The following is a 48,802-nucleotide window of genomic DNA, read 5'->3' as shown; positions in this document are numbered from 1 at the left end:
ATGCATGCTTACGGTGAGGAAGGTGTGCGGTTCTACACCAAACAAAAGTCCATCATGCAGCGCTGGCCCGAGAGTATTGGCAAGGGGGCGGAGTTTGTCATGCCTACCGCCAAGTGATGGCCCCCCCGCGGTCGCTCACTGCGTGTAGCTCCATGCCCCCCCCCGAGGGGGCCGCTGCGCCTGCGGGCCGGCAAAGCCGGACCCGCGGCCCCTCCGTGAATAAGAACAAGCCTGCTGCCGATTCAATTGATAAATAGCGAGACAAGCATGAGCGACAACACGTTTGACTACATCATCGTCGGCGGCGGAACCGCAGGTTGCCTGCTGGCCAACCGGCTGAGTGCCGATGCGTCCAAACGCGTGTTGCTGATCGAGGCAGGACGCAAGGACGACTACCACTGGATCCACGTGCCCGTCGGTTACCTCTATTGCATCGGCAACCCGCGTACCGACTGGCTTTACAACACCGAGCCCGACGCCGGACTGAATGGCCGCAGCCTGCGCTACCCGCGCGGCAAAACGCTGGGCGGCTGCTCCAGCATCAACGGCATGATTTACATGCGTGGCCAGGCGCGCGACTACGACCAATGGGCCGCCCTGACCGGTGACGACACCTGGCGCTGGGACAAGGTGCTGCCGGCCTTTCGCCAGCACGAAGACCACTACAAACTCGACCTCCCGAAAGGGCATCGCGGGGTGGCGGTCAACGAGAGCTTCCAGCGCCTCCATGGCCACAACAGTCAGCACAGCAACGGCCAAGGGCGCAAGATGGGTGGCGAGTGGCGTGTGGAAAAACAGCGCCTGCGCTGGGACATCCTCGATGCCTTCTCCGCTGCAGCCCAGCAGGCGGGGATTCCCGCCACCGACGACTTCAACACCGGCAACAACGAAGGTGTGGGGTATTTCGAGGTCAACCAGAAAGCCGGCTGGCGCTGGAACACCGCCAAGGCATTTTTGCGACCCGCTTGTGATGGCCGGCCGAACTTCGAGATGTGGACCAGCACGCAGGTCAGCAAACTTGTCATCGAGCGTCAGGACGACGGCAGCCAGCGCTGCATCGGCGTCGAAGTGCGCACCGGCAACGAGACCCGCACCGCGCTGGTCACGCGCGGGGACAGCTTCATCGGCGAAGTAATCCTCAGCGCTGGCAGCATAGGTTCGCCACAAATCCTGCAGCTCTCCGGTATCGGTCCGGGCGCGCTGCTGCGGCAACACGACATCCCGGTGCTGGTGGACCTGCCCGGCGTAGGCGCCAATCTGCAAGATCATCTGCAGATACGCTCGGTCTACAAGGTCAACGCGATTGCCGGCAGCAGGACGCAAAATTTCACGCTCAACACCCTGGCGAACTCGTTCTGGGGCAAGGCCAAGATCGGCCTCGAATACGCGCTTCGGCGTACCGGCCCGATGAGCATGGCGCCGTCACAACTGGGCGCCTTCACGCGCAGCTCGCCGGACCAGCCTTACCCGAACATCGAATACCACGTGCAGCCCCTGTCGCTGGACGCCTTCGGCGAGCCTCTGCACAACTTCAATGCCTTCACCGCCAGCGTCTGCAACCTGAACCCCACGAGCCGGGGCTCGGTGCAGATCAAAAGCCCGCGCTTTGACGATGCACCGGCGATTACGCCCAACTACCTGAGTACGCCCGAGGACCGGCGAGTGGCTGCCGACTCCCTGCGCGTCACGCGCCGCATCGTCGGCCAAAGCGCGCTGACCGGCTGGCAACCGGAAGAGTTCCGTCCCGGCGTGCAGTTTCAAAGCGACGAAGACCTGACGCGACTGGCCGGTGACATCGCCACCACGATTTTCCACCCGGTCGGCACCACCAAAATGGGACGGACCGACGATCCGATGGCAGTGGTGGACACACACCTGCGAGTGCGCGGCGTGCTGGGCCTGCGCGTGGTTGACGCCGGCGTGATGCCGCTGATCACCAGCGGCAACACCAACTCACCAACGCTGATGATTGCGGAAAAAGCCGCGCAGTGGATTCAGCAAGGGAAATAATACGGCCCCCACGTTCGCTCACTGCGTGTGCTCTCTGCCCCCCCCCCGAGGGGGCGCTGCGCCTGCGGGCTGGCAAAGCCAGCTCCACGGCCCCGGCTTGAATCATGAACCCCCAGGTTCGCTGACTGCATGTGCTTGCGAACCCTTGCGGCGGCACGGGGAGACGGTTGACCTCAGTGGTTTGCGTCCGGGTCGTCAAGCAGCGCGGCGATGCGCACACCGTCGAGTTGCTGGCTGCTGGCGCGCACTGTGTCAGCGCAACGCATCCAGTTGCTGACAGATCCCGTCCAGCGCTGGGTTTCGTCATCGCTCATGGGGGCAACAGAGCTGACAGCGGCCGCATAGGGCTCCGGTCCGCACCGGGCCTGGGCCTCATCAATAAACCCGCGGCGGTACGAAACCGCCGCCAGCAGGCGTTGCTCGGCCAACCAGCGCTGGCTGATGACAAACATGCTCGCCGAGGCGGTGGCGTTCATCTTGTCGAGGATGGCGCGCGGCGTCCCCAGGCTGGCCATGTAGTATTCGACGCGGCGCGAAATGCTTGCGAAACGCTCGGACGTCGGGTCCATCGCTTTGCCGTCAACTTTCACGTTGATGCGGTGCACCCCCAGGGTCGCGCCTTGCGATACGGTGCGGCTGACACCGCTCATCCAGAGGATGAAGCAGGCGCTGTAGCAGCGGGCGCCGGGTTCTACATGCGTTGCCGCATAACTTTTTTCAAGCAGATGGGCGATCCTGACGGTTTCCACCAGGTCGCCACCCGGGGAATCCAAAAAAACCGACCGCGTAAACCGCCCGAAATTATCGGGGTGGCGCACAAACTGGGCGATCTTTGCGTAGTCGCCTTGCTGGATGTTTCCCTGGATCAGCACACCCTGGCGGTGGGCCACAATGTCGGCCGCCAGGACCGGCGCCACGGCATTAAGCAACACAGAGGCAAAAAGGACAAAAGCTGCCCGTAACATGATGGTTTCCTGCTCCCCGCAGGGAGAACTTGACAGGGTCCATCGTAGGCAGGGACAGCGCGCGCGTCAGTCATCAATTACCGCAACGGCAGTAACTTAATGCCGGCCGCAGCCCGGGCAAAACACTTGGTGCAAGACCAAGACCTACTTCGCGCGCAGGGTCATGGTGTCCCCGGACAGCACCAGTTCGAAGCGGGACAGAAAACTCTGTCCCAACAGCGCAACCGAGGGGTCCGGGCCGACCAGGCCCACACCAACACGCAAACCGGAAACACGGGCCGGGCCCACAGAGACGGTCAGGCCAGGAACAGTGCGTCCCTTGAGCTCGCCGTTGGCGGTACGGAAAGTGGTCGGCTCGCCAGTCGAGAAGCCGGCTTCCCGTGCAAAGGCTTCGCTGACCACAACCAGCGATGCGCCGGTGTCGACCAGAAAGGTCACCGGCTTGCCCTCGATCTGGCCCTGCGCATAAAAGTGGCCGTCGCGGGCCCGGGCAATCGAGAGTTCCCCGGTCGCAGAGACCACCAGCGGCGGCGGCTTGAGCACCTGGCTCATCACCGCATACAGCACCCCCATGATGGCCAGCCAGAAGAGCACGATGGCCAGGGGCCCCCAGGCCAATCCTCCCCGGCCCGCTTTATCCGTGCTGTTATTGCCCATGAGGTGTCCAGGTTGGCGGCGAAATGCCGATGCCGCAACTGCGGGCCAGCAGCCATGATACGGGGCACAAGTCATGCCATCTGCCTTGATAAGGCATGCAGCAAGGCAGGGAAAATCCCGATGCATTAACCGGGTGCGCAACCTACATTGGCTGACCTGCAGGCGAGCCTCCGTGCTCGCAGAGGGGCCGAGGAGACAAACAGATCAACCAGAACAGAACAAGCATCCTTGGTGATGTTTTTTGCAAAGCGCCGGCTAGCCCGGTGCTTTTTTTTGTCTGTCGCCCACCTGAACCCGGCATCGCTGCGAGCCATCCGCTGGCCCTTCAGGCCCGATGAGACAATCCATTCATGGAATTGCTGATCGTGACGCTGGCCTCGCTGCTGGCAGGTTTTGTGGATGCCATCGTCGGTGGTGGCGGCCTGATTCTGGTGCCGGCCCTGTTTGCCGTCTTCCCCACCACCCATCCCGCCACCTTGTTCGGCGTGAACAAAGGGGCCTCGGTCTGGGGCACTGCGGTCGCCACCGTCCAATATGCCCGCCGTGTGGACATGCGCTGGTCAGCCCTGCTGCCGGCAGCAGCGGCAGGCTTTGCCGGCTCGCTGGCCGGCGCCTGGCTGGTCACCGTCATCTCACCGGGTTTCTTGCGCAAGGCGCTGCCCTTTGTGCTGCTGGCGGTGCTGCTCTACACCCTGGCCAAAAAGGAACTGGGCCGCCACCATGCACCCCGCTTCAGCGGCCATGCCGAAACCACAGCCGCCTGCTGCATCGGCCTGGGGTTGGGGTTTTACGACGGATTTTTTGGCCCAGGCACTGGCAGCTTTTTTGTATTCCTGTTTGTGCGCTGGCTGGGCTATGACTTTTTGAATGCCTCGGCATCGGCCAAGCTGCTCAATACCTCAACCAATCTGGCGGCCTTGCTGCTGTTTGCGTACAAGGGCCATGTCTGGTGGCACTTTGCGCTGACCATGGCCGTGGCCAACGTGATAGGCAGCCTGCTCGGCACTCGCCTGGCACTCAAACACGGTGCGGGTTTTGTGCGCGTGGTGTTTATCGTCGTGGTGAGCGCGCTGATCCTCAAAACCGGGTTTGACGCCTTCCTGAAATAGCAGAAATTTTTGGGGCTGAATCAGCTAGCGCGTTCCAGCGAAGAGGAGTTGCGCTTGCTGGCGTTGGTTTGCATCCAATGGCGGGGCGACTGCCCATAGCGGGAGCGAAACATGCGTGCAAAGTGTGAGCTGTCCTTGAACCCGACTCCGTGAGCAACTTCCGTGATGCTGATCGGGCCGGGGCGCTGGAGCCACTCTGCTGCCAGAGCGATGCGGCGATCCCAAAGATGGGTTGCGAAGCTGCGCCCCGTGCGATGGAACAGCTTGTCCAGATAGCGTCGGCTCACGCCAAGCTGCCTGGCCACATCCTGCGCATCGACCCGGTCTATCTGCGTGTCTATCAACGCCAATGCCCTCAGGTACGAGCGATCTGCTGATGTTTGCGCACCTGGTGGATTCATCGCCCCAAGCAGATGAGTGATGGCTACCGTGGCATGCACGTGCGCCCTGGCGTCCATCTGGAGCGAGGCCGCCGCATAGGCATGCATCACTTCTCTCACAAGAGGCTGCGCGCCTGCATCCACGTATGCAATCGCGGTCCGCCGCTCAATGTTGCGGTACAGCGAAGTCACCAGGCCGCGTGACAAGGAAACAACTACTTGCTCAAAGTCTCCATCGGCCTCCAGTGCGAAGGGCGCCGCACCGTCGATAAAGGCAAGACCTTCTGGGGCGAGCACTGTCTTGCGTCCGCCCTGTCGAAGCGCAGAGACCCCGGAAACCTGCAACAACAGCTTGAACGGCGCACTGGCCTGTGCTGGCTCTGACGATTCAATCCGCATCTGGTCACCCTTGATAACCCACACGCGGGGGGAACTGCGGGCATTGGCATTCACATCAGGTTGCATGGCGATGGGCTTTGAAAGTCGGGCACGGCACAACGAGTTCTCGGACAGCCTGTATTCTGTGCCGGAACAGACCGGCGTACCAGCACGCCGCTCCCTAGTATTCATGGCTTCGCAACTCTCCGACGTACTCCGTCAGAAAACCTCTGCCATGCCCGTTAATTCCTCCAGTTTGCCACCCGAACTCTTCTGGCTCGCTTGCACCTGTGTCATGACAGGGCTTTTTTGGATTCCCTACGTCGTCAATCGATTCAAGGAACTCGGGCCACCAGGCTGGGCCTGGTTTCCGTTGCCTGACCCGCCGCCAAGGGCACCTTGGGCAGATCGGGCGGCGCGGGCCCATCTCAATGCTGTTGAGAACCTGGTCGTTTTTGCGCCGCTGGCTGTCGCGGTGCATTGCGCTGGAGCAGCAAGCCCTGCCACGGCCATTGCGTGCCAAGCCTATTTTTGGGCGCGTTTGGCGCACTATGTCATCAGTGCAGTGGGTATGCCCATCGTCCCACGTACCATGGCATTTTTATGCGGCGTTGCCGCCCAAGTCTCGCTGGGTTGGGCCTTGGTGGTCGGGTAAAACACCAGGGCCAGACAGGTCAAACAGCACTGATGAACTCGGCGCGTTTCCGGGGTGCTGGTCGCTTACCTGCGCAGCCTCAACACGCTCAACAGCCTTGACGGGGGACTTTCCGACGCGTACACGCTATAGGGTCATCCGCAACTAATCAGGATAGACATCCAGCGCAGGCACGGCCGGCGCCAGCTTGCTCACTGCTTCGGCAATCGCCGCCGCCCTGGCGGCGCTGGCAGTCGTCGAGGCACCGCCACGCGCCGCACCCGCGCCACTGGGCGTCAGTAGGTCGGCCACATCGGCAGCCAGTCGCGGCTTGCCGACAGGCGCACCCGCCAGACCCTTTTGCACAGCCGCCAGATCAACTTCATTGGGGTAGTGACCCAACAACACGTAATCAAACACGCGCCGGGCAATCGGCGCTGCGTGAGCGGCGCCAAAGCCGGCGTTCTCCACCACCACAGCCAACGCGATCCTGGGGTTGTCTGCAGGAGCAAATGCCATGTACAGCGCGTGGTCACGCTGGTGTTCTTCGAGCTTGCGTGCGTCGTATCTTTCTTTCTGGCCCACCGTGCTGGCCTGGGCGGTGCCGGTTTTCCCGCCACTGAGGTAAGCCGCGCCCGCGAAAACCCGCGCCGACGTGCCTTCCTGCGTGACGCTCACCAGTGCCTTGCGGACGACGGCAATGTGGCCCGGCTTGTAGCCCAGGTCCTCGCCAGCACCCAGAGCCACCGGCTCGCTCACACGTGTCACCGGGTCCTGCGTGGCAATCACCAGCCGCGGCTTGTGCTTGACCCCATTGTTGGCCAGGATGGCGGTGGCCTGGGCCAGCTGCAGCATGGTGAAGCTGTTGTAGCCTTGGCCGATGCCCAGCGAAATGGTTTCGCCGGCGTACCACTTTTTCTGCTCCGGCTTCTTGTAGTAGTCGCGCTTCCAGGCTTGGCTGGGCAACACGCCCCTGACTTCGCCGTGAATGTCTATGCCCGTGATCTGCCCGAAGCTCAGCGGTTTCATGAAATCGTGCATGGCATCCACGCCCAGGTCATTGGCCAGCGCGTAGTAATAGACGTTGCTGGACTTGACGATGCTTTGATGCATGTCCACCGGCCCCAGCCCGGCGCCGTGGCTGCGAAACTGGTGCCCGCCGAACATCCACGAGCCGGTGTCGTTGGTGATGCTGCCGGGCTGGCGTTTGCCGGACTCGAGCGCCGCCATCGCCATGAAGGGCTTGTAGGTGGAGCCTGGCGGATAGGTTCCGCGCAGCGCCCGGTTCAGCATGGGCTTGTCAATCGACTCATTGAGCGCCTGCCAGCTTTCGCTGTCGATGCCGTCCACAAACAGATTGGGATCGAAAGTGGGCTTGCTGACGAAGGCCAGCACCTCGCCGGTTTTCGGGTCCAGCGCGACCAGGGCGCCGCGCCTGTCGCCAAACATGTCTTCCACAAGCTTTTGCAGACGGATGTCTATCGACAGCGTGACCGTGTGGCCTGGGGTGGCCGGGTTGCTGGCCAGCTTGCGCACCGCGCGACCACCGGCCGAGGTTTCGACCTGCTCGACGCCGGTGTTGCCATGCAGTTGCTGCTCAAAACTCTGCTCTACCCCGAGCTTGCCGATGTAGTCGGTGCCGCGGTAGTTGCCCTCCTCGTCGTTTTCCTCGATGCGCTCTTTTTCGGCCTGGTTGATGCGGCCGATATAGCCCACCACATGGCTGGCTAATTCGCCGTAGGGGTAGTTGCGAAACAAGCGCGCCTTGATGTCCACACCGGGGAAGCGGAAACGCTGGGCCGCAAAACGCGCGACCTCCTCGTCACTGAGCCGTGTGCGTATGGGCAGGGACTCGAAGTTCTTTGACTCGTCGCGCAGCTTCTTGAAGCGCCGTTTGTCACGGGCCGAAATCTCCACGAGGTGGCCCAGCGCTTCTATCGTGCCATCGAGGTCGCTGACTTTCGACGGTGTGATCTCCAGCGTGTAGGCCGAGTAGTTGGTCGCAAGTACCACGCCATTGCGGTCCAGGATCAGGCCGCGATTGGGCACGATGGGGACCACGGCCGTGCGGTTGCTCTCAGCCTGCGCGTTGAGGTCGTCATACCGGACTACCTGCAGGTAAACCAGGCGGGCAGCCACCAGCCCGAACGCCAGCAGAATCACCAGCGCGACCACCAGCACCCGCGCACGAAAGCGCGAGAGGTCGGCTTCAACGTCGCGAAGTTCAGTCATGTCAGTCGGATCTCGCGCCGGTCAATAAGTGCCCCGAATCCATGGAGATGGGCTGCAGTACCAGCCCTCCCTTTCAAGCCGGGGCCGCGGGTCCGGCTTTGCCGGCCCGCAGGCGCAACGACCCCCTCGGGGGGCAGGGAGCGACACGTAGTGCGCAACCGTGGGGGCTTCATAATGGTCTATTCTCGTCAGGATTCGGTGCTCGACGCTGCGGCGCCAGCAGCATCACGCTGACCACCGGCCACAGCAGCGACTCGGCCAGCGGCGCCAGCAGCAGCGTCCAGCCCGGGAAGATGCCGCCGCTGCTCATGCGGATGATGATCTCCACGCCGTGCGACACAAAAAACAGTGGCAGCACCTGCACGGCCTGCGACGGCACCGAAAACCACAGCAGGCGGCGATGGATCATGGTGGCGAAAAAACTGAGCGTGGTATAGGCCAGCGCGTGCTGCCCGAGCAGGGCAGACTGGTGCACGTCCATGCCGAGGCCGAACATGAAGGCCAAGCCTATGCCCACGCGTTGCGGCTGATGCACATTCCAGAACACCAGCACCAGCGCCAGAAAATCGGGCATCCAGGGCACACGCCCCAGTGGCAGCATGTCCAGCAGCAGGGCCACGATCAGGCTGGTCCAGATGAAGACCGGGTTGGCTGGCAGCAGCAGCTGCTGGCCTGAGGGCATGATCATTTGCTGCCTCCTTTTTTGACCGGTGCGGCCGCTGGTGCGGGCTCGTCAGCCGGGCGCGGCGGAATCTGCCCCGAGACTGGCTTGATCACCATCACATGACGGGCCGCGCCGACCAGCGCTTGTGGCGTGCAGTAAATACGCGCAAAAGCCGACTCGGCACGGCGCTCGATGCGTTCGATTCTGGCGACCGGCAGGCCTGGCGGATAAACGCCATCGACGCCGCTGGTGGTGAGCAGGTCACCCTGCTGGACATCCGAATTGCTGCCCATGAAACGCAGCTCCAGCCCGCCGCCAGAGGTCGTCGGCTCGCCGTACGCCACACTGCGCGCGCCGGTGCGGGCATTGAGCACGGGGATGGCCAGCTCGCGGTCTATGACCAGCGTGACCTCGCTGACCAGCGGGTGCACCCGGGTCACCTGTCCCAGCACGCCGGACTCGTCCACCACGGGCGAAGCCAGCTCAACGCCGTGCGCCAGGCCTTTGTCGATGATCACCTTGCGGGTGTAGGGGTCGGGCGCGTCGTACAGCACCTCGGCGGCCAGGCCGTCGATGGCTTTTTGTTCACGCAGATCCAGCAACTTGCGCAGCCGCGCGTTTTCCAGTGCAAGCTGCTCGACCTGGCCCGCCCGCAACGACTGCTGGGCAAGTTTCTGGCGGGCCGCCTCCTCGCTGGTTTTGGCCTGGTTCAGGGCGGTGAAATAACCGCCGCCGTATTGAGCCGCACGCACCGGTTGCAAGGCCAGCCACTGCACCGGGTACAACGCCGTGGCAAACGCGGCGCGTATCGGCTGGGTGACCTTGAAGCGCATGTCAGCCACCATCAAAAACAGGGCAAGCGCACTGAAAAACATCAGTTTGGACAAAGCCGACGGCCCCTGCCGGAAGAAGGGGGGTGGGGTTCTGTCGAGGGTTCCTAAGGGCATGGTCTGCGGTCAATCATGCGCCCATCCGGCTGCATCAAGAAGGAGGATGCGTCAGTACTGCAGGCCGGAAGTAGCGGAACAAAATGAAAGTGATGGTTTCGTGCACAGGGCAAGGCGCCAGCCGCAGCGAAGGCTATACGCCTTCGCAAGGGTTGCAACGCCGCCATGGGTGCGAAGACGCGCTTTCATGTTTCGATATTTTCGGGTTGCAGTACTGGGTTATTCCGACGTGAAGATGGAACCCAGTCGGTCCATGCGCTCCAGCGCAATGCCACAACCGCGCACCACGCAAGTCAGCGGGTCTTCGGCCACCAGCACCGGAAGGCCGGTTTCTTCGGCCAGCAGACGGTCCAGGTCGCGCAGCAGGGCGCCGCCGCCGGTCAGCATCATGCCGCGGTCGGCGATGTCGGCGCCCAGCTCGGGCGGCGTGTGCTCCAGCGCGGTTTTCACGGCGCTGACGATGTTGTTGAGCGGGTCGGTCAGGGCCTCAAGAATTTCGTTGCTCGAAATGGTGAAGCTGCGCGGCACGCCTTCGGAGAGGTTGCGGCCCTTGACTTCCATCTCCTTGACCTCGGAGCCGGGAAAAGCCGAACCGATGTTTTTCTTGATGGCTTCGGCTGTTGGCTCGCCGATCAGCATGCCGTAGTTGCGGCGGATGTAGCTGATGATGGCTTCGTCGAAACGGTCACCGCCGACACGCACACTGCCCTTGTAGACCATACCGCCCAGCGAGATCACGCCGACCTCGGTGGTGCCGCCGCCGATGTCGACCACCATGGAGCCGCTGGCTTCGCTCACGGGCAAACCGGCGCCTATGGCGGCAGCCATCGGCTCTTCGATCAGGTACACGTCGCTGGCGCCAGCACCCAGGGCGCTTTCACGAATCGCGCGGCGCTCGACCTGGGTCGAGCCGCAGGGCACGCAGATGATGATGCGCGGGCTGGGCTTGAAGAAGCTGCGCGGATGCACCATCTTGATGAACTGCTTGAGCATCTGCTCGGTGACGGTGAAGTCGGCGATCACGCCGTCTTTCATCGGTCGGATGGCTTCGATATTCCCCGGCACCTTGCCGAGCATGGCCTTGGCTTCGTGGCCGACGGCCTGGATGGTTTTTTTGCCTTGCGGGCCGCCTTCGTGGCGGATCGCGACCACCGAGGGCTCATCCAGCACAATGCCCCTGTCACGCACAAAAATCAGGGTGTTGGCGGTACCCAGGTCAATCGCCAGGTCGGTGGAAAAGTACCGACGGAAAGTTTCAAACATGTTGGGGGTCCGGTTTTGTTGTGGGCACGGGGCAAACTTCGTTGCCCTGTCGCCTTTTATGATGAATCAAATGAGCGCGTGAAAATGGAAGGACGAAACAGTCTGACATTTGACAAATAACGCCTGAAGCGTGCATCCAGCCGTGATAACACACCAAAGGCGGGATAATAACGCATCCCCTGTGAGTCACTGGCCGGTACACGGCCGATTATTTCACCTTTACACCCGGTTTCAGCTGCAGTTTTAACCCCCATGGCATTGACATCCGAAGACATCAAACGCGTCGCCAATCTGGCGAGGCTGGAATTGCGTCCCGACGAGACAGACCGCGTGCTCGGCCAGCTCAACGGCTTTTTTTCGCTGGTGGCGCAGATGGACGCGGTCGACACCGACGGCGTCGAACCGCTGGCGCATCCCGCCGCAGTCCTGGGCCAGGTGGCGCTGCGCCTGCGCGACGACATCGCCAGCGAGCCGAACCAGCGCGAGCAAAGCCAGAAAAGCGCGCCTGCCGTCGAGCGCGGCCTGTTTCTTGTCCCCAAAGTGATTGAATAAGCGATGAGCACCGACCTGCACGACCTCAGCGTCGCCCAGCTTGCAGCCAAACTCGCCGCCCGGGAAGTCTCCAGCGTTGAAGTGACGCAGCACTTTCTGGCCCGCATTGAACAACACGCCAGCCTGGGCGCCTTCCTCGCGAGCGACAGCGCGGTGTCGCTAGCCCAGGCCAAAGCCGCCGATGCGCGCCTGGCTGCCGGCGAGCGCACGCCGCTACTCGGTGTGCCGCTCGCACACAAGGACCTGTTTGTCACCCGCGATTTCCCCTGCACCGCTGGCTCGAAGATGCTGGAAGGCTATCTCAGCCCGTTTGACGCCACCGTGGTCGGCAAGCTGGCCGGCGCAGGCATGGTCACCCTGGGCAAGCTCAATTGCGACGAGTTCGCCATGGGCTCGGGCAACGACAACAGTGCGTACAAGCCGGTGCTGAACCCCTGGGACCGCGCGCGGATCCCCGGTGGCTCGTCGGGCGGCAGCGCAGCCGCTGTGGCAGCGCGCATGGTACCGGCCGCGACGGGTACCGACACCGGCGGCTCCATCCGCCAGCCGGCCTCGCTCAGCGGGATTACCGGCATCAAGCCGACCTACGGCCGTTGCTCGCGTTACGGCATGGTGGCGTTTGCCTCCAGCCTGGATCAGGCCGGGCCGATGGCGGGCTCCGCGCTGGATTGCGCGCTGCTGCTATCCAGCATGGCCGGCCCGGACCTCGACCGCGACTCGACCTCGCTGGACCTGCCCGTCGTTGACTACGCTAGCAATTTGATAGCTGATAGTGCAGGCGGGACGGGGGCTGAAGGTCTAAAAGGCTTGAAAATCGGGCTTCCCCGACAGTTTTTCGGCGCTGGCTGTTCCGCCGACGTACTCAAGGCGGTGCGCAGCGCGCTGGCCGAGTTCGAGAAGCTGGGCGCGACCCTGGTTGACGTTGATCTGCCACTGACCGAGTTGTCGATCCCGGTGTATTACGTGATTGCGCCGGCCGAAGCCAGCAGCAACCTGAGCCGCTTTGACGGTGTGCGTTACGGCCACCGGGCCGCCAGCTACGGCGACTTGACCGACATGTACAAAAAGTCGCGCAGCGAAGGTTTTGGTGACGAGGTCACGCGCCGCATCATGATCGGGACCTATGTGCTCTCGCACGGCTATTACGACGCCTATTACCTGAAGGCGCAGAAGATCCGCCGGCTGATCGCCGAAGACTTTCAGAAGGCCTTTACGCAGTGCGACATCATTGCCGGCCCGGTCTCGCCAACGGTCGCCTGGAAAATCGGCGAAAAGTCCGACGACCCGGTCGCCAGCTACCTGGCCGACATCTACACGCTGTCGTCGAGTCTCGCGGGCCTGCCAGGCATGAGCGTGCCGGCCGGCTTTGGCGCGCACAACATGCCGGTCGGGCTGCAGCTGATCGGCAACTACTTCGAGGAAGCGCAGTTGCTCGGTGCGGCGCACCAGTTCCAGCTCGCAACCGACTGGCATACGCGCCGGCCCCCAGGCATTTGAGTGATTGACATGAGCCAGACCCACCCTACCGTCAACCCCTTTGCCGAGGCGCAGGCCGGCCGGCCCACCGGCCCGCTGGTGCAGGGCTACGAAGTCATCATTGGTTTTGAAACCCATGCGCAACTGACCACGCAATCGAAAATTTTCAGCCGCGCGCCCACCAGTTTTGGCGCTGAGCCGAATACCGCCGCATCGGCGGTGGATTTCGCCTTGCCCGGTGCGCTGCCGGTGATGAACAAGGGCGCGGTGCAGCGCGCCATCGAGTTCGGTTTGGCGGTGGATGCCCACATTGCCGAGTGCAGCGTGTTTGCGCGCAAGAATTATTTCTACCCTGACCTACCCAAGGGCTACCAGATCAGCCAGTTTGAAATCCCGGTGGTGCAAGGCGGCAAGGTCGAGTTTTTTCTTGATGGCGAGAAGAAGTCGGTGCGCCTGGTACGCGCCCATCTGGAAGAAGACGCCGGCAAGTCGCTGCATGAAGACTTCATCGGCATGAGCGGCATTGACCTGAACCGCGCCGGCACGCCGCTGCTTGAGATCGTCACCGAGCCGGACATGCGCTCCTCCGCCGAAGCCGTGGCCTACGCCAAAGAGCTGCACAAGATCGTGACCTGGATAGGCATTTGCGACGGCAACATGCAGGAGGGCAGCTTCCGCTGCGATGCCAACGTGTCGGTGCGCAAACCCGGCGATCCCCTGGGCACACGCCGCGAGATCAAGAACCTGAACAGCTTTCGCTTCATGCAGCAGGCCATCGATTACGAAGTGCGCTGGCAGATTGAGCAGATCGAGGAGGGCAAGGCTATCCAGCAGGCGACTGTGCTGTTTGATCCGGACACCGGCGAAACACGCGCCATGCGCACCAAGGAAGACGCGGCGGATTACCGCTACTTTCCGGATCCGGACTTGCCGCCTTTGGTGATTTCACGCGAGTGGGTGGAGACAACGCGCACGGAAATGGCCGAGCTGCCGCGCGTGATGGCCGCACGTTTCGTGCGGGACTACGGGCTGCCCGAGTACGATGCCGGCCAGCTCACGCAGAGCAAGGCGGTGGCGGCTTACTTTGAAGCTGTTGCCGTCGGCAGCAAACAAGCCAAGCTGGCCAGTAACTGGGTGATGGGTGAACTGTCGCGCCGCCTGAATACCGAGGACAAGGCTATCGAGGCGTCGACCGTGAGCGACTTGCAACTGGCGCGCCTGATCAGCCGTATCAGCGATGGCACCATCTCCAACAACGCCGCCAAACAGGTGTTTGACGCTTTGTGGACCGGCGAAGGCGGTGAGGTCGACGCCGTCATCGAAGCCAAAGGCCTCAAGCAGATGAGCGACACTGGTGAACTCGAAAAAATCATCGATGCCGTGCTGGCCGCCAATGCCAAAAACGTCGAGGAAGTTCGGGCCGGCAACACCAAGGCCATGAACGCACTGGTCGGCCAGGCCATGAAGGCCACCAAAGGCAAGGCCAATCCGGCGCAGGTCAACGAATTGCTGAAGAAGAAGCTGGGTTGAAGCGGCTTCGGGGTGCTACAAAAATAGTAGCTACTCACGCCCAATCAGCAAGGGCGGAAGTCATTTTTTATCTGAAACTCATCTTTTTGCCGCGTTGGCAGAAGCCGCTGCTGTGGCCTCGCTCCAGAACGGTCTGAGCTTGGCGAGCTGGTCATCAAAACGCTGGTTCACGCGTTTTTTCTCCGCCTCCTGCTCGGCCATAAAACGCTTTTGCTCGGCCACACTGCTGTCGTTTTCGTCCAGCCGGCGCTTCAGGGAGATCGGCGCGCGGCCTGGCGTGGCCTTGTAAAACTCAAGCTCGCCCTGGATGGCCTTGCGCTGCTCGACCAGTTCCTGGGCGCGTTTGACCGAAGCCTTGATGGCTTCCTCGACCTGGACCAAGGCTGCGGCGCGCTCCTTGTCGTGCGCGGCACGGTCCGGGTAGCGTGTCAACAGGGCACGGTCGCGCTTTTTCTCCTCGGCTTCCCGCGCCCTCTGCTCGGCGGCGGCCTTTTCCTTGACCTCCACCGCTGCACGCTCATCGGTTGTCAGCATGGGGGCAATTTCGCGCTTGACCATGCCCGAGCCCGAGAGCTGCTTTTGCGTGCGGTCCATACATTCCGCAATCGGCCGGTCGGCCGTGATCCTGCGACCCTTGCCGTCAATGCAACTGTAGATGCCCGACGACGCTGGTTGCGCCACTGCCAGACTGCACAGGGAGACGGCTAGCAGGGTCGCAGTGTTCAGCTGCAGGGGCATATGCTTGACTCCTCAATCAACGCCGTAACGTTGTCGGTACGCCAGGACGTGCTGGTAATGGGTCTGAAGCCCATCGTCGCCGTTCGGTCCCCCGCTGTCCTGTGCCACGGGAACCGCCTTTTCCAGATACTGCAGCAAGTCGGTCAATCGGGCAATCGCGAAAACGTGCAGTCCCAGTTGATTGTTAACGTATTGCACGGCACTGTAGTTGACGTCCAACCCGTTTTCCGTCGCCTTTTCCTGACGGTCCAGCGCAATGGCCACCGCATGCGGCGTCGCGCCAGCGGCGCGGATGATGGCAATCGACTCGCGGGTGGCGGTGCCAGCCGAAATCACGTCGTCGATGATCAGCACCCGCCCCTTGACTGGCGCACCAACCAGCGTGCCACCTTCGCCATGGTCCTTGGCTTCCTTGCGGTTATAGGCAAACGGCACATTGCGGCCCATCCGGGCCAGTTCCACAGCCACAGCGGCGGCGAGCGGGATGCCCTTGTAGGCGGGGCCAAAAATCATGTCGAATTGCAGGCCGCAGGCTTTTTCTTCCAGCAGCAGACCACGCGCATAAAATTGCGCGAGGCGACCAAGCTTGGCACCGTCATCAAACAGACCTGCATTGAAAAAGTAGGGGCTCATGCGGCCCGCCTTGGTCTTGAACTCGCCAAAGCGCAGTACGCCGGACGTGATCGCGAACTGCACGAATTCCTGCGCCAGCGCCCGGCCTTCGTCGTTCAACATGCCGTCCTGCGCTGGTGCACCCGTTGTTATGCTCATTGGAGTCCCATGTTTAAGTTGACCAGCCTGAACCTCAATGGCATCCGTTCCGCCGCCACCAAAGGCATGACCGAATGGGTGGCCCAGACCCAGCCGGATTGTATTTGCATGCAGGAACTGAAGGCCCAGGCCGCTGACGTGGCCGGGCGCTTCGAAGAAATTGCCGGCCTCAAGGGCCACTTTCACTTTGCCGAGAAAAAGGGTTATTCCGGCGTCGCCGTGTACAGCCGCCACGAGCCCAGCGACGTGATCACCGGCTACGGTTCACACGAGTTTGATGCCGAAGGCCGCTATGTGGAGCTGCGCTTTGACCGGCCCGGCCGCAAGCAGGCGCCCAAACTGTCCATCATCAGCTGCTACTTTCCCAGCGGCTCCTCCGGCGAAGACCGGCAGGCGGCCAAGTTCCGCTTTCTGGCCGAGTTTTACCCTTACTTGGCCCAACTTAAAGAAAGCCGCGACTTCGTGCTGTGCGGCGACATCAACATTGCACACCAGGAAATCGACCTGAAAAACTTCAAAGGCAATAAAAAGAACAGTGGCTTTCTGCCCGAGGAGCGCGCATGGATGTCCGAACTGCTGCGTGATGCGGAGGCGGCCGAGGATGCGCTCGATGACCTCACCGAAGGCACCGGCCGGCCCGCGACAAAAGCCACCCGCGGCGGCGGCATGGTCGATGTCTATCGCAAGCTGCAGCCCAGCACCACCGACGAGGCCTACACCTGGTGGAGCAACCGCGGCCAGGCTTATGCCAAGAACGTTGGCTGGCGGCTGGACTACCACCTGGCAACGCCAGCCGTGGCAGCACTTGCCAAAAGCGAAACGATCTACAGGGCGCAGCGTTTTTCCGACCACGCGCCTATCACCGTCGATTACGACCTGAGTCTGTAGAGGCAGTTTTGATGGCACATTTGCTATCGAAATAATAGCTATCTGTACCCGTCAGTTATGGGCTGACGGCAGTTTTGATACAGAATCACAGCTACTGACGTCAACGCGCCATGGCGCCCAGTTGGCCGGCGAACTTGAGCCTGTCGAAGGAACGAAGGGCGCCCCCCCCACGAACCAGGCTTGACGTGCTCAGCACGACGGAAATCTGCTACCGCACCGGGCGCCACAACAAAACCTTAGCCCTCCACCACACTGCGCGACACCACCGGCGGCGCGTCCAGCAAATGAAATGCGAGTTTGCGATCCCGCAGCGCGACGTCGCCCGCCGTGACGCGGTCAAAGCGCCGCAAATGTTCGGTCCATGACTCGTCGGTGATCTGTTCAATGTAACGGCCGGGGTCGGTGATGTCGCGCAGCAGCTCCCACGCCAGCGCGCCCTGGCGCAGGCGGCTGCGCCGGCTTTCCTGCATCAGCGCGCGAAACTCCTCCGCCTTGGCCGGATCAATCTGGTACTCAATGGTGACCCGTACATGGCCGGTCAGAGGCGGGGCTGCCGCGCTTGGCGCTTTGAACTCGCGCGAGGGTGTCATGTCTTCCTCGATGCTGCGGTCTTTGAAGAACCACTGGGTGGCGAGGTTGGCCAGCGCGCCGGTCAAAGCCGCCACCAGCATGGCGGTCGGCACGCTGCTCAGCGTAGCCACCTGACCCCAGACCGCCGCGCCGGCAGCGCTGGCGCCCATGATGGCCATCTGGAAGATGGACATGCCGCGCGCCCGCACCCAGTCCGGCAGCGCAACCTGGGCCGACACGCTCAAGGTGTTGGCCGTGGCCAGCCAGGCCGCACCGGCCAGTGCCATCGCCGGTGCGGCGACGTACACATGGGGCGCGAGGGCCACCAGCGCGGTGGCGACGGACTGCAGCAGCACGCCACCCAGCACCAGTGCATCACGTGACAGGCGCTGACGCAAGCGCGGCAGCACAAACACCAGCGCGATCGCGCCCACGCCCATGGACGCCAGCAGCAGCGTGAAGCTGCCGGCGCCGCCGCCCAGCCTGCGCGCGACCAGCGGCAACAGGGCCAGCAAGGCAGTGGAATGAAAGAAAAACAGCGCCACGCGCAGCATCACCGCCCGCAGGCGGGCCGACTGCCGCACGAACTGCACGCCGACGCGCATCGCGCTGATGAGGCGCTCGCGGCCCAGTGGGCTGGGCACATGTTCGCGGCGCCAGCGCATGATGACAAAGCCAGAAATCAGCGACAACATCGCGTTCAGCACAAACACATATTCGCTGCCAGCGCCGGCGATCAGCGCGCCGGCCACCAGCGGCCCGATGATGCGCGAGGCATTCATGGCCAGACCGTTGAGCGCCAGCGCCGCCGGCAGTTGCGTGCGCGGCACCAGCTCGGGCACGATGGCGGCAAACACCGGCCAGCGCATCGCCAACCCCACGCCGTTGGCAAAGGTCAGTGCCAGCAACAACGGCGCGGTCATGCCGCCCATTACGATGGTGATGCACAGGATCACCGCCACTGCGGCCACCCAGAACTGCGTGATGATGAAGTAGCGCCGCCGATCCAGAATGTCGGCCAGTGCGCCGCTGGGCAGGCCCAGCAAAAACACAGGCAGGGTCGAGGCGGATTGCACCAGCGCCACCCAGATCGGTGACGTGGTCAACGAGGTCATCAGCCAGGCGGCCGCGACGTCATTCATCCACATGCAGATGTTGGCGGTCAGCCAGGTGAACCACAACATCCGGAACACCGGGGACCCCAGCGGCGCCCAGGCAGACAGGGGAGGCGCCCTGGGAGAAGCAACGGGAGGTGTGTCGACGCCGGGGGTGGGATCAGGCATTAACCTATTGTCCCCAAACTTTCACTGGCCGTCCCGGCGGCCAGCGATCACCCGCAGTTCACTCGCCCTTGAGTTCCCAGATGCGGCCGATCTGGGCCGACAGCTCCATCGGATCAAACGGCTTGTGGATGACTTCAATGGCGCCCAGCGCCATGTACTGGGCCACTTCCGCGGCCTGCACCTTGGCGGTCATGAAAATCACCGGCGTATTCGCAGTAGCGGGCAATTCACGCAGTGCTTTCAGCGTGCTCGGCCCATCCATGCCTGGCATCATCACGTCCAGCAACAGCAGGTCAGCGGCTGCACCGGGCGCGGCGGCCAGGGCCTCGCTGCCGGAAGCGCAGGCAATCACGGTGAAACCGCCGACGGCTTCCAGCGCCATCTGGGCAACCATGCGGATATCGGGTTCGTCTTCCACATACAGGATGCGGGCAAGTGGTTTGGGCATCAGGTGTCCTTGTCAATCTCTGCGGCAAGTATGCAGTCCAAACCACATACCCGCAACCAATCTATCCGTTCAGTCCGCCGGCAGGCTTGCCTGCAATGCAGCCAGGGCCAGGGATATCTCCGAGCGCTGCCCCGGCGTGAGTGCCGCCCCACCCTCGCCCGCCCGGGCCAGCAACTCTTCAAGCGATTTGGCCGCCAGGCCCACTTCGCGAAAGCCCAGGGTGCCTGCCGTGCCGGCCAGGGTATGCGCGTGGCGCTCCAGTTCGCTCAGAGCAGGCGGCGCAGCGTCCTTATCCAGCCCCGCCCACAGGGCCTGCAACTGCGCCAGTTTTTCCGGCAACGCGCGCTGGTAATCATCACGCTGCAGCGCGAGAAAGGCCCTGAACCGCTCCTGCGCTGTGTTCATGGCGCCGGCTCACGCGGCACCGCCGGTGGTCCGAACAGAGTCAGGGTCACCAACATGCCGGACCGGGTGCTGATGCCGTCGATCACGCTTATCCCTTGCGTGCCCGCTCGTACAGCGGCATCACACGGGGCAGGTTGCGCTCCATGTCTGCGATCCGGGTACCGCCGGCCGGGTGAGTGCTCAGCCACTGGGGCGGTGCACCTTTGTTGGCTGCCCCCATTTTTTGCCACAGCGTGATGCCGGCGCGCGGATCGAATCCGGCGCGCGCACCCAGCTCCATGCCGACCAGGTCGGCCTCGGACTCATCCTCGCGGCCAAAGCGCAGGTTGAGCAACTGCACGCCATAGCCGGCCACTGTCTGGCCCAGATCGCCCAGACCGAACAACTGCGACAGCACGCCCGCGCCTATGCTGGTGGCGGCCGACTTGCCCATACGTTCACGCGCGTGATCGCGCAGCGCGTGCGCCATCTCGTGGCCCATGATCATCGCCACTTCGTCGTCGGTGAGTTGCAACTGTTCAAGGATGCCGGTGTAGAAAGCGATTTTTCCACCGGGCATGCAAAAGGCATTGACTTGCTTGCTGCCGATCAGGTTGACTTCCCACTGCCAGGCACCGGCGCGCGGATTCCATGTCTGGGCGTGCGGGATGATGCGCTGGGCAATACGGCGCAGGCGCTGCAGTTGCGCATTGTTGGGAGGGGCCAGCGCATTCTGCGCCGCAGCCTCCTGCATCATCTTGGCGTACTGCTGCCTGGAGGCCTGTTCGATCTCCTCGGCCGGCACCAGCTTGGTGAAGCCGGAGTTTTTGCCCACTTCAACGCCTTCGCGTTGGGCCATTGCAGGGGCCGCGCCCAGCAGGAGCGCCGCGGACAGGGCGGCAAGGTTCAGCTTTGAAGCAAGTCTCATGGCATCTCCAGATAGGGTCACAGCGTATTATTCCCGCATGAGTGATACCGTACCCGGGAATACGCAGGCCGCGCGTCAGCCGCCGCCGCATTCAACCGTCGCCCTTCCGCCCGAAAGCACGCCGCCTAAGCCCGGGTGGGGCGAAACGCTCAGGGTTTACCTTGAGGCGCCCACGCTGCGCATGCTGTTGCTGGGTTTTTCCGCCGGCCTGCCCCTGCTGCTGGTGTTCGGCACCCTGAGTTTCTGGCTGCGCGAAGCCGGCATTGACCGCACCACCATTGGTTACCTGAGCTGGGTTGGGCTGGCTTACGGCTTCAAGTGGGTCTGGGCACCGCTGGTGGACCGGTTGCCGATTCCGGTACTGACGCGTCTGCTCGGGCGCCGGCGCAGCTGGCTGCTGCTGTCGCAGGCGATCATCATGGCCGCACTGGTCAGCATGGCGCTTACCGATCCGCGAGTCGCCTTGCTGCCGGTGGTCTGGTGCGCGCTGGCCGTGGCCTTTGCCTCGGCGACACAGGACATTGCGCTGGATGCCTTTCGCATCGAGTCGGCCGATGCGCGCCGCCAGGCAGCACTGGCCGCGACTTACCAGACCGGTTATCGCATCGCGATGATCTGGGCCGGCGCCGGTGTGCTCTGGATTGCCGCGCGCGCCGAGGTGGCGGGGGCCGGCAGCTACCAGCAGGGGGCATGGCAGACCGCCTACCTCGTGATGGCTGCATCGATGCTGCTGGGCATGGTGACGGTGCTGTTTTCCCCGGAGCCGGCCCCGCGCGAGATGCCGCCCGCACGCAATGCCGCCGAATGGCTCAAGAGCGCGCTGGTCGAGCCGTTTGCCGACTTCCTGCGCCGCTACGGCAAACAGGCGCTGCTGATCCTGGCGCTGATTGCGGTTTACCGCATCAGCGATGTGGTGATGGGCATCATGGCCAACCCCTTTTATGTCGACATGGGTTACACCAAGGACGAGGTGGCCACCGTTACCAAGATCTACGGCGTGATCATGACGCTGGTCGGTGCGTTTGTCGGCGGAGCGCTGGCCATGCGTTTTGGCGTGATGAAGGTGCTGATGCTGGGCGCGGTGCTGAGCGCCGCCAGCAACCTGCTGTTTGCCTGGCTGGGCTCGCGCGGGCACGACGTGCAGGCGCTGGTTTTTGTGATCTCCGCCGACAACCTGTCCAGCGGCATCGCCTCGGCCGCCTTCATCGCCTACCTGTCCAGCCTGACCAACATCAACTACTCGGCCACGCAGTACGCCCTGTTCAGCTCCATGATGCTGCTGCTGCCGAAGTTCCTGGCCGGTTATTCCGGCAGCTACGTGGACAGTTTCGGCTACACCCAGTTCTTCACCGCGACGGCACTGCTGGGTGTGCCGGTCCTGCTGCTGGTGTGGCTGGCATCACGCATGGACAAAACACCTCACATTCCTTGATGAACGGGCGTGTACAGCTATTGAAATCATAGCAAACCAAACCCTTGTCCGGGAACCGTTTACCTAACTTTACAGCCGCTTCAACGCGACTTGTCGCGCCGCGCGCAGCATGGTCTGTCTGGTTTTGACGGAGAACACAATGAGCGAGCACCGCAGCACGACCAACCACCCGGCCGACGGCCCCAGCCCATTCACGGGGGCAGATGTGCTCGTGCCTGACAGCGACACCGCCAGTCGCTACACTGGCTCTGCCTCCTCACAACGTTCAGCGAGCCAGACCATGATGCAACAACTCTTGATGATCGAGGACGATACCCGCCTGGCAACCATGGTGGGCGAATACCTCAGCAAATCGGGCTATGGCTTCACCCACGCCGCCGACGGCGCCAAGGGACTGGAAGCACTGGAAACTAGCAAGCCGGACCTGGTCATCCTCGATCTGATGCTGCCCGACATGGATGGCCTGGAAGTCTGCCGCCGCATCAAGAGCCTCGGCGGCGACAGCGCCCGCACCGCTGTGCTGATGCTCACCGCCAAAGGCGACCCGATGGACCGCATCGTCGGGCTGGAGATAGGCGCCGACGACTACCTGCCCAAACCCTTCGAGCCGCGTGAACTGCTGGCCCGCATACGCGCGGTACTGCGGCGCGGCGGTGAAAGCGGCAGCGCCGCCGGCACGCAGAAAACCATGCGGTTTGGCTCGCTCGAAATTGACCGCGACGCTCGCACCGTGCAAGTCAGCGGCAAAACCTGCGAGCTGACCTCCTACCAGTTCGACTTGTTGGTGGCGCTGGCTGAGCGTGCGGGCCGCGTGCTGAGCCGCGACCAGATCATGGAAGCCGTGCGCGGCCGCGAGCTCGAAGCCTTCGACCGCTCCATTGACGTGCACATGGGCCGCATCCGCAATGCCATCGAAGTCGATGCCAAGGACCCCAAACGCATCCTCACGGTGCGCGGCGTGGGTTATGTTTTTGCCAAGCAGCAGGACTGAAGCGCCCTGCGGCGCGAGGTGATGTATGTGGGCGCGATTCACGACTCACCTGTATGTGCGTATCTGGCTGGCCGTGGTGGCCACTGTGCTGGTGCTCACCTTTCTGGTGGGGGCCGCTTGGCGGCTCACTTCCGACCCGCCCCAGTTGCCGATACGTGAAGTCCTGATCCTCAACAGAGAGGGCGAGATCATAGGCACGGCCAAATCCCGGGCTGATCGCAAATCCAGAGACGGCCTGGAGTTCAATGTGCAGACCAAACACGGGGAGACGCTGCATCTGGTGCTGCCCCGCCCACAACGCCCGGCCGGCAATCCGTGGAACCGTCCTCCGTTTGGTTTTGGCTGGATGCTGGTGTTGGTAGGGCTGGCGGTAGCCCTCGGCACCTACCCCATCGTGCGACGATTGACGCAGCGGCTTGAAGGCCTGCAGCGTGGGGTGGAGCGCTGGGGCAGCGGCGACTTGGCAGCGCGGGTGACCGTAAATGGCAGCGACGAGGTGGCGTTTTTGGCAGAACGGTTCAATCACGCAGCCGAACGCATTGAGACCCTGATGGACACGCAGAAGTCATTGCTGGTGTCTCACAAATCCCTGCTGGCCAATGCCTCCCACGAGCTGCGTTCGCCACTGGCACGCATACGTATGGGCCTCGAACTCATGGATGGCGGGACAAACTCTTTGCAGCGCGCTGAAATCTCGCGCAGCATCCAGGAATTGGACCAGTTGATCGACGAGATCCTGCTGGCAAGCCGTCTCGATGCGCGCCAGACCGACGCCGAGCCTTTCGAGGCCGTGGACCTGACCGGCCTGGCCGCGGAGGAATGCGCTCGCGTACAGGCCGAGCTGGGCACCGCCGCCCAAACCCACAGCCTGACCGTGCAGGGCTCGCACCGCCTGCTGCGCCGCCTGATCCGCAACCTGCTGGAAAACGCCAGGCGCTACGGCACCGGCGAGATCAGCCTGGAACTGTCTCAATCGGGCATGGGCACCCGGGAAAGCGTGGTGATCCGCGTCAACGACCGGGGCCCGGGTGTTCCGGCCAAGCTGCGCGAGCGCATTTTCGAACCTTTCTACCGCCTGCCGGGCGCCAGCGAGCGGGAAGGCGGGGTGGGTCTGGGCCTGGCGCTGGTCAAGTCCATCACCGAGCGCCACGGCGGCACGGTGCGCTGCGAAGACCGGCCGGGCGGCGGCGCCTCCTTCGTGGTGGAACTGCCGGTGCAGGCTACTGCCTGAACGGTTACAAACTTGGGCAAGCAGCGCGAGCCCCGTCCATCCCGGGCAATGGCCGGCGAATCGTCTGCGTGAAATATGTCATGGTTTTTTGCGCATATTCGCCCTGAAAGAGACACCTCTCCCCTATTTGTGGGATGCGGCAAATGCCGCTTCCCCCTTACAGTCGCCGTGTTGCTGTGACAACACTGGTCATTCAAAAACGGCAAAGAAGTCGGGGAAGCAGGTCGATCAACAGGCCAACGGATCTCAACGACGTTCTCGAAAGAGGACTTTGAAAGCCACCGCAAGGTGGCTTTTTTCTGCCCGGCGCCTGACTTCGCCGCGTTACCATCGATGCCCGCACCCACCCCGACGCAGGATTTCACCGTGACCCCAAGGACTTCAACCGCGCCCGTGCCCCAAGGTTTTTCTGCCCTGCCGCAAGAGCGGCTGCCGATGATGACGGCGCAGGCCATGTCGGACGCGCAGCGGGCAGCAGCGGACGAGCTGATCGCGGGCCCGCGCAAGGCTGTGCTGGGCCCCTTTATCCCGCTGATGCGCAGCCCGGAACTGATGGCACGGGTAGGCAAGGTCGGCGAATACCTGCGTTTTGACTGCGTGCTGGAGGTCCGCATCCGTGAACTCGCGATGTGCCTCGTCGCACGTCATGTGTCCAACCAGTTTGAATGGCTGATGCATGCGCCGCTGGCGCTGAAGGCCGGTGTTGCGCAGGCTGTGCTGGACGCGGTCGCCGCCGGCAAGTATCCGCACAGCGCGGCCGCCGAGGAGGCAGCCGCCGTGGACCTGGTAACAGAGCTGCTTACCCACCACGGGGTGTGTGACGCCTCTTATGCCGCGTCGCTTGAGGTCTTCGGCGAACAAGGCGTGGTGGAACTGACCGCACTGGTCGGCTACTTTGCGATGGTCTGCTGGGTCATGAACGTGGCGCGCACACCTACTGAACACAAGCCGGGCTTGCCGCCATTGGGGGCGTTTCCCGCCTGATCAGGCCCGCAAGGCCTGCAGCACCCGTTCAGCGCTGATGTCGTTGAGACAGCGGGTGTGGCCCAGCGGGCATTCGCGCGCAAAACACGGCGCGCAGTCCAGCGGCGGCTGGTAGGAAGTATCGTTCTTCAGCCACACCACGCTCGCCTGCGTGTTGAGCGGCGGTGTATGCAGGGGGCTGGACGACCCGAAGATCGCCACCTGCGGCACGCCAAAGGCTGCGGCCACATGCATGAGCCCCGAGTCATTGCTCACCACACTTTTGGCCGCTGCGATGGCACACAAGGCCTGAATCAAACTGGTCTTGCCGGCCAAATTGATGCAAACGCCCGGACGCCGGGCGTTGGCGGCACCGGCAATTTCCTCGCACAAAGCCGACTCCTTGCCGGAACCGAGCAGCAGCACCGGTAGCAACAGCTCTTGCGCCACCGCCGAGAAGTTCTGCGCGGGCCAGCGTTTGGCCGGCCCGTATTCAGCGCCCGGCGCAAACACATGAAAACCACCGCGCCGCAGACCAAGTTCAGCCAGGGAGCGTTCGACCAGGTCTGCCGGCATGTGCAGCTGAGGCCGGTCGGCCTCCAGGCCCGTTTCGCCGCTGAGCGCCGAGTAAAACGCCACCATCGGCGGACGCTGACCCTTTGCCGGATTTTTCAGACGGTGCGTCAGCAGGCCGATACGCGCCTCGCCCAGGTAGCCGACACGTTTGGGAATGCCGGCCAGCAGGGGCAACAAGGCACTTTTCAATGAATTGGGCAGCACATAAGCGGTGTCGAAACGGCCTTTGATCCGCCGGGCGAGCGCACGCCGCGCCTTGAACTGCAGACCGCCGTGCGCAAATGGGAATTCAATGACCTCGTGAACCTGCGGCATGGCGCGGTAGACCGGCGCCACCCAGGGCAAGGCGCCCACTGTGAGCTGCTCACCGCGCGCGTGCAGGCGCCGCAGCAGCGGCTCGGTCATCACCGCGTCGCCTATCCACTGGGGAGCAATGACTAAGGAAGCTCCCCCGAAGTGGCCTTCGGCCGCCTCCCCCCCAGGGGGGCGCCGCGGGCGGCCCGGCGAAGCCGGTTCCGCGGCCGCCGCTTGGCTGGGAGCTGGCACGCCGGGGCCCTAGTGGCTGGCGCCGAAATGTTCGCCGTCTTTCAGCTTGTACACCGTGCCGCAATAAGGGCACTTCGCTTCGCCGGCGCGCGCCACGTCCAGGTAAACCTTGGGGTGGCTGTTCCAGATTTTCATGTCCGCCTTGGGGCTGGGGCAGAACACGCCGCCCTGCGGGTTCAGGTCTTTGGCCAGTAGCTCAACAGTGGATGAGGTGCTCATGATCAGACCTTGGCCAGCCAGCTGGCGTATTTGGGATTGCGGCCGTTGACGATGTCAAAAAAGGCGCTCTGGATTTTTTCGGTGATGGGGCCGCGTGAACCGGTGCCGATTTCGATGCGGTCGAGTTCGCGAATCGGCGTGACTTCGGCGGCGGTGCCGGTGAAAAAAGCCTCGTCGGAGATGTAGACCTCGTCGCGCGTGATGCGTTTCTGGACCAGCTCGAGGCCCAGGTCCTTGCAGATGTGCAGGATGGTGTTGCGCGTGATGCCGTTCAGCGCACCGGCCGACAGGTCGGGCGTGTAGACCACGCCACCCTTGATTACGAAGATGTTTTCGCCCGCACCTTCGCTGACAAAACCCGAGGCATCCAGCAACAGCGCTTCATCGTAACCGTCATCCAGTGCCTCCATGTTGGCCAGGATGGAGTTGGTGTAGTTGCTGACCGCCTTGGCCTGCGTCATGGTGATGTTGACGTGATGACGGGTGTAGCTCGAGGTTTTGACGCGGATGCCGCGCCGCATGCCTTCTTCGCCCAGATAGGCGCCCCAGGCCCAGGCGGCAACCATCAGGTGGATGGTGTTGCCCTTGGGGCTGACGCCGAGTTTTTGCGAGCCTATCCAGGTCAGCGGTCGCAGATAGCAGCTTTCCAGCTTGTTCTCGCGCACCACGGCCTTCTGCGCCTCCATCACCTCGTCCATGCTGAAGGGGATCTTCATGCGCAGGATCTTGGCGCTGTTGAACAGCCGTTCGGTGTGTTCTTCGAGCCGGAAAATGGCCGTGCCACCAGAGCCGTTGTAAGCGCGCACACCTTCGAATGCGCCGCAGCCGTAGTGCAGGGTATGGCTCAGCACATGGATCTTGGCGTCGCGCCAGTCGACCATCTGGCCGTCCATCCAGATTTTGCCGTCTCGGTCTGCCATGGAAGGGGGGATGGGGGACATTGTTCGAATCCTCTGTGGGTGGTTCTGAAGGTGTGCGGGTAGTCGCTCACGGCAGACACCCGGAGACGCATTTTACGGGGCGGGCGGCGTCTGACCGGAAACACTGGCCGCCGGCACAGCAGGCGTCGCTTCCTGCTCTGGTTTCGCGGGTCGGAACAGAACGTAATGCTGGAGCTTTCCCCCAGCGAAGGTGCAGGTTACCGACGAGCCGGCGGTATCGGTCCAGACAAAGATCTCCGGCTGCTCGTTTTTGGGGGTACGCAAGGCGCCCAGCGACCGCGTCATGGCCACCACATGCATCAACGTGAGGCCGGGCCTGAGCTTGGCATTGAGCATGACGGCGCTGGCGACATGCCCGATGGGCTGGTCGGCCGCGCGCCGGAGCACCTGCATCATCCGTGTGAAATGCATCAACACCCACATCAGCAAACCACCCACGGCGGCAGCCACGCCGGCCCAGCCGAAGCTGCGATAGGCCAGCACAACAACGGCGACCCCGGCAATCGGTACAAGAATTTTCTGGAAGTTCATGCCGCCATTTTCGCAGCCGGGGGGCGACCGCCTGCTGCGGACATTGCGTAGCAAGCCGTGCCAGGCGTCGCGTCCCCGCATTTTGCGAGCCATTTTGGCCTCGGGCCCATATCCCGCTTGCGCAATCAGCTATTGTTTTTATAGCATCAACAGGTCACCCTGAGTTTCAGATTCGGCCCGGCATGAAGCCGGTCGCCAGCGCATGGGCCCAATCAGGTCGATGGTTGCGCGCTGCCATACGCGATTGCGCCATGTGGTCGTAAGGTACGGCACGCAACGACACTTGCCAGCCTGCGGAGTCCGACTGCAGCAGCGCATAACGCGCATGCGGCGCGCCGTTTTCCACCACATGCGGCCAGGGGTGTGCATCGCCATAGGCCTGCAGGCCCACGCTGCCGGGGTTGACGACCAGCACCGTGCCATGCGAACCCTGGCATTGCGACACGCGCGGCACATGGGTGTGGCCGCACAGCACGACCGGCTGGGTCACGCTGTCGCCAAGGCGTTCGGCCACCTCGCTCGCGCTCGCAGCGCGCACACCCGGCCCCTGGCCTTGTTCAAAACCCGGCACCACGGTTTCCAGCCAGTACTGCAGATCGCTGCCCGGCGTGCCGTGGCACAGCCAGACCTCGTCATTCAAGGCCATGGAAACCGGCAACGATGTCAGCCAGGCCGCATGGACCGGCGACAGCTGGGTGGCGGCATACCCGTCGCTCGTGAACGCATCCAGCTGATCCGGGGCCTGCCCCAGCAGCGCCAGCAACTGCCGCTCGTGGTTGCCGCGTATGGTCGGAAAAGCCTGCGCCATCAGCAGATCGGCGGTCTCGGCCACCTGCAACGGGCCGCTCAAAATGTCGCCCAAATTGACGGTCTGGTCCACGCCCTGCCGGGCGATGTCGGCCAGCACCGCTTGCAACGCCAGCAGGTTGCCGTGGATGTCGGAGATGACTGCGAGTTTCATGTACTGTTTGTACCGCAATCCACCCTGCCCGGGTTCAAGCCAGGCTGCGCACCAGGTCGATAGCCTGCTCCACCCGCTCCACCGCGTGGATGGTCAGCCCTTCGATCGGTTTTTTCGGCGCATTGGCTTTGGGCACCACGGCCACACTGAAGCCCAGCTTGGCCGCTTCTTTAAGCCGTTCCTGACCGCGTGGCGCAGGGCGAACTTCACCGGCCAGACCGACCTCACCAAAAGCAATAAATCCTTTTGGCAGCGGCTTGCCGCGAAGGCTGGAGGTGATGGCCAGCATCACCGACAGGTCTGCCGCCGGCTCGCTGATGCGTACGCCGCCGACCGCGTTGACAAACACATCCTGGTCCATGCAGGCAATGCCCGCGTGCCGATGCAGCACGGCCAGCAACATGGCCAGGCGGTCCCGGTCCAGGCCCACCGACAGGCGGCGCGGGCTCGGGCCGCCGCTGTCAACCAGCGCCTGAATCTCCACCAGCATGGGCCGTGTGCCTTCCAGCGTGACCAGTACACAGCTGCCGGGCACCGGTTCGCTGTGCTGGCTTAAAAAGATCGCGCTGGGATTGGTCACCCCCTTCAGGCCTTTCTCGGTCATGGCGAACACGCCGATCTCATTGACCGCGCCGAAACGGTTCTTGATCGCACGCACCAGGCGGAAACTGGAATGGGTGTCGCCCTCGAAATACAACACGGTGTCAACCATGTGCTCCAGCACGCGCGGCCCGGCCAGCGCGCCTTCCTTGGTCACATGGCCAACCAGGATGATGCAGACGCCGCTGGACTTGGCCGCGCGTGTCAGGTGGGCCGCACATTCGCGCACCTGGGCCACCGAGCCGGGTGCGGATGTGAGCTGGTCGGAGTACACCGTCTGGATCGAATCAATCACGGCCACTGCCGGCCGCGTGGCATCGAGCGTGGCCAGTATTTTTTCGAGCTGGATTTCGGCCAGCACCTTGACTTGTGAGCCGTCCAGCCCCAGCCGGCGTGAACGCAGGGCGACCTGTGCGCCGCTTTCTTCACCCGTCACATACAAGGTATCCAGTCCGGCGCGCTGCAGCGAGTCGAGTGCCTGCAAGAGCAAGGTTGATTTGCCAATGCCCGGGTCACCGCCTATCAGCACCACGCCGCCTTCGACAATGCCGCCACCCAGCACGCGGTCCAGCTCCTCATGGCCAGTTGGCGTGCGCGCCATGTCGGTGGCTTCTATATCAGCAAGGGTGGCGACTTCCGAGGGTTTGGCCAACGACGCAAAACGGTTTTTGACCGGCGACGAGCTTTCGGCAGCCGACTCGATCAGCGTGTTCCAGGCGCCGCAGTGCGGGCATTTACCCAGCCACTTCGGGTTGCTGCCGCCACATTCAGTGCAGGTGTAAATCGTCTTGTCTTTAGCCATAACCGATATTACTGTAATTATTCACAGTATGGTCAGTACGGGTAAGTACCGGCAGCCAGGGGCTGAGCGGAAAAGCGCAATTTCATTTAACATGTTAAATAACTATGCGCCCCGCCATGATCACGCCTTTCAGCCACCGCAATTTGCCCCGCCTGCTGCTGCAGGCGCGCGAGTCTGTTATGGCACATACCCGGCCGCAGCTGCGCGAACATGCGCTGAGTGACCAGCAGTGGCGCGTGCTGCGGGTACTCGGCGAACATGGCGTGGTGGAAACCGGCAAGGTGGCGCGTGAGGCCTTCATCCTCGGTCCCAGCCTGACCGGCGTGTTGAGCCGCATGGAGCGCGACGGCCTGATCCGCCGCGCGCGTGATCCAGCCGACCAGCGCCGCACTGTGGTGGAGGCCACCGACAGGGGCGCGCAACTGGTCCATACGCTGTCTCAGACCATAGAAGCGCATTACGCATGGATGGAGCAATCCCTGGGCAAACAAGATCTGTCGCAGCTGTATGAGTTGCTCGACAAGCTGATCGAACTGGAGCAGCCATGAGCTGGATGCCTGACGGATGTGTGTACGGGGTGCTGCTCAATTTCAAAAATGAGCTAGCGGTGCTGGCACCACACATGAACCAGGCGCCCTACAAGGCGCCGCCCCAAGCCCCGGTTCTGTATGTCAAGACCGCCAACACCTGGAGCGCGCACGGCGCGGCTATTGCGGTGCCCGCGCGCGTATGCGAGGTCGAAATCGGCGCCACCATCGCCATGGTGATGGGCGTCGCCGGCAAGGTGCAGGCTTACGTGCTGATGAACGACCTGTCGATCCCCCACGTCAGCTTTTTCCGCCCACCCGTGAAGTTCAAAAACCTGGACGGATTTCTCGGCATCGGCGGGCGTTTGCTGTCCGCAGAAGAAGCCGGCGATCCCTCAGCCTTCAAGCTGGAAGTGCACATCAACGGCGAACTGAAACAGCGCATCGACTTTTCACAACTGGTGCGCCCCACCGCACAACTGCTGGCCGACGTCCGGGAATTCATGACACTGCAGCCCGGCGACGTGCTGATGCTGGGTTGCGATGCAGGCCGGCCGCTGGCCAAAGTGGGCGACCGCATTGACATCACGGCGCCGGGGTTCGGCGCATTGAGCAACACGCTGGTTGCGGAGACGAGCGACGCCGGACCGCCCCAAGGCGCGAGCGCCCCCGCGGGGGGCAGCGACGACATGTCAGTGCGGAGCGTGGGGGCCAAATCATCATGAAACACGCCCGTGTGATGCATCAAGGCCAGGTGCATTCGGCCACTGAACGCGACGGGCAGCTCCTGCTCAACGACGGAACTCTCGTCGCCGAGGCGGCCGTCACCTGGCTGCCGCCACTGGCACCCACCCCGCGTCCGCGCACCATTCTTGCGCTGGGCCTGAATTACGCCGACCACGCGAAAGAGCTTGAATTCAAGGCACCCGAGGAGCCGCTGGTTTTTATCAAGGGCGAAAGCACGCTTACCGGCCACCGGCAACTGACGCGCCGCCCGGCCGATGTGCAGTTCATGCATTACGAATGCGAACTGACCATTGTTGTGGGCCGCTCGGCAAAAAAGGTGAAGCGCGATGACGCCTACGACTTCATCGCCGGCTACACCATTGCCAACGACTACGCCATCCGCGACTACCTGGAAAACTGGTACCGCCCGAACCTGCGCGTGAAAAACCGCACCGGCTGCACCCCGCTGGGCCCCTGGCTGGTGGACGCGGCGGACATTGCCGATCCGATGGCACTGGCGCTGCAGACCACCGTCAACGGCAAGTGCATGCAATCGGGCAACACCCGGGACATGATTTTCGATGTGCCGTTTTTGATCGAATACTTCAGCAGCTTCATGACACTGCAGCCCGGTGACCTGATCCTCACCGGCACGCCAGACGGTGTGGTCGATTGCCGGCCGGGTGACGTGGTGGTTACCAGCATTCAGGGCTTGGGCGAACTCATCAACACGATTGAATAGAAATGACCAGAATCAATCACCTCATCAACGGCAAGTCTGTCGCCGGCAGCAGCTATTTTGAGACCGTCAACCCGGCCACGCAGGACGTGCTGGCCGAAGTGGCTGCGGGTGGCGAAGCCGAAGTCAACGCCGCCGTTGCCGCTGCCAAAGACGCTTTCCCCAAGTGGGCCGGCATGGCAGCGCCGCAACGCGCCAAACTTGTGCGCAAGCTCGGCGACCTGATCGCCGCGCATGTGACGGAAATCGCGCAGACGGAAACCAACGACTGCGGGCAAGTGATTGCGCAAACCGGCAAACAGCTGATTCCGCGCGCGGCTGACAACTTTTATTACTTCGCCGAGATGTGCACGCGGGTCGATGGCCACACCTATCCGACCGAGACGCACCTGAACTACACGCTGTACCACCCGACCGGTGTCTGCGCACTGATTTCGCCGTGGAACGTGCCTTTCATGACCGCCACCTGGAAGGTCGCGCCCTGCCTGGCTTTCGGCAACACTGCGGTGCTGAAAATGAGCGAGCTCTCGCCGATGACCGCGGCGCGCCTGGGCGAACTCGCCCTCGAAGCCGGCATACCTGCCGGTGTGCTCAACATCGTGCACGGTTATGGCAAGGACGCTGGTGAGCCGCTGTGCAGGCACCCGGATGTGCGGGCGATTTCGTTCACCGGTTCCACTGCCACCGGCAACCGCATCGTGCAGGCCGCGGGCCTGAAGAAATTCAGCATGGAGCTGGGCGGCAAATCACCCTTCGTCATTTTTGAGGATGCCAACCTCGAGCGCGCACTCGACGCAGCGCTGTTCATGATTTTTTCCAACAACGGTGAGCGCTGCACCGCAGGCAGCCGCATCCTGGTGCAGCAGTCGATTTACGCCGACTTCGCCGCGAAGTTTGCGCAACGCGCCCAACGCATCAAGGTCGGCGACCCGCTGGACGAAACCACCACCATAGGACCGATGATTTCGCAGGCCCACCTGGCGAAGGTGCGCAGCTACATCGAGCTGGGCCCGAAAGAAGGCGCAACGCTGCTGTGCGGCGGGCTCGGCAGACCTGACCTGCCGGACCGCGTGAAGAAGGGCAATTACGTGCTGCCGACGGTGTTCGCCGATGTGGACAATCGCATGCGGATTGCGCAGGAGGAAATTTTCGGCCCGGTCGCCTGCCTGATCCCGTTCAAGGATGAAGCCGATGCGATCCGCCTGGCCAACGACACGGCCTATGGTTTGTCGAGTTATGTCTGGACCGAAAACATCGGCAAGGCACACCGCGTCGCAGCCGCCGTCGAGGCTGGCATGTGTTTTGTCAACAGCCAGAACGTGCGCGATCTGCGCCAGCCCTTCGGCGGCACCAAGGCTTCGGGCACGGGGCGTGAAGGTGGCACCTGGAGTTATGAGGTGTTCTGTGAGCCAAAAAACGTGGCGGTGTCGCTAGGCAGCCATCACATTCCACACTGGGGAAGCGCATGAATGCGCTCCCCCTTGGGGCTCATCGGACGCCCCCCTCCCCATCCCTCCCCTCGAGGGGAGGGCGTTACAGCTTGAGGACTCGTCATGGGTAAGCTCGCGCTCGCCGCCAAGATCACACACGTCCCGTCGATGTACCTGTCGGAGTTTCCCGGACCCCATTTTGGTTGTCGCGATGCGGCCATCAACGGTCACAAGGAGATTGACCGCCGCTGCCGCGCGCTGGGGGTAGACACCATCGTTGTGTTCGACGTGCACTGGCAGGTCAACAGCGAGTACCACATCAACTGCGGGCCGAAGTTTGAAGGCAACTACACCAGCAACGAGTTGCCGCACTTCATCAAGAACATGCCTTACGCCTACCCCGGGAATCCGGAGCTCGGCCACCTGATGGCCGACATGGCCAATGCCATGGGGGTGAAAAGCCGCGCGCATTCGGACACCACGCTGGAACTCGGCTACGGCACCTTGGTGCCCATGCGCTACATGAACAGCGACCAGCACTACAAGGTCATCAGCATCAGCGGCTGGTGCGATTGGCATGACCTCAAGGAGTCCGGTCGCTTTGGCCTGGCAGTACGCAAGGCCATCGAGGAAAAGTACGACGGGACAGTGGCGGTGTTTGCCAGCGGCTCGCTGTCACATCACTTTGCCGACAACGGCCGCGCGCCCGAGTTCATGCACAAGGTGTATGACCCCTTTCTCGAGCAGGTGGACCAGCGTGTGGTGGAACTGTGGAAAGCCGGCGACTGGAAAACCTTTATCGGCATGTTGCCGATGTACGCTGACAAATGCTGGGGTGAAGGCGACATGCACGACACCGCCATGCTGCTGGGCCTGCTCGGCTGGGACCGCTACCGTGCGCCGGTTGAAGTCGTCACACCCTACTTCGGCAGTTCTGGCACCGGACAGATCAACGCGATTTTCCCGGTCACACCGCTGCCTGCTGCCTCCGATTGACAGGATTCACATGCCCCATCTCGTCATCCTCTACACACCTAACCTGGAAGCGCAGACCGATATGACGGCGCTGTGCCGCAAGCTGGCCGACATCATGCTGGCCACGCGCGACGAGGAAGGCAAGCAGGTCTTTCCTACCGGCGGCACGCGGGTGCTGGCCTATCCGGCGGCGCATTACGCCGTGGCAGACGGCAAGGCGGACTACGGCTTCGTCTACCTGAACCTGCGGATGGCTGGCGGGCGCTCGGATGCTACAAAAAAGATAGCTGGTGACGCTTTGCTGGCGGGGGCCAGAGGGCATTTTGGCTCACTTTTTGAGCGGCAAGCCGTCGGTTTGACCCTGCAGATCGACGAAAGCCCGGGCCAAGTCTACGACGGCAAGTACAGCACCCTGCACCCCCTGTTCAAACAATGAACCACCCCCGAAGCGCCTTCGGCGCCTCCCCCTCGAGAGGGCGCCATCTGCGGTCCGGCAAAGCCGGTCCCGCGCTGGCACTGGCTTGTGTTGCATGGACATCACCTGCCTGAGCCAGTTCAGGCGCGAAGGAATCCTAATGTTGTCACCCGAACTGATCCAGAAACTGGCGGCCGAACTGCAGCGCAGCGAACAAAAGCGCGTGCAGATTGGCCATTTTTCCAAACGTTTCCCGGACATGACGGTGGCCGACGGCTACGCCATTTCGCGGGCCTGGGTGCAGATGAAGATCGCTGAAGGCCGTGTCGCCTGCGGCCACAAGATCGGCCTGACCTCGCGCGCCATGCAGATTTCCAGCCAGATCGACGAGCCTGACTACGGCACGCTGCTGGACGACATGTTCTTTGAACCGGGCGAGATTCCGTTCTCGCGCTTCATCGCACCGCGCGTCGAGGTCGAGCTGGCTTTCGTACTGAAGAAGCGGCTGGAAGGCACGGACATCACCATCGACGACGTGTTGTACGCCACCGACTACGTGCAGCCTGCCATCGAGATCATCGACGCACGCATCGAGCAATTCGACCGCCACACCAAGGCCATGCGCAAGGTGCAGGACACCATCAGCGACAACGCAGCCAATGCCGGCATCATTCTGGGCGGGCGGCAGGTGTCGCCGCACTGGGTGGACTTGCCCTGGGTTGGCGCCATCCTGCGGCAAAACGGCGTGGTCGAGGAAACCGGCCTGGCCGCCGGCGTGCAGGGCCACCCGGCCATTGGCGTGGCCTGGCTGGCCATGAAACTTGCGGCTTGGGGCGAATGCCTGGAAGCCGGCGAAGTGGTGTTGGCCGGCTCCTTCACCCGGCCAGTGGTCGCCAAAGCCGGCGATGTATTTGACGCCGACTACGGTGCCATGGGCCGCTTTGAATTTTCCTTTTCCTGAAAAGATGGACAGACATGCAGACTCCCGCCAATACCTTCAAGCAGGCCATCGCCGCCAAACAGACACAGATCGGCCTGTGGGTCAGCCTCGCCGACGCCTACAGCACCGAAATCTGCGCCGGGGCCGGTTTCGACTGGCTGCTGCTGGACGGCGAACATGCGCCCAACGACGTGCGCAGCATCCTGGCGCAGTTGCAAGTGGTGGCAGCCTACCCGTCGCATCCGATTGCGCGTGTGCCCATGGGCCACGGCCATGTCGGCGAAGCGCTGATCAAGCAGTACCTGGACATCGGCGTGCAGACGCTGCTGGTGCCCATGGTCGACACGGCTGAACAGGCGGCCGCGTTGGTGCGCGCCACGCGTTACCCGCAATACGATGCAACGGGCCAGGACATCGGCGGCATACGCGGCATGGCCGGCGCGCGGGCCTCGCGCTGGGGCCGCATTCCCAACTATGCGCATGAAGCCAATGCGCAGGTCTGCCTGCTGGTGCAGGCAGAGACGCAGACGGCCCTGGACAACCTCGATGCGATTGCCGCCACCGCAGGCGTTGACGGCGTCTTCATCGGGCCGGCCGACCTTTCGGCGTCAATGGGCCATGTCGGCAACCCCGGCCACCCGGATGTGCAGGCCGCCATCGAGTTGGCGATCAAGCGCATCCTGAAAGCCGGCAAGGCTGCCGGTATTCTGACCACCGACGAAAAACTGGCGCGCCACTACATCGCCCTCGGCTGCGCCTTCGTCGCCGTCGGCCTGGACACCCATCTGCTGGTACGCCACACCAGCGCGCTGGCTGCCAGCTTCAAGTCGGGCGTCACTGTGACGCCTCCCGGCAAGACCTATTGATACCGGAGCATGAACATGAACGCCGTCCTGAATCCGCCGCCCGCCGCCATGCACCCTGACGAGTGGCAGGCCCGCCTGGAGTTGGCCGCCTGTTACCGCGTGTTTGCGATGCTGGGCTGGACCGAGATGATTTACAACCACATCACCGTGCGCCTGCCGGAAAGCGTGGCCCAAGGGGACAAGCAATTCCTGATCAACCCCTTCGGCCTGCATTACTCTGAGGTGACCGCCAGCAAGCTGCTGAAGATCGATCTGCAGGGCAAGAAGCTGGGCAACAACCCCTGGCCTGTGAACCCGGCCGGCTTCACGGTGCATGCCGCCATTCATGACGGCCTGCCGGATGCGCACTGCGTGATGCACACCCACACCACGGCGGGCGTGGCGGTGGCCTGCACCCAGGGCGGGCTCGCCCAGAACAATTTTTACTCGGCGCAGCTGCACGACCTGGTGGCGTACCACGACTTCGAGGGCATCACCATCCACGCCGACGAGGCGCCGCGCCTGCTGAAAAACATCGGCGACAAGCCAGTGGTGATCCTGCGCAACCACGGCCTGCTGGCCTGGGCGCCGACCTTGCCGCTGTGTTTTGTGCGGCTGTGGACGCTGCAACGCGCCTGCGACATCCAGCAGGCACAAGCGGCCATGGGCCCGGCGATTGCCGTGCCGGAAGCCGTCGCGAAGAAAACCACCCACGACTCTTTCCAGTTCGACGCGCAGTTCGGCGCCGGCCAGGATGTCTTTGATGCACTGGTGCGGCAGGTGGACCGCATCGACGACAGCTATAAAAACTAGAGCACGCTACGCTCACCAAACAAGGGCTGGAGGCCAATTTGACTATCAAGAAGGTTTGTATTTACGGTGCCGGCGCGATTGGCGGCTGGGTGGGCGTGAAGCTGGCGCAGGCCGGTTGCGAGCTCAGCTTGGTGGCGCGCGGCGCGACCCTGACAGCGCTGCAGCAGCACGGCCTGCGGCTGCAAACGGGTGACGCGGTCACGTCGGCGAGGGTACAGGCCAGTGCCGATCCCGCCGAACTCGGCGTGCAGGACCTGGTGATCATCGCGGTCAAGGCGCCGGCCCTGGCCGAGGTGGCCCACGCCATCGCGCCGCTGATCGGCCCGGGCACCGTGGTGCTGACCGCCATGAATGGCGTCCCGTGGTGGTTTTTTGAAGGCTTCGGCGCGCAGTATGCCGGTACACGCCTGAAAGCCGTGGACCCGGACGGCGCGATTGCCCGCGCGATTCCGGCCCCACACATCATCGGCTGCGTGGTGCACGCAAGCTGCTCGCTGAACAGCCCCGGTTTTGTGAAGAACCACTTCGGCAACAAACTCATCATCGGTGAGCCCTCGGGCGCCACAACCGATCGCGTGCAGGCGCTGGCGACCCTGCTGGAGCGCGCCGGTCACGAGGTCGCAGTGTCGGAGCAGATCCAGAAAGACGCCTGGTACAAGCTCTGGGGCAACATGACAGTCAACCCGATCAGTGCCTTTACCGGCGCCACCACCGACCTGATTCTGGGCGACCCGCTGGTGCGGGACTTCATCTCCAGGGTCATGCTCGAAGCGAAGGAAATCGGCGCGCGCATCGGCATCCCCATCGACCAGCAGCCGGAAGACCGGCACGCGGTCACGCTCAAGCTGGGCGCCTTCAAGACCTCCATGCTGCAGGACGTGGAAGCCGGCAAGGCGGTTGAGCTTGATGCGCTGGTCACAGTTGTCAGGGAGCTGGGTCAACTGACCCAGGTGCCCACGCCATTCACCGACGCGCTGCTTGGGCTGTCGCGCCTGCATGCGAGAGTTCGACATCTTTATTGACAGGGGCTCAAAATGGCTCCTAAATGAAACTTAGTTCTATTTTGGAGCCATATTGTGACCACTTTATCCATCAAAGACGTTCCCGAAACCTGGGCAGAAGCCTTGCGCCAGCGTGCCGCACGCAATCACCGTTCGCTGCAAGGTGAGCTGATGGCCCTCGTGGAGCAAGCTGTCGGCAATGCCGCTGGCGCCGACAACCCCGCTGAGGCGCCAGGCGAGCGCGGCCGTCCGCGCATCGCCGGCTACGACAAGCGCGGCTGGCCCATCGTGCGTGTGGGCTGGAAAACAGTGGCGCAAGTCGCGGCAGACCTGAAAGTGAAGTTCCCAGACGGCGTCAGCAACCAGATTTCGAGTATCGACATCATTCGGCAAGATCGCGACAGCAGGTGAAGCCAATGCCCACCCTGCACGTTGCAGAACCGCCCGCGCAGTACCTGCTGCGGCCCGCGCTGGTTGTCGATTGCAGCTGCCTTGCCGGATTTGTTTTTGGCGAGGAATGGAGTGAGCAAGCCCGGCAACAGTTGGACGGGCGCACGCTACATGCGCCGCATCTTCTGCGCGTCGAACTGGCCAGCGTCACCGTCAAAAAATTGCGCAAGGGCGATGCGCATGCAAGTGAAGGCTTGGCGGAGGCTGCAACGATGGAAATCGAACTCCACCCTGTCGATGCCCCGGCCGTTGCTGACCTTGCCATGCGCTACGACCTGTCCGCGTACGACGCCTCCTATCTCTGGCTCGCCGCCGATCTCAAATGCCCACTGGCCACCTTTGACGACAAACTCGCCGCCGCCGCCAAGACCCATTTGGCCAGCCTCCTCTGACACAACACCGGCAATCCCCATGGCCAAAAACCCAGTCTCGCGCGCTCCGTCTCTGCACCGCTTTTTGGCGCTTGCTCCAAGGCGACGTTTTCAGGGCGAGCACATCACAACACTGCTGCGCAAGGTGCTGACTCTTTTGCCTGCTCAGTCGTGACGCCAAAACGCGCCATCAGCGGCGCCGCATTCGCCACCCTGCTGCTGATTGCATTGATGATGGGTGCCAACCATGTCGCCGCGCGCATCGCATTCAACAACGGCGTGGACGTCGCCACTGCGGTGGCGTTCCGCAGCGGCGTCACCACCGTGGTCATCGTGGCCTTGCTCGCCGTGGCGGGTGTGCATGTCGGCTTCAGCGCACGCCACAAGCGCATGTTGCCGCTGATCGGCCTGCTGATAGGCATCCAGAGCCTGTGCCTGTACTCCGCAGTGGCGCGCCTGCCAGTGGCGCTGGCGCTGCTGGCCTTCAACACCTATCCGATCTGGACTGCGCTGTGGGCCGCTGTGGTGTACCGGCAGAAACCAGAACCCGCCATGCTGATCGCCATGCCTGTCATCCTGGTCGGACTGGCGCTGGCGCTGGATGTGTTCGGCGCCGCCTCGGGCCTGGGCGCTTCCGGTCAGTGGGCCGGCATTGGCGCGGGGGTGGCCTTTGCGCTGGCGGCGGCCGGCACCTTCGGGCTGGCGCTGGTCATCACGCAGCAGGAAACCGCCGACGTGGACGGGCGCGTGCGCACCGCCACCACCATGGCCATCGCCGGACTGATTGCATTGAGCATGGTGGGCGTGCAGGGCGGCTTTCACCTGCCGCAGGCGGCCGCAGGCTGGTACGGCCTGGCGGCGTTGACCTTTCTGTACGGCACGGCCTTCACCATCATGTTTACCGTGTTGCCCAAGCTCGGCGTGGTGGGCAATTCAGCCATCATGAATGTGGAGCCGGTGTTTGCGCTGGTGCTGGCCTGGCTGATTCTGGGCCAGGCGATTGCGCCCGTTCAGGTGGCCGGGGCGCTGCTGGTGGTGGGCGCGGTGATGGTGCTGGGGTTGAGGAAGCGCTGAGGCCGAGCGGCGTCCGGTCTTTCAGCCGGCGCCCTTGATCAACCGGATGGCATGCGGGAGGGAATGCGCTGCGGGGACAAAATAATCCAGCATGGCGCCCAGGGCCACCGCGCAAAAAAGCGCGCCCATCAGGGGTTTCCAGGTCAGCCGCACCGCAGCCGACAACCAGCCTTCGCGCACCACACGCACCGCCGTGCGTGCCGAGACGTAAGAAAAAGCCAGTTCCACCGCCACCGTCAGCAGCGCTTCCCAGCCGAAATATAGCAGCAGCAAGCATCCGGCCCCGAGGAAAACGGCGCAACCGATCAGGAAAATGGCCACCACCGGGACCACCACCACAGCGCCTTCGTCGGCACTGCCGGCGGCTTCCAGCGCCCCGCTGGCCACATCCCCCAGGCTTCCCGAAACCTCCGTCCCCTCCGAAAAATCCCCGGAGGCACCGGCACCGCCAAAATCGCCACCGCCGCCCGACACCATGGCCGGGTCGGGCGCAGCCACGCAAGAGTTGCTGCTGCCGCCGATGTCGGGCAGCGGCACATCGCCGTGCCAACCGTCGTCACCGGATCGTTGCCTGACCAGGACGGCTGCCCAGGTACGCAGCACCAGCAAGTAAGCCAGGTAACCCACGCCCAGGGTGGCCGCATAACGCAAGGCCAGCGAGTCCGAGCCCATCAGCATCTGCAGATGCGCCGCCGCCCACATCACGCCCAGCACGATGGTGCCTATGCACAGGCCGTGCAACCCCAGCCAGTGGCGCTGGCGCAATTGCCTCTCCACACTGCTTTCCCACAACCGAACCGAGCGCCAGTTCGACAGGTTGATCATGCGGCCACCACCGGCACCCGCAGCGCCAGCGCGCACATCAGTTCATACCCGACCGTACCGGCCGCGTGCGCAATCTCGTCGATGGACAACACGGCGCCCGTGGATGACTGCCCCCACAAGGTGACCTCGCTGCCTATGCCGGCCTCGGGCACCGGCGTCAGGTCCACGGTGATCATGTCCATGCTGACGCGCCCCACCATGCGGCAGCGCACGCCGTTAACCATCACCGGCGTGCCTGTTGTGCAATGCCGCGGATAGCCGTCGGCATAACCGCAAGCCACCACACCTATGCGTAGCGGTCCGTCAGCGCTGAAGCTGGAACCGTAACCCACCGTGTCGCCGGCCACCAGGTTTTGAACGCCGATGATTTTTGACGACAAGGTCATGGTCGGCTGCAGCTCCCAGTCAGCGGCCGTGTGTTCTGGAAAATCGGGTGAGCTGCCGTAGACCGCGATGCCGGGCCGCACCCAATCCGACTTGTCGGTAACGACTGCACCATGGCGCAGCGCCGCAGCACTATTGCTCAGCGTGCGTTCGCCGGGCAGGTCATGTGTGACTGCCTCGAAAGCGTGAAGCTGCGCAGCAATGCCTTTGGGCCCGTCGGCATCGCTGAAGTGGGTCATCAGCGAAATCTCTTCGACCTGCGGCAGCGCATTGAGTCGCGTCCAGGCCGCACGGTAGCGCTCGGGCGCAAAGCCCAGCCGGTTCATGCCCGAGTTCATTTTGAGGAAGACACGGTGTGGCAACTGGGTCTTGTGCGTGGCGAGCATGTCAACCTGCTCGTCGCAGTGAACCGTGTGCCACAAGCCCAGGCGCGAGCACAGCTCCAGGTCGCGCAGTTCAAAGCAACCCTCAAGCAGCAGGATGGGGCCACGCCAGTCGAGTGCGCGCATGCGCCGCGCCTCGTCCAGGTCCAGCAGGGCGAAGCCGTCGGCGCCGCGCAGGCCCTCAAAAACCCGCTCGATGCCGTGGCCGTAGGCATTGGCCTTGACCACCGCCCAGACCCGGGCATCCGGGGCGGCGGCACGTGCGCGGGCCAGATTGCTTTGCAGCGCGGCAGTGTGAATGGTGGCAAGAATCGGGCGGGGCATGAGGGGGAACCTTGAGGTAAGGCGCGCCGGGTGGCGCGGGTTAACACAGTCAGCACAGGGTCAATTTCCGGATTCTGCCAGCTTGACGCGTGCTATAAACCTTCATCGTCTGGAGACATTCACTTTATCCTGCGGCATCGGCCCTATGATGCCTTCGCAATGGTGATCAAAACAGTTTAATGAAGCGCGGTTTTTACACCATCATGGCGGCCCAGTTTTTCAGCTCGCTGGCTGATAACGCGCTGTTTGTCGCCGCCGTCGAGTTGCTCAGGACCAGTGGCGCGCCCAAGTGGCAGCCGGCTGCGCTGGTGCCCATGTTTGCGCTGTTTTATGTGGTGCTCGCGCCTTTTGTCGGCGCCTTTGCCGATGCGCAGCCCAAGGGCAAAGTCATGTTCATCAGCAACGCCATCAAGGTGATCGGCTGCCTGATGATGCTGTTTGGCACCCACCCGCTGCTGGCCTATGCGATTGTCGGCCTGGGCGCCGCGGCCTACTCTCCAGCCAAATACGGCATCCTGACCGAACTGCTGCCGGCCTCGCAGCTGGTCAAGGCCAACGGCTGGATCGAGGGGCTGACGATTGCCTCCATCATCCTCGGTGTGCTGCTGGGTGGTCAACTGGTCGGCCATTCCGTCTCGCACCTGTTGCTGTCCTTCGACTTCCCGATTATTTCCACAGGCATTGACACGCCGCCTGAAGCCGCGATCTGCGCACTGATCCTGCTGTACGCCATTGCTGCCTGGTTCAACACGCGCATCCCGCTGACCGGCGTCGAGATGCGGCCCATGCCACGCAACAAGCTCGAACTGCTGCCCGACTTCTGGAACTGCAACGCCGCGCTGTGGCGCGACAAGCTCGGGCAGATCTCGCTGGCAACCACCACGCTGTTCTGGGGCGTGTCGGGCAACCTGCGCTATATCGTGCTGGCGTGGAGCGCCGCTGCGCTGGGTTACAGCACCACGCAAGCGTCGTCGCTGGTCGGTGTGGTGGCCATAGGCACGGCAGTCGGCGCCATCGTGGCATCCATGCGCATGCGGCTGGAGCACGCCACCATGGTGATGCCGCTGGGCATCGCGATGGGCCTGCTGGTGATCCTGATGAACTTCATCAGCAACGTCTGGGTCGCCGCGCCCTTTCTGATTTTGCTGGGCGGCCTGGGCGGCTTCCTGGTCGTGCCGATGAACGCGCTGCTGCAGCACCGCGGCCACAACCTGATGGGCGCCGGCCGCTCGATTGCCGTGCAGAACTTCAACGAGCAAGCCTGCATCCTGGCACTGGGCGCCGGCTACAGCCTGTCCACCGGCATAGGCCTGTCGGCCTTTGGCGCCATCACCACCTTCGGCGTGGTGGTGGCCGGCTTCATGTGGGTGATCCAGCGTTGGCACAAAAGCAATTGCATCCACCACAAGGAGCAGGTGGAGCACCTGCTGACCATCGCCCGCAGCGACAAGTCTCATTGATGCGGGACGGCATTCTGGTTCGACGGCCTGCGGGCGGTTTTACGCCCTCTTGCGAACTCACTTCATGAGCCCTCGTGCCAAAGCCCTGGCCGCAGGGGCCCTCGTCTGCAACGCCTTCGTCTGGGGCGTGTCGTGGTGGCCGTTTCGCGAGCTGCAGGCCATGGGCCTGCACCCGCTGTGGTCCACCGCGTTGATCTACTTCTTCTGTCTGGCCGGCATCTCGGCATGGCGACCCGGCGCCTGGCGCAGCTTCGCACACCACCCGCAATTGTGGTGGCTGGCCGTCGCTGCCGGCCTGACCAATGTCGGCTTCAACTGGGCAGTGACGGTCGGCGACGTGGTGCGCGTGGTGCTGCTGTTTTATCTGATGCCGGCGTGGTCGGTGCTGCTGGCCTGGTTGCTGCTGGGCGAGCGGCCGACGCGCGCATCGCTGCTGCGCCTGTTGCTGGCCATGACCGGGGTGATCATCGTCCTCAAGGAGCCCGCCTCGCCCTGGCCGTTACCGCAAGACGCAGCCGACTGGCTGGCGCTGATGGGCGGGCTCAGTTTTGCGGCGACCAATGTCATGCTGCGCAAGCTTGAGTACACCCCGGATGCATCCCGCATGCTGGCCATGTTCGGCGGCGGCGCCATCATGGCCAGCGGCGCCGCCTTGCTGGGCTTGATCGGCGGCACCGTGAGCGCTCCGCTGTGGAGTGTCGTCTGGGTGCCGCTGGCGCTGGGCCTGAGCCTGGCTTTTCTGGTCAGCAACATGGCGCTGCAGTACGGGGCTGCCCGGCTGGCTGCCAGCACCACAGCCGTTGTGATGCTGACCGAGATCCTGTTTGCCAGCATCTCGGCGGCGCTGCTGGGCGCAGCGGAATTCAGCCCGCGCATTCTGCTGGGTGGCAGCCTCATCGTGCTGGCCGCTGTTTTGGCAGCCAGGAAATAGCCCCCCGGTTGATCCCTGCGCCTGCGAACTGGCGAAGTCAGATCCGCGGCCCCGGCATGAATTCAAGACCTCCCAACGCATCGCGCTGCAGTACAGTGGCAAGTCCAACAAGGAGCACACCATGAGCAGCATTTACGACTTTGAAGCGCAGCAGATCGACGGTAAGGACATTGCGCTGTCCAGCTTCAGGGGCAAGGTCATGTTGATTGTCAACACCGCCAGCAAATGCGGCTTCACGCCGCAGTTCGGCGGGCTGGAGGAACTGCACAAGGCCTATACCGGCAAGGGCCTGGTGGTGCTGGGTTTTCCGTGCAACCAGTTCGGCTCGCAGGACCCGGGCGCCGACGGCGAGATCGCCGAGTTCTGCCAGGTCAACTACGGCGTGAGTTTCCCGATGATGGGCAAGATTGACGTGAATGGCCCGGCCGCGCACCCGCTGTACAAATGGCTGTCGTCCGAAGCCCCCGGCCTGCTCGGCAGCAAGTCCATCAAGTGGAACTTCACTAAATTCCTGGTGGGCAAAGATGGCCAGGTTCTCAGGCGTTATGCGCCGACCGACAAACCGGCTGACCTGGCGAAGGATGTGGAAGCCGCGCTCGCCGCTTGAGCCCGAACAAGGGCCGGAGCCAGGCGCTACGGCGCACAAGGGCCGTGATCGTCCAGCACCCTGCCATCGTCAGCAACACCAGCAACGCTGGTTCCACCGCAGGCCCCAGCTGCAACGGCGCCAGCCACCATATGGCCACAATGATCACGGTCTGGTGCAGCACATACCAGGGATAGACCGACTCGTTGGCCCAGGACAGCCAGCGCCAAGGGCGGTTCAACTTCACATGGCCCCAGCCCAGGATGGCCAGCAGGGCCGTCCACAGGTACAGATCAGCGACCAGGCGCAACAGCTGGCGCGGCGCTGCCAGCTCCGAAGGCAGGGCACGCAGGCCCATGTAAACCGCCAGCAGCACCATTGCCGCGCCCAGGGCCGGCCAGCGCAAGCGCGCCGCTTCGGCCCACCAGCCTTCGTCCGTGCCTATCCACCAGCCGTAGAGGAAGAGGGTGAAATACACCGCATGCAGCCAGCCGTCACCGATCAGGTCCAGCGTGGGCGGGAAATGCGGCCAGAGAACCAGTGACCACAACATCAGCGGCAGTGCCGGCACCGCCAGCAAGGCCACACCGCGTAGCCCGGCAAACACCCTGCGCAAGCGCTGGCCGGCAGCCGACTCCAGGGCAGGCAGCAGCAGGAGCAGCACGCTGGTGTAAAGCCACAGGTAGGGCAGGTACCAGAGATGGTTCCAGGTGACACCGAAGTCCGAGCCGTCAAACGCATTTTTCGGCCAAGGCCCACCGGCGGCGTAGCGCAGCAGGAAGGCGCCAAAACCGGGGGAGATGCTGCCGTTGTCCACCCCCTGGGCGTAGGCCTGAAAGGGCACGACCACCGCCATACCGAAAACCAGCGGCAGCAGCAGCCGCCAGCTTCGCTGCAAAAACAGGGCGCCCGCACCCTGGCCCCGTTGCAGAAAACCCAATGCCAGACCGGAAATCAGAAAAACCAGGTCCATGCGCCATAAATTGAGCGCACGCATGGGCAGCTGCAGCCACTCGGCCGCATGCGGACTTTTCAGGTGCCAGTGCCAGTCGGCCACGTAATACATGGCCACGTGGTAGAGGATGACCAGGCTAAAAGCCAGGGCGCGCAGGGCATCGATGTCGTGACGGCGGTTCATGGTTTTCTCCTGGGCGAAACACAAGTGGTTCAAGTGGCGGCCATTTTTTGCGCGCCAGGCTTCTTCGGGCACCCCCGACGGGACAAGTAGCGGCGTTTTTGTGACGAGTGGTGACCCCAGGGGACGAAAAAGCGACCACGCTTCCCCTAGACTGACGCCATGTCAGACGAAACAAGCACCTGGCTGGCGCGTTACCAGCACTGGCGCCGCCGCGCAGAAATAGGCTTCTGGGTGCTGGTGCTGACGGTCCAGATGCTGGCCAACAGCATCACCACCTGGATGGACCTGCGCACCGCGCCCTTTGCCCAGCCCCTGGTCTGGGAGCTGTCGAGCAACCTGACCGTCGGTTTGCTGATCCCGGTACTGATTGCGTTTGAACGGCGCTTTCCCCTGCGCTGGGACACGCTGTGCCGCAACCTGCCCTGGCACCTGGCCGGCACGCTGATGTTCTGCGCCGCACATGTGCTGGTGGTGATGACCATGCGCAAGGCGGCTTATGCGGCCGTGGGCGCCAGTTACACCCCCGGCAACTGGATCAGCGTGTTCGGTTACGAGTACCTCAAGGACATGCGCAGTTATGTGCTGATTCTTGCCGCCGTGCTCGGCTACCGCTTGCTGTTGCTGCGGCTGCAGGGCGAAGCGCGGCTGCTCGATGCCCCCGAGACTGCCTCTGCCGCCCCGCCTTCCGACGCCCCGCCGGCGCGCCCTGAGCGTTTTCTGGTGCGCAAGCTGCGCAGCGAATTCCTGATTGCCGCAGCAGACATCGAATGGCTGCAGGCCCAGGGCAACTACATTGGCATCCACGTCAACGGCCACGACTATCTGCTGCGCTCAACCCTGTCGGACTTCCTCAGCCAGCTTGACCCGGCGCGTTTTGTGCAAGTGCACCGCAGCTACGCCGCCAACCTCGACCGCGTGGCAGAAATCGAGCCCCTCGACAGCGGCGACGCCCGCCTGCGCATGAAGGACGGCAGCCAGATTCCCTGCAGCAGGCGCTACCGCGCAGCCCTGGGTGGACAAGCGCAAAATAAGGCGACAGCCCTTTAAATACGGGCGCAGACAGCTATTGATTCAATAGCAAACAACTTTCACCCTCGCGGTTCGGAGCGCCGATATGGCGCAGGAAATCGCCAGCGTCTTACCGGCTTCCTGCTGGAACCCGCCCTCCAGCACCTCCATGGTCTGGATACGGTCGATCCGGAAGCTGCGGAAGTTGCGGCGCGCTTCGCACCAGGCCGCCAACGTCCAGACCTTGCCCCAGAAAAAGCAGCCCAGCGGGCGAATGGTGCGTCGGCTGGTTTTGTCTTGCTGGTCGCGGTAATGCAGCTGCACCTTGTGCCTGGTCTGGACGGCCTCACGCAGCTGCTGCAGGCGCTGCTGGTTGCCGGTGTCGACCCCGAAAAGAGGCGCATAAATCGCCAGGCCTTCTGCCGCAGCACGCGCAGCGGCGGGCAGGACCGACAGGATTTTGCCCAGCGCATCTTCTGCCTCGCGGGCCAGGCCGGGGTCCAGGCCCTGCTGCGCCAGACGCACCGAGGCCACCAGCGCCTTGGCTTCCTCCTGCGTGAACATCAGGGGCGGCAGTTCAAAACCAGCGCCCAGCCGGTAGCCGACGCCGGCCTCGCCTTCGATCGGCACACCCTGGTGCTGCAGCTCGGCGACGTCGCGGTAGATAGTGCGTTCAGACACCGCCAGGCGACCGGCCAGTTGCGCCGCCGTGCTGAGGCGACGGCCCCGGATAAGCTGGACTAGCCCGGATATTTCATTAGCAGGAGTCGGCAGCCCCGTGCCGAAGCGCGTTGTCATTGGTGTTCGATGTCAATTGCAACCGGGGACTGCCAATGCCAAAGTGTACGCAAGAACGG

Annotated in this window: 51 protein-coding genes; 28 read left to right on the top strand and 23 right to left on the bottom strand. The window is 63.2% G+C overall.

Going from position 1 to position 48,802, the window contains the following annotated elements; genetic code table 11:
* The first annotated feature begins 267 nt into the window (after window positions 1-267).
* Window positions 268-2,010 carry a GMC family oxidoreductase gene (locus tag H0W47_RS06655; protein ID WP_296922108.1) on the top strand — a complete coding sequence of 581 codons (1,743 nt, stop codon included), beginning with the start codon at window positions 268-270 and terminating at the stop codon, window positions 2,008-2,010.
* A 173-nt stretch (window positions 2,011-2,183) separates the two neighbouring features.
* On the opposite strand, the gene H0W47_RS06650 is transcribed toward H0W47_RS06655, so the two are convergent.
* The gene (locus H0W47_RS06650) at window positions 2,184-2,975 is read right to left on the bottom strand and encodes a hypothetical protein (RefSeq protein ID WP_296922106.1); all 792 of its coding nucleotides are present in this window, start codon (window positions 2,973-2,975) and stop codon (window positions 2,184-2,186) included.
* A gap of 144 nt (window positions 2,976-3,119) precedes the next feature.
* Window positions 3,120-3,632 (bottom strand): TIGR02281 family clan AA aspartic protease, encoded by a 513-nt coding sequence (locus H0W47_RS06645; RefSeq protein WP_296922104.1) that lies wholly within the window; start codon window positions 3,630-3,632, stop codon window positions 3,120-3,122.
* Window positions 3,633-3,982: 350 nt separating this feature from the next.
* Here H0W47_RS06645 and H0W47_RS06640 point away from each other — a divergent pair, with 350 nt between their 5' ends.
* On the top strand, window positions 3,983-4,741 hold the full coding sequence (locus H0W47_RS06640; protein WP_296922102.1) for a TSUP family transporter: 759 nt from the start codon (window positions 3,983-3,985) through the stop codon (window positions 4,739-4,741).
* A gap of 20 nt (window positions 4,742-4,761) precedes the next feature.
* On the opposite strand, the gene H0W47_RS06635 is transcribed toward H0W47_RS06640, so the two are convergent.
* Window positions 4,762-5,586 carry a helix-turn-helix domain-containing protein gene (locus tag H0W47_RS06635; protein WP_296922101.1) on the bottom strand — a complete coding sequence of 275 codons (825 nt, stop codon included), beginning with the start codon at window positions 5,584-5,586 and terminating at the stop codon, window positions 4,762-4,764.
* Here H0W47_RS06635 and H0W47_RS06630 point away from each other — a divergent pair.
* Complete coding sequence (locus tag H0W47_RS06630; protein ID WP_296922099.1) at window positions 5,585-6,154, top strand: MAPEG family protein; 570 nt, start codon at window positions 5,585-5,587, stop codon at window positions 6,152-6,154. The two genes, H0W47_RS06635 and H0W47_RS06630, sit on opposite strands and share 2 nt — an antisense overlap.
* Before the next feature lie 144 nt (window positions 6,155-6,298).
* Here H0W47_RS06630 and mrdA read toward each other — a convergent pair whose 3' ends face one another.
* The 4 genes from mrdA to H0W47_RS06610 form a co-directional block, all read right to left on the bottom strand.
* Complete coding sequence (mrdA, locus tag H0W47_RS06625) at window positions 6,299-8,365, bottom strand: penicillin-binding protein 2 (RefSeq protein WP_296922097.1); 2,067 nt, start codon at window positions 8,363-8,365, stop codon at window positions 6,299-6,301.
* A 169-nt stretch (window positions 8,366-8,534) separates the two neighbouring features.
* Entirely contained in the window at window positions 8,535-9,053 is a 519-nt protein-coding gene (mreD, locus tag H0W47_RS06620; RefSeq protein ID WP_296922094.1) for a rod shape-determining protein MreD, read from the bottom strand.
* Complete coding sequence (mreC, locus tag H0W47_RS06615; RefSeq protein WP_296922092.1) at window positions 9,050-9,976, bottom strand: rod shape-determining protein MreC; 927 nt, start codon at window positions 9,974-9,976, stop codon at window positions 9,050-9,052. Before mreC ends, mreD begins: the two co-directional genes overlap by 4 nt.
* 219 nt (window positions 9,977-10,195) lie before the next feature.
* Window positions 10,196-11,239, bottom strand: coding sequence for a rod shape-determining protein (locus tag H0W47_RS06610; RefSeq protein ID WP_077592290.1), 1,044 nt, complete (start codon window positions 11,237-11,239; stop codon window positions 10,196-10,198).
* A gap of 252 nt (window positions 11,240-11,491) precedes the next feature.
* On the opposite strand from H0W47_RS06610, the gene gatC reads away from it, so the two are divergent.
* The 3 genes from gatC to gatB are packed head-to-tail and all read left to right on the top strand — an operon-like array spanning window position 11,492 to window position 14,797.
* The gene (gatC, locus tag H0W47_RS06605) at window positions 11,492-11,791 is read left to right on the top strand and encodes an Asp-tRNA(Asn)/Glu-tRNA(Gln) amidotransferase subunit GatC (RefSeq protein WP_296922091.1); all 300 of its coding nucleotides are present in this window, start codon (window positions 11,492-11,494) and stop codon (window positions 11,789-11,791) included.
* Window positions 11,792-11,794: 3 nt separating this feature from the next.
* Window positions 11,795-13,288 (top strand): Asp-tRNA(Asn)/Glu-tRNA(Gln) amidotransferase subunit GatA, encoded by a 1,494-nt coding sequence (gene gatA, locus H0W47_RS06600; RefSeq protein WP_296922088.1) that lies wholly within the window; start codon window positions 11,795-11,797, stop codon window positions 13,286-13,288.
* Between the two features lie 9 nt (window positions 13,289-13,297).
* A complete protein-coding gene (gene gatB, locus H0W47_RS06595) occupies window positions 13,298-14,797 on the top strand; it encodes an Asp-tRNA(Asn)/Glu-tRNA(Gln) amidotransferase subunit GatB (protein ID WP_296922086.1) in 1,500 nt (499 codons plus the stop codon).
* Between the two features lie 78 nt (window positions 14,798-14,875).
* Here gatB and H0W47_RS06590 read toward each other — a convergent pair whose 3' ends face one another.
* Window positions 14,876-15,535: a DUF4124 domain-containing protein gene (locus tag H0W47_RS06590; protein WP_296922084.1), complete on the bottom strand. Its 660-nt coding sequence runs from the start codon at window positions 15,533-15,535 to the stop codon at window positions 14,876-14,878.
* Window positions 15,536-15,547: 12 nt separating this feature from the next.
* Window positions 15,548-16,306 (bottom strand): orotate phosphoribosyltransferase, encoded by a 759-nt coding sequence (pyrE, locus tag H0W47_RS06585; protein WP_296922082.1) that lies wholly within the window; start codon window positions 16,304-16,306, stop codon window positions 15,548-15,550.
* A gap of 9 nt (window positions 16,307-16,315) precedes the next feature.
* Here pyrE and H0W47_RS06580 point away from each other — a divergent pair, with 9 nt between their 5' ends.
* On the top strand, window positions 16,316-17,194 hold the full coding sequence (locus H0W47_RS06580; protein ID WP_296922079.1) for an exodeoxyribonuclease III: 879 nt from the start codon (window positions 16,316-16,318) through the stop codon (window positions 17,192-17,194).
* Between the two features lie 236 nt (window positions 17,195-17,430).
* On the opposite strand, the gene H0W47_RS06575 is transcribed toward H0W47_RS06580, so the two are convergent.
* The 4 genes from H0W47_RS06575 to H0W47_RS06560 all read right to left on the bottom strand — a co-directional run bounded on the left by H0W47_RS06575 (window position 17,431) and on the right by H0W47_RS06560 (window position 20,807).
* Window positions 17,431-19,047 (bottom strand): MFS transporter, encoded by a 1,617-nt coding sequence (locus H0W47_RS06575; RefSeq protein WP_296922077.1) that lies wholly within the window; start codon window positions 19,045-19,047, stop codon window positions 17,431-17,433.
* Between the two features lie 58 nt (window positions 19,048-19,105).
* Window positions 19,106-19,495, bottom strand: coding sequence for a response regulator (locus H0W47_RS06570; RefSeq protein ID WP_296922075.1), 390 nt, complete (start codon window positions 19,493-19,495; stop codon window positions 19,106-19,108).
* A 69-nt stretch (window positions 19,496-19,564) separates the two neighbouring features.
* The gene (locus H0W47_RS06565; RefSeq protein ID WP_296922073.1) at window positions 19,565-19,900 is read right to left on the bottom strand and encodes an Hpt domain-containing protein; all 336 of its coding nucleotides are present in this window, start codon (window positions 19,898-19,900) and stop codon (window positions 19,565-19,567) included.
* Between the two features lie 88 nt (window positions 19,901-19,988).
* On the bottom strand, window positions 19,989-20,807 hold the full coding sequence (locus H0W47_RS06560; RefSeq protein WP_296922072.1) for a M48 family metallopeptidase: 819 nt from the start codon (window positions 20,805-20,807) through the stop codon (window positions 19,989-19,991).
* 37 nt (window positions 20,808-20,844) lie between these two features.
* On the opposite strand from H0W47_RS06560, the gene H0W47_RS06555 reads away from it, so the two are divergent.
* The 4 genes from H0W47_RS06555 to H0W47_RS06540 all read left to right on the top strand — a co-directional run bounded on the left by H0W47_RS06555 (window position 20,845) and on the right by H0W47_RS06540 (window position 25,445).
* Window positions 20,845-22,239: an AmpG family muropeptide MFS transporter gene (locus tag H0W47_RS06555; protein WP_296922070.1), complete on the top strand. Its 1,395-nt coding sequence runs from the start codon at window positions 20,845-20,847 to the stop codon at window positions 22,237-22,239.
* Between the two features lie 280 nt (window positions 22,240-22,519).
* Window positions 22,520-23,230, top strand: coding sequence for a response regulator transcription factor (locus tag H0W47_RS06550; RefSeq protein ID WP_296922112.1), 711 nt, complete (start codon window positions 22,520-22,522; stop codon window positions 23,228-23,230).
* 25 nt (window positions 23,231-23,255) lie between these two features.
* A complete protein-coding gene (locus H0W47_RS06545; protein ID WP_296922068.1) occupies window positions 23,256-24,461 on the top strand; it encodes an ATP-binding protein in 1,206 nt (401 codons plus the stop codon).
* A gap of 366 nt (window positions 24,462-24,827) precedes the next feature.
* Window positions 24,828-25,445, top strand: a complete 618-nt coding sequence (locus tag H0W47_RS06540; protein WP_296922066.1) for a carboxymuconolactone decarboxylase family protein — start codon at window positions 24,828-24,830, stop codon at window positions 25,443-25,445.
* On the opposite strand, the gene waaF is transcribed toward H0W47_RS06540, so the two are convergent.
* The 6 genes from waaF to radA all read right to left on the bottom strand — a co-directional run bounded on the left by waaF (window position 25,446) and on the right by radA (window position 30,600).
* On the bottom strand, window positions 25,446-26,435 hold the full coding sequence (waaF, locus tag H0W47_RS06535; RefSeq protein ID WP_296922110.1) for a lipopolysaccharide heptosyltransferase II: 990 nt from the start codon (window positions 26,433-26,435) through the stop codon (window positions 25,446-25,448).
* A 120-nt stretch (window positions 26,436-26,555) separates the two neighbouring features.
* Window positions 26,556-26,765, bottom strand: a complete 210-nt coding sequence (locus H0W47_RS06530) for a zinc-finger domain-containing protein (protein ID WP_296922065.1) — start codon at window positions 26,763-26,765, stop codon at window positions 26,556-26,558.
* 2 nt (window positions 26,766-26,767) lie between these two features.
* The gene (locus H0W47_RS06525; RefSeq protein ID WP_296922063.1) at window positions 26,768-27,706 is read right to left on the bottom strand and encodes a branched-chain amino acid transaminase; all 939 of its coding nucleotides are present in this window, start codon (window positions 27,704-27,706) and stop codon (window positions 26,768-26,770) included.
* A 72-nt stretch (window positions 27,707-27,778) separates the two neighbouring features.
* Window positions 27,779-28,237, bottom strand: a complete 459-nt coding sequence (locus H0W47_RS06520; protein ID WP_296922061.1) for a glycerate kinase — start codon at window positions 28,235-28,237, stop codon at window positions 27,779-27,781.
* 166 nt (window positions 28,238-28,403) lie between these two features.
* On the bottom strand, window positions 28,404-29,198 hold the full coding sequence (locus tag H0W47_RS06515; protein ID WP_296922059.1) for a metallophosphoesterase family protein: 795 nt from the start codon (window positions 29,196-29,198) through the stop codon (window positions 28,404-28,406).
* A gap of 34 nt (window positions 29,199-29,232) precedes the next feature.
* The gene (radA, locus tag H0W47_RS06510; protein ID WP_296922057.1) at window positions 29,233-30,600 is read right to left on the bottom strand and encodes a DNA repair protein RadA; all 1,368 of its coding nucleotides are present in this window, start codon (window positions 30,598-30,600) and stop codon (window positions 29,233-29,235) included.
* A gap of 116 nt (window positions 30,601-30,716) precedes the next feature.
* On the opposite strand from radA, the gene hpaR reads away from it, so the two are divergent.
* The 13 genes from hpaR to H0W47_RS06445 all read left to right on the top strand — a co-directional run bounded on the left by hpaR (window position 30,717) and on the right by H0W47_RS06445 (window position 40,906).
* Complete coding sequence (hpaR, locus tag H0W47_RS06505) at window positions 30,717-31,148, top strand: homoprotocatechuate degradation operon regulator HpaR (RefSeq protein ID WP_296922055.1); 432 nt, start codon at window positions 30,717-30,719, stop codon at window positions 31,146-31,148.
* Window positions 31,145-31,852 (top strand): fumarylacetoacetate hydrolase family protein, encoded by a 708-nt coding sequence (locus H0W47_RS06500; RefSeq protein ID WP_296922052.1) that lies wholly within the window; start codon window positions 31,145-31,147, stop codon window positions 31,850-31,852. Before hpaR ends, H0W47_RS06500 begins: the two co-directional genes overlap by 4 nt.
* On the top strand, window positions 31,849-32,595 hold the full coding sequence (locus tag H0W47_RS06495; RefSeq protein WP_296922050.1) for a fumarylacetoacetate hydrolase family protein: 747 nt from the start codon (window positions 31,849-31,851) through the stop codon (window positions 32,593-32,595). The genes H0W47_RS06500 and H0W47_RS06495 overlap by 4 nt, the downstream gene beginning before the upstream one ends.
* A gap of 2 nt (window positions 32,596-32,597) precedes the next feature.
* Window positions 32,598-34,061, top strand: coding sequence for a 5-carboxymethyl-2-hydroxymuconate semialdehyde dehydrogenase (gene hpaE / locus H0W47_RS06490; RefSeq protein ID WP_296922048.1), 1,464 nt, complete (start codon window positions 32,598-32,600; stop codon window positions 34,059-34,061).
* Window positions 34,062-34,145: 84 nt separating this feature from the next.
* Window positions 34,146-35,018: a 3,4-dihydroxyphenylacetate 2,3-dioxygenase gene (gene hpaD / locus H0W47_RS06485; RefSeq protein WP_296922045.1), complete on the top strand. Its 873-nt coding sequence runs from the start codon at window positions 34,146-34,148 to the stop codon at window positions 35,016-35,018.
* A 10-nt stretch (window positions 35,019-35,028) separates the two neighbouring features.
* The gene (locus tag H0W47_RS06480; protein ID WP_296922043.1) at window positions 35,029-35,433 is read left to right on the top strand and encodes a 5-carboxymethyl-2-hydroxymuconate Delta-isomerase; all 405 of its coding nucleotides are present in this window, start codon (window positions 35,029-35,031) and stop codon (window positions 35,431-35,433) included.
* A 139-nt stretch (window positions 35,434-35,572) separates the two neighbouring features.
* Window positions 35,573-36,373, top strand: coding sequence for a 2-oxo-hept-4-ene-1,7-dioate hydratase (gene hpaH, locus H0W47_RS06475; RefSeq protein WP_296922041.1), 801 nt, complete (start codon window positions 35,573-35,575; stop codon window positions 36,371-36,373).
* Window positions 36,374-36,387: 14 nt separating this feature from the next.
* Complete coding sequence (hpaI, locus tag H0W47_RS06470) at window positions 36,388-37,218, top strand: 4-hydroxy-2-oxoheptanedioate aldolase (RefSeq protein WP_296922039.1); 831 nt, start codon at window positions 36,388-36,390, stop codon at window positions 37,216-37,218.
* Between the two features lie 15 nt (window positions 37,219-37,233).
* On the top strand, window positions 37,234-38,010 hold the full coding sequence (locus H0W47_RS06465; RefSeq protein ID WP_296922037.1) for a class II aldolase/adducin family protein: 777 nt from the start codon (window positions 37,234-37,236) through the stop codon (window positions 38,008-38,010).
* Window positions 38,011-38,048: 38 nt separating this feature from the next.
* A complete protein-coding gene (locus H0W47_RS06460; protein ID WP_296922035.1) occupies window positions 38,049-39,032 on the top strand; it encodes a 2-dehydropantoate 2-reductase in 984 nt (327 codons plus the stop codon).
* Between the two features lie 54 nt (window positions 39,033-39,086).
* Complete coding sequence (locus tag H0W47_RS06455; RefSeq protein WP_296922033.1) at window positions 39,087-39,422, top strand: Arc family DNA-binding protein; 336 nt, start codon at window positions 39,087-39,089, stop codon at window positions 39,420-39,422.
* Window positions 39,423-39,427: 5 nt separating this feature from the next.
* Window positions 39,428-39,853 carry a type II toxin-antitoxin system VapC family toxin gene (locus tag H0W47_RS06450; protein WP_296922030.1) on the top strand — a complete coding sequence of 142 codons (426 nt, stop codon included), beginning with the start codon at window positions 39,428-39,430 and terminating at the stop codon, window positions 39,851-39,853.
* 150 nt (window positions 39,854-40,003) lie between these two features.
* On the top strand, window positions 40,004-40,906 hold the full coding sequence (locus tag H0W47_RS06445) for a DMT family transporter (protein WP_296922028.1): 903 nt from the start codon (window positions 40,004-40,006) through the stop codon (window positions 40,904-40,906).
* 21 nt (window positions 40,907-40,927) lie between these two features.
* Here the strand turns inward: H0W47_RS06445 and H0W47_RS06440 are convergent, their stop codons facing one another.
* Together H0W47_RS06440 and alr are read right to left on the bottom strand one after the other, a co-directional pair.
* Window positions 40,928-41,731 (bottom strand): hypothetical protein, encoded by an 804-nt coding sequence (locus H0W47_RS06440; protein ID WP_296922025.1) that lies wholly within the window; start codon window positions 41,729-41,731, stop codon window positions 40,928-40,930.
* Complete coding sequence (alr, locus tag H0W47_RS06435; protein ID WP_296922023.1) at window positions 41,728-42,822, bottom strand: alanine racemase; 1,095 nt, start codon at window positions 42,820-42,822, stop codon at window positions 41,728-41,730. The genes H0W47_RS06440 and alr overlap by 4 nt, the downstream gene beginning before the upstream one ends.
* A gap of 179 nt (window positions 42,823-43,001) precedes the next feature.
* Here alr and lplT point away from each other — a divergent pair, with 179 nt between their 5' ends.
* The 3 genes from lplT to H0W47_RS06420 all read left to right on the top strand — a co-directional run bounded on the left by lplT (window position 43,002) and on the right by H0W47_RS06420 (window position 45,820).
* The gene (lplT, locus tag H0W47_RS06430; protein WP_296922021.1) at window positions 43,002-44,282 is read left to right on the top strand and encodes a lysophospholipid transporter LplT; all 1,281 of its coding nucleotides are present in this window, start codon (window positions 43,002-43,004) and stop codon (window positions 44,280-44,282) included.
* 64 nt (window positions 44,283-44,346) lie between these two features.
* Window positions 44,347-45,213, top strand: coding sequence for a DMT family transporter (locus tag H0W47_RS06425; RefSeq protein ID WP_296357009.1), 867 nt, complete (start codon window positions 44,347-44,349; stop codon window positions 45,211-45,213).
* Window positions 45,214-45,334: 121 nt separating this feature from the next.
* Complete coding sequence (locus H0W47_RS06420; RefSeq protein ID WP_296357005.1) at window positions 45,335-45,820, top strand: glutathione peroxidase; 486 nt, start codon at window positions 45,335-45,337, stop codon at window positions 45,818-45,820.
* Here H0W47_RS06420 and H0W47_RS06415 read toward each other — a convergent pair.
* On the bottom strand, window positions 45,750-46,937 hold the full coding sequence (locus H0W47_RS06415; RefSeq protein WP_296357003.1) for an acyltransferase: 1,188 nt from the start codon (window positions 46,935-46,937) through the stop codon (window positions 45,750-45,752). The genes H0W47_RS06420 and H0W47_RS06415 overlap by 71 nt on opposite strands.
* 159 nt (window positions 46,938-47,096) lie before the next feature.
* On the opposite strand from H0W47_RS06415, the gene H0W47_RS06410 reads away from it, so the two are divergent.
* Window positions 47,097-47,984, top strand: a complete 888-nt coding sequence (locus tag H0W47_RS06410; RefSeq protein ID WP_296357002.1) for a LytTR family DNA-binding domain-containing protein — start codon at window positions 47,097-47,099, stop codon at window positions 47,982-47,984.
* 24 nt (window positions 47,985-48,008) lie between these two features.
* Here H0W47_RS06410 and H0W47_RS06405 read toward each other — a convergent pair whose 3' ends face one another.
* Window positions 48,009-48,743 (bottom strand): YafY family protein, encoded by a 735-nt coding sequence (locus H0W47_RS06405; protein ID WP_296357000.1) that lies wholly within the window; start codon window positions 48,741-48,743, stop codon window positions 48,009-48,011.
* Window positions 48,744-48,802 lie beyond the last annotated feature (59 nt).

Origin of the sequence: Polaromonas sp. (assembly GCF_013817205.1) — a bacterium.
Lineage (GTDB): Bacteria > Pseudomonadota > Gammaproteobacteria > Burkholderiales > Burkholderiaceae_C > Polaromonas.
The sequence above is the reverse complement of the archived record's forward strand: the minus strand, read 5'-3'. Positions and strand labels throughout refer to the sequence as shown.

Bases quoted from the DNA above. Each gene is read 5' to 3' on its own strand.
- H0W47_RS06655 (WP_296922108.1), top strand. From the start codon at position 268: ATGAGCGACAACACGTTTGACTACATCATCGTCGGCGGCGGAACCGCA.
- H0W47_RS06650 (WP_296922106.1), bottom strand. From the start codon at position 2,975: ATGTTACGGGCAGCTTTTGTCCTTTTTGCCTCTGTGTTGCTTAATGCC.
- H0W47_RS06645 (WP_296922104.1), bottom strand. From the start codon at position 3,632: ATGGGCAATAACAGCACGGATAAAGCGGGCCGGGGAGGATTGGCCTGG.
- H0W47_RS06640 (WP_296922102.1), top strand. From the start codon at position 3,983: ATGGAATTGCTGATCGTGACGCTGGCCTCGCTGCTGGCAGGTTTTGTG.
- H0W47_RS06630 (WP_296922099.1), top strand. From the start codon at position 5,585: ATGGCGATGGGCTTTGAAAGTCGGGCACGGCACAACGAGTTCTCGGAC.
- H0W47_RS06635 (WP_296922101.1), bottom strand. From the start codon at position 5,586: ATGCAACCTGATGTGAATGCCAATGCCCGCAGTTCCCCCCGCGTGTGG.
- mrdA (WP_296922097.1), bottom strand. From the start codon at position 8,365: ATGACTGAACTTCGCGACGTTGAAGCCGACCTCTCGCGCTTTCGTGCG.
- mreD (WP_296922094.1), bottom strand. From the start codon at position 9,053: ATGATCATGCCCTCAGGCCAGCAGCTGCTGCTGCCAGCCAACCCGGTC.
- mreC (WP_296922092.1), bottom strand. From the start codon at position 9,976: ATGCCCTTAGGAACCCTCGACAGAACCCCACCCCCCTTCTTCCGGCAG.
- H0W47_RS06610 (WP_077592290.1), bottom strand. From the start codon at position 11,239: ATGTTTGAAACTTTCCGTCGGTACTTTTCCACCGACCTGGCGATTGAC.
- gatC (WP_296922091.1), top strand. From the start codon at position 11,492: ATGGCATTGACATCCGAAGACATCAAACGCGTCGCCAATCTGGCGAGG.
- gatA (WP_296922088.1), top strand. From the start codon at position 11,795: ATGAGCACCGACCTGCACGACCTCAGCGTCGCCCAGCTTGCAGCCAAA.
- gatB (WP_296922086.1), top strand. From the start codon at position 13,298: ATGAGCCAGACCCACCCTACCGTCAACCCCTTTGCCGAGGCGCAGGCC.
- H0W47_RS06590 (WP_296922084.1), bottom strand. From the start codon at position 15,535: ATGCCCCTGCAGCTGAACACTGCGACCCTGCTAGCCGTCTCCCTGTGC.
- pyrE (WP_296922082.1), bottom strand. From the start codon at position 16,306: ATGAGCATAACAACGGGTGCACCAGCGCAGGACGGCATGTTGAACGAC.
- H0W47_RS06580 (WP_296922079.1), top strand. From the start codon at position 16,316: ATGTTTAAGTTGACCAGCCTGAACCTCAATGGCATCCGTTCCGCCGCC.
- H0W47_RS06575 (WP_296922077.1), bottom strand. From the start codon at position 19,047: ATGCCTGATCCCACCCCCGGCGTCGACACACCTCCCGTTGCTTCTCCC.
- H0W47_RS06570 (WP_296922075.1), bottom strand. From the start codon at position 19,495: ATGCCCAAACCACTTGCCCGCATCCTGTATGTGGAAGACGAACCCGAT.
- H0W47_RS06565 (WP_296922073.1), bottom strand. From the start codon at position 19,900: ATGAACACAGCGCAGGAGCGGTTCAGGGCCTTTCTCGCGCTGCAGCGT.
- H0W47_RS06560 (WP_296922072.1), bottom strand. From the start codon at position 20,807: ATGAGACTTGCTTCAAAGCTGAACCTTGCCGCCCTGTCCGCGGCGCTC.
- H0W47_RS06555 (WP_296922070.1), top strand. From the start codon at position 20,845: ATGAGTGATACCGTACCCGGGAATACGCAGGCCGCGCGTCAGCCGCCG.
- H0W47_RS06550 (WP_296922112.1), top strand. From the start codon at position 22,520: ATGATGCAACAACTCTTGATGATCGAGGACGATACCCGCCTGGCAACC.
- H0W47_RS06545 (WP_296922068.1), top strand. From the start codon at position 23,256: ATGTGGGCGCGATTCACGACTCACCTGTATGTGCGTATCTGGCTGGCC.
- H0W47_RS06530 (WP_296922065.1), bottom strand. From the start codon at position 26,765: ATGAGCACCTCATCCACTGTTGAGCTACTGGCCAAAGACCTGAACCCG.
- H0W47_RS06525 (WP_296922063.1), bottom strand. From the start codon at position 27,706: ATGTCCCCCATCCCCCCTTCCATGGCAGACCGAGACGGCAAAATCTGG.
- H0W47_RS06520 (WP_296922061.1), bottom strand. From the start codon at position 28,237: ATGAACTTCCAGAAAATTCTTGTACCGATTGCCGGGGTCGCCGTTGTT.
- H0W47_RS06515 (WP_296922059.1), bottom strand. From the start codon at position 29,198: ATGAAACTCGCAGTCATCTCCGACATCCACGGCAACCTGCTGGCGTTG.
- radA (WP_296922057.1), bottom strand. From the start codon at position 30,600: ATGGCTAAAGACAAGACGATTTACACCTGCACTGAATGTGGCGGCAGC.
- hpaR (WP_296922055.1), top strand. From the start codon at position 30,717: ATGATCACGCCTTTCAGCCACCGCAATTTGCCCCGCCTGCTGCTGCAG.
- H0W47_RS06500 (WP_296922052.1), top strand. From the start codon at position 31,145: ATGAGCTGGATGCCTGACGGATGTGTGTACGGGGTGCTGCTCAATTTC.
- H0W47_RS06495 (WP_296922050.1), top strand. From the start codon at position 31,849: ATGAAACACGCCCGTGTGATGCATCAAGGCCAGGTGCATTCGGCCACT.
- hpaE (WP_296922048.1), top strand. From the start codon at position 32,598: ATGACCAGAATCAATCACCTCATCAACGGCAAGTCTGTCGCCGGCAGC.
- hpaD (WP_296922045.1), top strand. From the start codon at position 34,146: ATGGGTAAGCTCGCGCTCGCCGCCAAGATCACACACGTCCCGTCGATG.
- H0W47_RS06480 (WP_296922043.1), top strand. From the start codon at position 35,029: ATGCCCCATCTCGTCATCCTCTACACACCTAACCTGGAAGCGCAGACC.
- hpaH (WP_296922041.1), top strand. From the start codon at position 35,573: ATGTTGTCACCCGAACTGATCCAGAAACTGGCGGCCGAACTGCAGCGC.
- hpaI (WP_296922039.1), top strand. From the start codon at position 36,388: ATGCAGACTCCCGCCAATACCTTCAAGCAGGCCATCGCCGCCAAACAG.
- H0W47_RS06465 (WP_296922037.1), top strand. From the start codon at position 37,234: ATGAACGCCGTCCTGAATCCGCCGCCCGCCGCCATGCACCCTGACGAG.
- H0W47_RS06450 (WP_296922030.1), top strand. From the start codon at position 39,428: ATGCCCACCCTGCACGTTGCAGAACCGCCCGCGCAGTACCTGCTGCGG.
- H0W47_RS06440 (WP_296922025.1), bottom strand. From the start codon at position 41,731: ATGATCAACCTGTCGAACTGGCGCTCGGTTCGGTTGTGGGAAAGCAGT.
- alr (WP_296922023.1), bottom strand. From the start codon at position 42,822: ATGCCCCGCCCGATTCTTGCCACCATTCACACTGCCGCGCTGCAAAGC.
- lplT (WP_296922021.1), top strand. From the start codon at position 43,002: ATGAAGCGCGGTTTTTACACCATCATGGCGGCCCAGTTTTTCAGCTCG.
- H0W47_RS06425 (WP_296357009.1), top strand. From the start codon at position 44,347: ATGAGCCCTCGTGCCAAAGCCCTGGCCGCAGGGGCCCTCGTCTGCAAC.
- H0W47_RS06420 (WP_296357005.1), top strand. From the start codon at position 45,335: ATGAGCAGCATTTACGACTTTGAAGCGCAGCAGATCGACGGTAAGGAC.
- H0W47_RS06415 (WP_296357003.1), bottom strand. From the start codon at position 46,937: ATGAACCGCCGTCACGACATCGATGCCCTGCGCGCCCTGGCTTTTAGC.
- H0W47_RS06410 (WP_296357002.1), top strand. From the start codon at position 47,097: ATGTCAGACGAAACAAGCACCTGGCTGGCGCGTTACCAGCACTGGCGC.
- H0W47_RS06405 (WP_296357000.1), bottom strand. From the start codon at position 48,743: ATGACAACGCGCTTCGGCACGGGGCTGCCGACTCCTGCTAATGAAATA.